46 protein-coding genes and 1 tRNA gene (2 of these 47 cut by a window edge) are annotated in these 57,671 nt (G+C 73.8%); 29 read left to right on the top strand and 18 right to left on the bottom strand.

Annotated features, from left to right (window positions below):
* Positions 1-2,239, bottom strand: partial view of an FGGY-family carbohydrate kinase gene (locus ATL31_RS05990; RefSeq protein ID WP_101394971.1) — the 5' portion only. It extends 98 nt beyond the left edge of the window; 2,239 of the gene's 2,337 nt are visible here — the first part of the coding sequence; the start codon lies at positions 2,237-2,239; the stop codon falls past the left edge of the window.
* A gap of 1 nt (position 2,240) precedes the next feature.
* Complete coding sequence (locus tag ATL31_RS05985) at positions 2,241-4,364, bottom strand: bifunctional aldolase/short-chain dehydrogenase (RefSeq protein ID WP_425440324.1); 2,124 nt, start codon at positions 4,362-4,364, stop codon at positions 2,241-2,243.
* A gap of 76 nt (positions 4,365-4,440) precedes the next feature.
* On the opposite strand from ATL31_RS05985, the gene ATL31_RS05980 reads away from it, so the two are divergent.
* Complete coding sequence (locus ATL31_RS05980) at positions 4,441-5,199, top strand: DeoR/GlpR family DNA-binding transcription regulator (protein WP_101394969.1); 759 nt, start codon at positions 4,441-4,443, stop codon at positions 5,197-5,199.
* 30 nt (positions 5,200-5,229) lie between these two features.
* Here ATL31_RS05980 and ATL31_RS05975 read toward each other — a convergent pair whose 3' ends face one another.
* On the bottom strand, positions 5,230-6,000 hold the full coding sequence (locus tag ATL31_RS05975) for an SDR family oxidoreductase (RefSeq protein ID WP_101394968.1): 771 nt from the start codon (positions 5,998-6,000) through the stop codon (positions 5,230-5,232).
* Positions 6,001-6,078: 78 nt separating this feature from the next.
* A complete protein-coding gene (locus ATL31_RS05970) occupies positions 6,079-6,879 on the bottom strand; it encodes a DeoR/GlpR family DNA-binding transcription regulator (protein WP_158239792.1) in 801 nt (266 codons plus the stop codon).
* Positions 6,880-7,003: 124 nt separating this feature from the next.
* On the opposite strand from ATL31_RS05970, the gene ATL31_RS05965 reads away from it, so the two are divergent.
* From ATL31_RS05965 to ATL31_RS05920, 10 genes are read left to right on the top strand one after another with little or no spacing between them, the layout of a single operon-like run.
* Positions 7,004-7,924: a PfkB family carbohydrate kinase gene (locus ATL31_RS05965; protein WP_101394966.1), complete on the top strand. Its 921-nt coding sequence runs from the start codon at positions 7,004-7,006 to the stop codon at positions 7,922-7,924.
* A 23-nt stretch (positions 7,925-7,947) separates the two neighbouring features.
* Positions 7,948-8,838 carry an aldolase gene (locus ATL31_RS05960; protein WP_281256256.1) on the top strand — a complete coding sequence of 297 codons (891 nt, stop codon included), beginning with the start codon at positions 7,948-7,950 and terminating at the stop codon, positions 8,836-8,838.
* Positions 8,835-10,283, top strand: coding sequence for an L-fucose/L-arabinose isomerase family protein (locus tag ATL31_RS05955; protein WP_101394965.1), 1,449 nt, complete (start codon positions 8,835-8,837; stop codon positions 10,281-10,283). Before ATL31_RS05960 ends, ATL31_RS05955 begins: the two co-directional genes overlap by 4 nt.
* Entirely contained in the window at positions 10,280-11,587 is a 1,308-nt protein-coding gene (locus tag ATL31_RS05950; protein ID WP_101394964.1) for an ABC transporter substrate-binding protein, read from the top strand. The genes ATL31_RS05955 and ATL31_RS05950 overlap by 4 nt, the downstream gene beginning before the upstream one ends.
* A 13-nt stretch (positions 11,588-11,600) precedes the next feature.
* Positions 11,601-12,554, top strand: a complete 954-nt coding sequence (locus ATL31_RS05945) for a carbohydrate ABC transporter permease (RefSeq protein ID WP_101394963.1) — start codon at positions 11,601-11,603, stop codon at positions 12,552-12,554.
* Positions 12,555-12,567: 13 nt separating this feature from the next.
* Entirely contained in the window at positions 12,568-13,383 is an 816-nt protein-coding gene (locus ATL31_RS05940) for a carbohydrate ABC transporter permease (protein ID WP_101394962.1), read from the top strand.
* Positions 13,384-13,391: 8 nt separating this feature from the next.
* Entirely contained in the window at positions 13,392-15,707 is a 2,316-nt protein-coding gene (locus tag ATL31_RS05935; protein WP_101394961.1) for a TIM-barrel domain-containing protein, read from the top strand.
* Complete coding sequence (locus ATL31_RS05930; RefSeq protein ID WP_101394960.1) at positions 15,700-16,800, top strand: M24 family metallopeptidase; 1,101 nt, start codon at positions 15,700-15,702, stop codon at positions 16,798-16,800. Before ATL31_RS05935 ends, ATL31_RS05930 begins: the two co-directional genes overlap by 8 nt.
* A 14-nt stretch (positions 16,801-16,814) precedes the next feature.
* Entirely contained in the window at positions 16,815-18,254 is a 1,440-nt protein-coding gene (locus tag ATL31_RS05925; protein ID WP_101394959.1) for an NAD-dependent succinate-semialdehyde dehydrogenase, read from the top strand.
* A gap of 1 nt (position 18,255) precedes the next feature.
* Complete coding sequence (locus ATL31_RS05920; RefSeq protein ID WP_101394958.1) at positions 18,256-18,984, top strand: TSUP family transporter; 729 nt, start codon at positions 18,256-18,258, stop codon at positions 18,982-18,984.
* A 15-nt stretch (positions 18,985-18,999) separates the two neighbouring features.
* On the opposite strand, the gene rarD is transcribed toward ATL31_RS05920, so the two are convergent.
* From rarD to ATL31_RS05905, 3 genes are read right to left on the bottom strand one after another with little or no spacing between them, the layout of a single operon-like run.
* Positions 19,000-20,013 (bottom strand): EamA family transporter RarD, encoded by a 1,014-nt coding sequence (gene rarD, locus ATL31_RS05915; RefSeq protein WP_101394957.1) that lies wholly within the window; start codon positions 20,011-20,013, stop codon positions 19,000-19,002.
* Entirely contained in the window at positions 20,010-21,098 is a 1,089-nt protein-coding gene (locus ATL31_RS05910; RefSeq protein WP_101394956.1) for a 2-oxoacid:ferredoxin oxidoreductase subunit beta, read from the bottom strand. The genes rarD and ATL31_RS05910 overlap by 4 nt, the downstream gene beginning before the upstream one ends.
* On the bottom strand, positions 21,095-22,960 hold the full coding sequence (locus tag ATL31_RS05905; RefSeq protein WP_101394955.1) for a 2-oxoacid:acceptor oxidoreductase subunit alpha: 1,866 nt from the start codon (positions 22,958-22,960) through the stop codon (positions 21,095-21,097). The genes ATL31_RS05910 and ATL31_RS05905 overlap by 4 nt, the downstream gene beginning before the upstream one ends.
* 135 nt (positions 22,961-23,095) lie before the next feature.
* On the opposite strand from ATL31_RS05905, the gene ATL31_RS05900 reads away from it, so the two are divergent.
* The 11 genes from ATL31_RS05900 (at position 23,096) to htpX (ending at position 32,901) form a co-directional block, all read left to right on the top strand.
* Positions 23,096-23,461 carry an NADH-quinone oxidoreductase subunit A gene (locus ATL31_RS05900; protein ID WP_055815194.1) on the top strand — a complete coding sequence of 122 codons (366 nt, stop codon included), beginning with the start codon at positions 23,096-23,098 and terminating at the stop codon, positions 23,459-23,461.
* On the top strand, positions 23,458-24,039 hold the full coding sequence (locus tag ATL31_RS05895) for an NADH-quinone oxidoreductase subunit B (RefSeq protein ID WP_101394954.1): 582 nt from the start codon (positions 23,458-23,460) through the stop codon (positions 24,037-24,039). The genes ATL31_RS05900 and ATL31_RS05895 overlap by 4 nt, the downstream gene beginning before the upstream one ends.
* Before the next feature lie 150 nt (positions 24,040-24,189).
* Positions 24,190-24,711 (top strand): NADH-quinone oxidoreductase subunit C, encoded by a 522-nt coding sequence (locus tag ATL31_RS05890; protein WP_101394953.1) that lies wholly within the window; start codon positions 24,190-24,192, stop codon positions 24,709-24,711.
* Positions 24,708-25,664 carry a complex I subunit 1/NuoH family protein gene (locus ATL31_RS05885; RefSeq protein ID WP_101397290.1) on the top strand — a complete coding sequence of 319 codons (957 nt, stop codon included), beginning with the start codon at positions 24,708-24,710 and terminating at the stop codon, positions 25,662-25,664. The genes ATL31_RS05890 and ATL31_RS05885 overlap by 4 nt, the downstream gene beginning before the upstream one ends.
* The gene (locus tag ATL31_RS05880) at positions 25,658-26,323 is read left to right on the top strand and encodes a NuoI/complex I 23 kDa subunit family protein (RefSeq protein ID WP_101394952.1); all 666 of its coding nucleotides are present in this window, start codon (positions 25,658-25,660) and stop codon (positions 26,321-26,323) included. The genes ATL31_RS05885 and ATL31_RS05880 overlap by 7 nt, the downstream gene beginning before the upstream one ends.
* Positions 26,320-26,832, top strand: coding sequence for an NADH-quinone oxidoreductase subunit J family protein (locus ATL31_RS05875; protein WP_101394951.1), 513 nt, complete (start codon positions 26,320-26,322; stop codon positions 26,830-26,832). The genes ATL31_RS05880 and ATL31_RS05875 overlap by 4 nt, the downstream gene beginning before the upstream one ends.
* Positions 26,829-27,161: an NADH-quinone oxidoreductase subunit NuoK gene (gene nuoK, locus ATL31_RS05870; protein ID WP_101394950.1), complete on the top strand. Its 333-nt coding sequence runs from the start codon at positions 26,829-26,831 to the stop codon at positions 27,159-27,161. The genes ATL31_RS05875 and nuoK overlap by 4 nt, the downstream gene beginning before the upstream one ends.
* Positions 27,158-29,035, top strand: a complete 1,878-nt coding sequence (locus ATL31_RS05865) for an NADH-quinone oxidoreductase subunit 5 family protein (protein ID WP_101394949.1) — start codon at positions 27,158-27,160, stop codon at positions 29,033-29,035. Before nuoK ends, ATL31_RS05865 begins: the two co-directional genes overlap by 4 nt.
* Positions 29,032-30,507 (top strand): complex I subunit 4 family protein, encoded by a 1,476-nt coding sequence (locus tag ATL31_RS05860; protein ID WP_245861971.1) that lies wholly within the window; start codon positions 29,032-29,034, stop codon positions 30,505-30,507. The genes ATL31_RS05865 and ATL31_RS05860 overlap by 4 nt, the downstream gene beginning before the upstream one ends.
* Positions 30,504-31,970, top strand: a complete 1,467-nt coding sequence (locus ATL31_RS05855) for a proton-conducting transporter transmembrane domain-containing protein (protein ID WP_245861969.1) — start codon at positions 30,504-30,506, stop codon at positions 31,968-31,970. The genes ATL31_RS05860 and ATL31_RS05855 overlap by 4 nt, the downstream gene beginning before the upstream one ends.
* A 43-nt stretch (positions 31,971-32,013) precedes the next feature.
* Positions 32,014-32,901: a zinc metalloprotease HtpX gene (gene htpX, locus ATL31_RS05850; protein ID WP_101394947.1), complete on the top strand. Its 888-nt coding sequence runs from the start codon at positions 32,014-32,016 to the stop codon at positions 32,899-32,901.
* 66 nt (positions 32,902-32,967) lie between these two features.
* Here the strand turns inward: htpX and ATL31_RS05845 are convergent, their stop codons facing one another.
* Positions 32,968-33,756, bottom strand: coding sequence for a glucosamine-6-phosphate deaminase (locus ATL31_RS05845; RefSeq protein ID WP_101394946.1), 789 nt, complete (start codon positions 33,754-33,756; stop codon positions 32,968-32,970).
* Between the two features lie 47 nt (positions 33,757-33,803).
* Here ATL31_RS05845 and pepN point away from each other — a divergent pair, with 47 nt between their 5' ends.
* The 3 genes from pepN to ATL31_RS17060 all read left to right on the top strand — a co-directional run bounded on the left by pepN (position 33,804) and on the right by ATL31_RS17060 (position 40,454).
* Positions 33,804-36,284, top strand: coding sequence for an aminopeptidase N (gene pepN / locus ATL31_RS05840; RefSeq protein ID WP_101394945.1), 2,481 nt, complete (start codon positions 33,804-33,806; stop codon positions 36,282-36,284).
* 158 nt (positions 36,285-36,442) lie between these two features.
* Complete coding sequence (locus ATL31_RS05835) at positions 36,443-37,987, top strand: S8 family peptidase (protein ID WP_101394944.1); 1,545 nt, start codon at positions 36,443-36,445, stop codon at positions 37,985-37,987.
* A gap of 151 nt (positions 37,988-38,138) precedes the next feature.
* The gene (locus tag ATL31_RS17060; protein WP_101394943.1) at positions 38,139-40,454 is read left to right on the top strand and encodes a glycosyltransferase; all 2,316 of its coding nucleotides are present in this window, start codon (positions 38,139-38,141) and stop codon (positions 40,452-40,454) included.
* A gap of 4 nt (positions 40,455-40,458) precedes the next feature.
* Here the strand turns inward: ATL31_RS17060 and ATL31_RS05825 are convergent, their stop codons facing one another.
* The 3 genes from ATL31_RS05825 to ATL31_RS05815 are packed head-to-tail and all read right to left on the bottom strand — an operon-like array spanning position 40,459 to position 44,420.
* On the bottom strand, positions 40,459-42,489 hold the full coding sequence (locus ATL31_RS05825) for a vWA domain-containing protein (protein ID WP_101394942.1): 2,031 nt from the start codon (positions 42,487-42,489) through the stop codon (positions 40,459-40,461).
* A complete protein-coding gene (locus ATL31_RS05820; RefSeq protein WP_101394941.1) occupies positions 42,482-43,870 on the bottom strand; it encodes a magnesium chelatase ATPase subunit I in 1,389 nt (462 codons plus the stop codon). Before ATL31_RS05820 ends, ATL31_RS05825 begins: the two co-directional genes overlap by 8 nt.
* Before the next feature lie 55 nt (positions 43,871-43,925).
* A complete protein-coding gene (locus ATL31_RS05815; protein WP_101394940.1) occupies positions 43,926-44,420 on the bottom strand; it encodes a YajQ family cyclic di-GMP-binding protein in 495 nt (164 codons plus the stop codon).
* A 59-nt stretch (positions 44,421-44,479) separates the two neighbouring features.
* Here ATL31_RS05815 and ATL31_RS05810 point away from each other — a divergent pair.
* A tRNA-Tyr gene (locus ATL31_RS05810) sits at positions 44,480-44,560 on the top strand.
* A gap of 74 nt (positions 44,561-44,634) precedes the next feature.
* Here ATL31_RS05810 and ATL31_RS05805 read toward each other — a convergent pair.
* From ATL31_RS05805 to ATL31_RS05775, 7 genes are all read right to left on the bottom strand, one after another.
* Positions 44,635-45,402, bottom strand: a complete 768-nt coding sequence (locus ATL31_RS05805) for a thioredoxin domain-containing protein (RefSeq protein ID WP_101394939.1) — start codon at positions 45,400-45,402, stop codon at positions 44,635-44,637.
* A complete protein-coding gene (locus tag ATL31_RS05800; RefSeq protein WP_101394938.1) occupies positions 45,399-45,731 on the bottom strand; it encodes a cupin domain-containing protein in 333 nt (110 codons plus the stop codon). The genes ATL31_RS05805 and ATL31_RS05800 overlap by 4 nt, the downstream gene beginning before the upstream one ends.
* 143 nt (positions 45,732-45,874) lie before the next feature.
* Positions 45,875-46,606 (bottom strand): respiratory nitrate reductase subunit gamma, encoded by a 732-nt coding sequence (gene narI / locus ATL31_RS05795; protein ID WP_101394937.1) that lies wholly within the window; start codon positions 46,604-46,606, stop codon positions 45,875-45,877.
* The gene (narJ, locus tag ATL31_RS05790) at positions 46,603-47,313 is read right to left on the bottom strand and encodes a nitrate reductase molybdenum cofactor assembly chaperone (RefSeq protein WP_101394936.1); all 711 of its coding nucleotides are present in this window, start codon (positions 47,311-47,313) and stop codon (positions 46,603-46,605) included. Before narJ ends, narI begins: the two co-directional genes overlap by 4 nt.
* Positions 47,310-48,959 (bottom strand): nitrate reductase subunit beta, encoded by a 1,650-nt coding sequence (gene narH / locus ATL31_RS05785; RefSeq protein ID WP_101394935.1) that lies wholly within the window; start codon positions 48,957-48,959, stop codon positions 47,310-47,312. The genes narJ and narH overlap by 4 nt, the downstream gene beginning before the upstream one ends.
* Positions 48,959-52,651, bottom strand: a complete 3,693-nt coding sequence (locus ATL31_RS05780) for a nitrate reductase subunit alpha (protein WP_101394934.1) — start codon at positions 52,649-52,651, stop codon at positions 48,959-48,961. Before ATL31_RS05780 ends, narH begins: the two co-directional genes overlap by 1 nt.
* 35 nt (positions 52,652-52,686) lie before the next feature.
* Entirely contained in the window at positions 52,687-53,946 is a 1,260-nt protein-coding gene (locus tag ATL31_RS05775) for an MFS transporter (protein WP_245861967.1), read from the bottom strand.
* Between the two features lie 266 nt (positions 53,947-54,212).
* On the opposite strand from ATL31_RS05775, the gene ATL31_RS16410 reads away from it, so the two are divergent.
* From ATL31_RS16410 to ATL31_RS05765, 3 genes are all read left to right on the top strand, one after another.
* Entirely contained in the window at positions 54,213-54,566 is a 354-nt protein-coding gene (locus ATL31_RS16410; RefSeq protein ID WP_211283969.1) for a Rieske 2Fe-2S domain-containing protein, read from the top strand.
* A 112-nt stretch (positions 54,567-54,678) separates the two neighbouring features.
* Positions 54,679-55,809 (top strand): AI-2E family transporter, encoded by a 1,131-nt coding sequence (locus tag ATL31_RS05770; protein ID WP_158239791.1) that lies wholly within the window; start codon positions 54,679-54,681, stop codon positions 55,807-55,809.
* Between the two features lie 55 nt (positions 55,810-55,864).
* Positions 55,865-57,671: the start of an ATP-binding protein gene (locus ATL31_RS05765; RefSeq protein WP_101394932.1), read on the top strand. It continues 3,701 nt past the right edge of the window; 1,807 of the gene's 5,508 nt are visible here — the first part of the coding sequence; the start codon lies at positions 55,865-55,867; the stop codon falls past the right edge of the window.

Genomic DNA, 57,671 nt, shown 5'->3' with positions numbered 1-57,671 from the left:
CGGCCGCGCCCACCGCAAGGGCTCCGTGCAGGATCCGGGCCGACTTCACCGCCATCTCGGTGACGGCGAAGGCGTCGTCGGGGTCGGCGCCGAGGGTGAAGATGCCGTGGTTGCGCAGGTAGAGCACCCGCGGGTGGGTGCCGTGCTCGGCGACGAACGCCCGCAGCCGGGCCAGCACCTCGCGGGCCAGCGGCAGGCCCGGGTCGACGTACGGGACGAGGAGGTTGTGCCGGCCGAGGACGACCACCTGGTCGGGGAAGAGGCTGCCCCCGACGAGGGCCTCGGCCCGGTCGGAACACAGCAGGGCGTTGACGACCACGGGGTGGGTGTGGATGACCGCCCCCACCTGCGGCACCTCGAGGCACACCGCGTGCAGGAGCGCTTCGACCGAGGGGCGGCGGCCGCCGGAGGGGACGGCGTCGCGCATCGCGGCGGCCACGCCGTCGTCGTCCACAGGATGCTCGGAGTCGACGAGGCGCATCACCCGGGCGAGGTCGACGTCGACGAAGTCCTCAGCCGTGGCGGTCCGCAGGCTCGAGCCCGAGGCCTTGACGAGCATCCGGCCCGGCCCCGAGCGTACCGACGTGTTCCCCTCGGCGAGGAGGGCGAGGTCGCGGTGCGGCTCGCCGACCGCGCGGGAGACCCGGACCAGCGCCTCCAGCGCGCTCGCGGTGCCTGCGGTCGCGCTGCTCGTCGTCGCGGTGCTGCTGGTCACGGGATGCCCTCCGGGGTGGTCGTCGTGGTGCCGCTCGCCCCGCGGCCGGTAGGTCACCGCGTCCGAGCCGGTGCCGGTGAGGTCCTGGTAGACCTCCTCGACCGTCGACCGCGCGCCGGAGACGACGGCCTGGACGGCGATGTTGCCGATCGCCGAGGCCTCCACGGGCCCTGCGGTGACGGGCAGGCCGGTGGCGTCGGCGGTGAGCTGGCACAGGACCGCGTTGCGCGCCCCGCCGCCGACGACGCGCACCCGGCCGACCGTGCAGCCCGCGAGAGCGGCCGCCTCCCCGAGCGCGTCGGCGTACGCCGCGGCGAGACTGTCGAGGACGGCCCGGACGACGTCGGCCCGCGACCCGTCCAGCGGCCGGCCGGCCTCCGCGCAGAGCACCGCGATCCGGGCCGGCATGTCCCCCGGCGGCAGCAGTCGCTCGTCGGCGACGTCGAGCACGGCCTCGTGGCCGGGCCCGGCGCCCGCGGCGGCGAGCAGGTCACCGAGGGGGACCGGCGCACCGTCCTCGCCGGCCCAGTGGGCGAGGCACTGCTGGAGCAGCCACATCCCGTTGAGGTTGCGGACCAGCAGCACGCCGTCGACCCCCCGCTCGTTGGTGAAGCCGGCCGCGAGCGCCTCCTCGATGGTCAGCGGCTCGGCCAGCGGGAGCCCGACCAGCGACCACGTGCCGCTGGACACCAGCCCCTCGACGCGGGCGCCGCGCTCGACCGGCCGGGCGAAGGCGAACGCGCTCGCGGTGTCGTGCCCGGCGACCCGGATGACGGGCACGGGCGCGCTCAGCCCCAGCCGGGCCGTGATGTCCGGGGTCGTCCGCCCGGCCACCGCACCGAGCTCGGACACGGGCGGCATCCGGATGCCGCCCGCCCCGTGGGCCTCGAGCAGCTGGGGCAGCCAGCGGTCGACGCGGGGGTCGAGGAGCTGGCTCGTCGAGGCGATGGTGGGCTCGGTCCCCCGCTGGCCGGTGAGCAGCTGGACCCACAGGTCGGGGACGAAGAGGAGCCCGTCACCGGCGTGCTCGCCGGCGGCGACGGCGGCCGCCAGCTGGACCGAGGTGTTGATGGCTTGGTCGGGGACCCCGGTGGCGGCGTAGACCTCGGACTCGTCGATGCCCCGGGCAGCGACGAGCGGACGCGGATCCCCGACCCCCCGGTGCGAGCGGACCGGGCCGGTCCGGCGGCCCTCGTCGTCGACGAGGGCGAAGTCGACGCCCCACGCGTCGACGCCGACGCCCTCGAGGCGCGCCCCGCGCCGGCCGCACTCCGCGACCGCGGCTCCGAGGCCCGTGAGGGTCTGAGCGAACAGCGCGTCGACGTCCCACGCGAGGACGCCGTCCTGCTGCACCGGCACGTTCGGGAACCGGTGCACCTCGTGGACGGTGACGGCCTCGTGGTCGACGAGCCCGAGGACGACCCGGCCGCTGGAGGCCCCCAGGTCGACGGCCGCGTAGGCGCGCGTGACGGGGCCGGCGCGGCGGGGGCGGACGGGGGCGGCGTCGTCCGGGAGGGCGTCCATGTCAGCGCAGGAAGGCGGCGGCGACGCCGGCGTCGACGGGCACGTGCAGGCCGGTGGTGTGCGAGAGCTCGCCGGCGGTCAGGGCGAAGACGGCGTTCGCGACGTGCTCGGGGAGGACCTCGCGCTTGAGAAGGGTCCGCTGGGCGTAGAAAGCGCCGAGATCCTCCTCGGGCACGCCGTAGACCTTGGCCCGCTCGGCACCCCACCCGCCCGCGAAGATGCCCGAGCCGCGGACGACGCCGTCGGGGTTGACCCCGTTGACCCGGATGCCGTGGGGCCCCAGCTCGGCCGCCAGCAGCCGCACCTGGTGCGCCTGGTCGGCCTTCGCGGCACCGTAGGCGAGGTTGTTGGGACCGGCGAAGACCGCGTTCTTGCTCGAGATGTAGACGATGTCGCCGCCGAGGTCCTGCGCGAGCATCACCCGGGCAGCGGCCCGGGAGACGAGGAAGGAGCCCTTGGCCATGACGTCGTGCTGCAGGTCCCAGTCGCGTTCGGTGGTCTCCAGCAGCGGTTTCGAGATCGACAGCCCGGCGTTGTTGACGACGAGGTCGAGGCCTCCGAACGCGAGGACCGTGGCCTCGACCGCGGACTGCACGGCGTCGGCGGCGGTGACGTCGGCGGTGACCGCGATGGCGACGTCGGCCGAGCCCAGCTCGCCGGCGACCCGGGAGGCGGCCTCGCCGTCGAGGTCGGCGACGGCCACGCAGGCCCCCTCGGCCGCGAGCCGCTGTGCGATGGCGCGGCCGATGCCCGAGCCGGCGCCGGTCACGATCGCGATGCGCCCGGCGAGGGGCTTGGGCTTCGGCCGGCGCGCCAGCTTGGCCTCCTCGAGCGCCCAGTACTCGATGCGGAACTTCTCGGACTCCTCGATCGGGGCGTAGCGCGAGAGGGCCTCGGCCCCGCGCATCACGGTGATGGCGTTGACGTAGAACTCGCCGGCGACCCGGGCGGTCTGCTGGTCCGTGCCGAACGAGAACATCCCCACCCCGGGCACGAGGACGATGGCCGGGTCCGCTCCCCGGATGGCGGGGGAGTCCGCCGTCGCGTGCCGCGCGTAGTAGGCGGCGTAGTCGCGCCGGTAGTCGGCGTGGAGCGCGTGCAGGCGGTCCACGACCTCCTCCAGAGGCGCTGCGGCCGGCAGGTCCAGGACCATCGGCGAGACCTTGGTCCGCAGGAAGTGGTCGGGGCAGGAGGTCCCGAGCGCCGCCAGCGGGGCCAGCTTCTCACGGGCCATGAAGTCCAGGACGGCCTCGGAGTCGGTGAAGTGCCCGACCATCCGGCGGTCCGTGCTCGCGAGCCCGCGGATCACCGGCGCGAGGGCGGCGGCCCGCGCCCGGCGCTCGGCCTCCGGTAGTGGCTCGCGCCCCGGCACCACGGCCCCGAAGGGCTCCGCGGACCCGTGTTCGGCGATGTGGGCTTCCGCGGTGCGGATGATGGTGAGGGAGTTGGCTTCGCACTCCTCGCTGGTCGCCCCCCACGCGGTGATGCCGTGCCCGCCGAGGATGCAGCCGATGGCCTGGGGGTTGGCGCGCTGGACGTCCCGGATGTCCAGGCCGAGCTGGAAGCCGGGGCGCCGCCACGGGACCCACACGACGCGGTCCCCGAAGATCTCCGCCGTGAGTGTCTCGCCGTCGGCCGCCGTCGCCAGGGCGATGCCGGCGTCGGGGTGGAGGTGGTCGACGTGGGCGACGTCGACGAGGGCGTGCATCGCGGTGTCGATCGACGGCGCCGCCCCGCCCCGGCCGAACAGGCAGTGGTCGAAGGCGGCGACCATCGCGTCCTCGTGCTCCACCCCGGGGTAGACGTCGACGAGCGCCCGGACCCGGTCCAGGCGCAGCACGGCCAGGCCCGCCGCCGTGAGGGTGCCGAGGTCGCCGCCGGACCCCTTGACCCACAGCACCTCGGCCGGTGCGCCGGTGACGGGGTCGACGAGCTCGCCGCTGGCCGAGGTGTTGCCCCCCGCGTAGTTCGTCGTCCCGGGGTCGGCCCCCAGCCGGTTGCTCCGGCCGACGAGGTCATCGACGGTGCCCATGCGGTCTCCGCTCCTGTGGGATGCCCACGCCGCCCGGGGGGTCGCCCGAGGGCGAGGGCGACTGAGAATGTTACTTGATGTGCGATATTGCACGATCTATCATTCAGAGCCACGCTAGCATCGGGCCTACCGCCCGGCAACACCCTCGGGCGGGACGAAGGGAGGGATCGTGGCCGTCACCGGAACCGTCGACGCCGAGGCGCGCCGGGCCGCCCTCGCCGACCGGCTGGCCCACGACGGCGCTCTCGAGCTGGCCACCGCCTCGCAGGAGTGGGGGGTGCATCCGATGACCATCCGCCGGGACTTCGACGCCTTCGTCCGCGCCGGCGTCGCCCGCCGCGTGCGCGGCGGCCTCGTGGCCCTCGCGGGCGACGACTTCGACCAGCGTCGCCACCAGCACGCAGCGGCCAAGCGCCAGATCGCGGCGAAGCTCCTCGCCCTCGTCCCCGCCGACGCGACCGTCGCCCTGGACTCGTCCACGACCGTCCACGCCCTCGCCGGGGCCCTCACCGACCAGCGGGTCACCGTCGTGACCAACGGGCTCGGCGCCTTCCACGCCCTCCACGGGCGCGAGGGGGTGCGGACCTACCTCACCGGCGGGGAGCGCGAGGAGCAGAACCAGAGCCTCGTCGGGTCCCTGGCGGTGCAGGCGATCTCGCAGTTCAGCGTCGACCTGTGCCTGCTCTCCGCGATGAGCGTCGACCCGGTGTTCGGCACCAGCGAGCTCACCCTGGAGCAGGTCGCCGTGAAGGAGGCGATGGCCGAGGCGGCGCGCACCTGCGTGCTGGCCGTCGACGCCAGCAAGCTCCAGACCCGGTCCCGGTTCCGCTCGCTCGCCCTCTCCCGCTACGACGTCCTCGTCACCGAGATCGACCCCGACGACGAGCGGCTCGACCCCTACCGCGGGCTGGTCCCGGAGATCCGCTGACCGAGGGGGCCGGACGCCGCCCGGCCGCGGTCACACGGCGGTGTACCCGCCGTCGATGACGAGGTCCTGGGCGGTGAGGTAGGCCGACGCGTCGGAGGCGAGGAAGGTCACGAGACCGTGGAGGTCGGCGGGCTCGCCCATCCGCCCCAGGGGGATCTGCCCGACCCACTGGGCGGCGAGGTCGGGGTTGGCATCGGTGAACTGCCGGGTCATCTGGGACAGGAAGTAACCGGGCGAGACGGAGTTGACCCGGATGCCGCGGGCCGCCCACTCGACGGCGGTGGCCTTGGCCAGCATCGACACCGCGGCCTTGGAGGCGCTGTAGGAGGCCTGGCGCTGGGGGAGGTTGACGATGGAGCCGGACATCGAGGCGACGAGCACCGCGCTCCCCGGGCGGTCGGCGGCGAGGAGGCCGCGGGCGAAGGCCTGGAGCGCGAAGAAGGTGCCGTCGAGGTTGACGGCCATGACCCGGCGCCACTCCTCCGGGCTCACGTCCACGGTGTCGTTCCACACCGTGATGCCCGCGGCGGTGACCAGTACCTGCGGCGTCCCGAGCGTCGCCGTGACGTGGGCGAAGGCCGTCCCGACCGAGTCCGGGGAGGTGACGTCGGTGACGGCGTGGGTGGTCCCGACCCCGTGGTCGGCGGCCAGCCGCTCGGCGGAGTCGGCGACGTCGGGCAGGACGTCGAGGAGGGCCACCCGGCATCCCTGGGCCGCGAGCGCCTCCGCGACCGAGTAGCCGAGGCCGCGGGCGCCGCCCGTGACGAGCGCGACCCGCCCGTCGAGGTCCGTGTACGTCATCGTCGACTCCCTATGTGCGGAAATGTGAAAGTAGCACCAGGGGACACCGTAGCGGCCCGATGTCGCGCGGACGTCCCCTCAGGCGCTCCGCTCCGGGCGCGCGAGGATGACCGCGGTCGACGTGTGCCGCAGGAGGGCCTCGGTCTCGTCCGGCAGCGGACCATCGGTCACCAGCGCGTCGATCCGGTCCAGCGGGCAGAGGAGGACCGGCGCCGTCGTGGCGAACTTCGAGTGGTCGGCGAGCAGGACCACCCGGTCGGCCACGTCGATGAGGGCGAGCTTCGTGGGTCGCTCGTTGTCCGTGGCGACGTAGACCCCGCGCTCGTCGACCGCGGCGGCGCCGAGGAACAGGGTGCCGACCCGCAGCCCCTTGACCGCGTCGACCGTCATCTGCCCCGCGAAGGCCTGGCTCTCATGGAGGAGCTCGCCGCCGAGGGCCACCACCCGCACGCGCCCCCGGCTGAGCAGGAGCTGGATCACGGGCACGGAGGGCGTCACCACGGTGCCGGCGAAGTCGGAGGAGAGGGCCCGGGCCACGGCGTAGGCCGTCGTGCCGGCGTCGAGGGCCACCGTGTCCTCGGCGCCGATGAACTCGTGGGCCTCCCGGGCGATCGCCGCCTTCGCGGCCGACTCCAGGCCGGACCGCGCGGCGAAGGCCGGGTTGTGCATGGGTCCGTGGAGGAGGCTCACCCCGCCGTGGACCACGCGTACCTCGCCGTGCTCCTCGAGCTTGCGCAGGTCGCGCCGGACGGTCATGTCGGAGACCGCGAGGTCCTGGGTGAGGCTGGCCACGGAGATGAAGCCGGTCTCCCGCAGGCGCTCCAGGATCCACCGCCGTCGACGGGGCGCGCTGACGTAGCGCATCGACTTCTCGTCCACCGATCCACCTCCTGGGCTCCCTGAAGAATACTCGACACAAGTTGTTGACTTTCCAACATTCATTGTTAGGCTCCCCACATCGCCCGGGTCGCCGCCGACCGGGGAGTCTCGAAGGAGAGCCGCGATGAGTCAGACCGCCGCCCGTGACGGGAAGGCCCCGACCGTGTTCGTCGGTGCGGCCACCATGGACTCCATCGCCGTCGTCGCCGGGTACCCCGGCCCGGACGAGCGGGTCGTGGCCGAGGGGCTGACCTTCGCGGGTGGGGGCCCGGCGGCGACCGCGGCCGTGAGCGCCGCGCGACTGGGTGTGTCCTGCGCCTTCGTGGGCACCGTGGGGGACGACCTCGACGGGGAGCGCATCCTCGCCGAGCTGGAGAGCGAGGGGGTCGACGTCTCCGGCGTCACCCGGGCCCGCGGCCGGAGGTCGGCGGCGAGTGTCATCGTCGTCGACCGCACCCACGGCACCCGTGCGATCTGCGCCCGGCCCGGCCCCCCCGTCGACACCTCCCTCGGCGCCGACCTCATCGCGGCGGCCGAGTGGGTCCACGCCGACCACCTGGGATGGGCGGCCGTGCGGGCCCTGGTCGACCCGGGCTCGGACGGCCGACCGGCTCTCTCGGTGGACGCCGGCAACCCGATCCCCGACTTCAGCCCCCGCGGGGTGGACCTCTACGTCCCGACGGTGGCGGCGCTGCGACGCGACCACGGCGATGCGCCGCCCGAGGCGCTCGTCCGGGCGTCGCACGCCCTCGGCGCCCGGCGGGTGGTCGCGACCGACGGGGGGCGCGGCTCCTACGGGGCCGACCCAGGAGGCGACGTGGTCCACGTGGCGGCCGTCCCGACCGACGTGGTGAGCACCCTCGGGGCCGGCGACGTCTTCCACGGAGCGCTCGTCGCGGCCCACGTGCGCGGGGTGCCGCTCGAGGACGCGCTCCGCTACGCCAACGCGGTGGCGGCGGCGTCGTGCACCGGCATCGACGGTCGCTCCGCCATCCCCTCCCACGACCGGGTGCTCCGTCACCTGGGCACCGTCCCGCTCACCTGACCCCGTCCGCAAGGAGACCCCCAGTGTCCGACCCGACACCGACCCCCGCCCCGCCGGACCTGTCCCGGCTGACCAGACCCGGCGGCGGCTTCGCCATGCTCGCCGTCGACCAGCGCGAGGCGATGCGATCCATGTTCGCCGAGCACCAGTCGGCCCCGGTCACCGACGACCAGCTGCGGCACTTCAAGGTGCTCGCCACGCGCATCCTCAGCCCCTACGCCAGTGCCGTCCTCGTCGACAAGCAGTTCGCCTTCGACGCGGTCGTCGCCGAGGGTGCCGTGGCTCCCTCGTGTGGGCTCATCGCGGCCGCCGACCACTTCATCGCCGGGAACGGGGAGCACGTGACCGACGTAGAGATCGACGAGGCGGTCGACCCCGACGAGGTCCGGGCACAGGGCGCCGTCGCCATGAAGCTCCTCGTCATCCACCGTCCCGACGGCGACCCGGACGCGCGCACCGACATGGTCCGCCGGTTCGTCGACCGCTGCCACTCGGCCGGCCTCCTCAGCATCATCGAGCCGGTGGCGAAGGCCCCGCGCGACGGGCGCGCCTGGGACTGGAACGCGTGCGTCGTCGAGGCGGCCCGTGAGCTCGGCTCGCTGGGGGCCGACCTCTACAAGGCCGAGGTGCCGTACAAGGGGGAGGGGGAGGCGGGGGACATCCGCCGCGCCTGCGCCGAGATCACCGAGGCCGTGGCCTCCCCATGGGTCGTCCTCTCCTCGGGGGTCCCGACCGAGCTGTTCCCGCGGGCCGTCGAGCTCGCCTGTGAGGCCGGTGCCTCGGGTTTTCTCGCCGGACGTGCCGTGTGGGCCTCGGTCGTCGGGAGTGCCGACCTCGAGGAGGACCTCCTCCAGGTCTCGGTGCCCCGCCTGCAGCGGCTGGCCGAGATCGTCGACGCCGGGGTGTCCCGATGACCGCTCCCCGCCCCCGGGTGGCGCTGGTCGCCACGGCCCGCCCCACCTTCGCCGTCGACGTCGCGAGGGAACGAGCAGCGCAGGCACGCGAGCTCCTCGTCGCGCTGGGTGCCGAGGTGACGGGCCCGTCCGGACTCGTCATGACGCCGGAGGACCTGGACGAGGCCGCCGGCCACTCCTTCGACGACGTCGACCTGGTCGTCAACGTGTGCGCCAGCTTCTCCGACGCCAGCCCCGCGCTGCGCCTCTACTCCGAGGTGGACGTACCGATCCTGCTCTGGGCCTTCCGGGAGCCCGGCCCGGTCGGTGACCGGCTCTGGCTCAACAGCCTGTGCGGCGCGAACCTCTTCGGGCACGCCCTCGTCGTCCACGCGGGCCGGGTACCTCACCTCGTCCACGGCGACCCGGGCGAACCCGCCGTCCGGGACGCCCTCGCCCGGGCGCTCGCGGGCGAGCTCCCGGCCGCGCCCTCGCTGCCCGACGTCGTCGGCGAACGGGCCGGTGACCCCGAGGCGGTCGAGCGCGCCCTCGGGTCCCTGCGGGGCCGCACCCTCGGTCTCGTGGGCGACGCGCCCGCCGGGTTCACCCCCAGCCGGTACGACGCCGCCCTGCTCGAGGAGCTCTTCGGCATCGGGGTCGACGAGATCTCCGTCGAGGACATGTTCCAGCGGGTCGCAGCGGTCGACGAAGGGCAGCGGGAGGACGAGCGCCGCGCCGCGACCGCCGCCCAGCCGTCCCTCGCCGCCCTCGACCCTGCGCAGGTGGCGCTGTCGGCCGGCGTCACGTCGGCGATGCGGAGCTGGGGGGAGGACTCCGGGCTCTCGGGGATGGCGATCCGCTGCTGGCCCGAGTTCCCGTCGTCGCTCGGCGTCTGCCCGTGCTCCTCGCTGTCGCGGCTCGCCGACGCCGGCACCCCCACGGCGTGTGAGCGGGACGTCTACGGGGCGGTCACGATGATGCTGCTGGAGGCGCTCGGTTCCGGCACCACCTACCTCGTCGACACCGTCGACCTCGAGGCCGACGACAACCTCGTGCGCCTCTGGCACTGCGGGGCGGCCGCGACGTCGCTGGCCGCCGACCCCTCGGACGCCCGTCAGGACGTCCACTGCAACCGCAAGATCGGGGTCGCCGGGAACTTCCCGCTCCGCACCGGCCCGGTCGTGATGGCACGCCTCACCGAGGACCCGGTGGCTGGTGGCCTGCGCCTCCTCCTCGCCTCGGGCGAGTCGGTCCCGGAGCCGAACCGGTTCCAGGGCAACACCGCCGCCGTTCGCCTGGACACCTCCGCGGAGGAGTTCGTCCAGGCCCTCGTCACCGGCGGCTTCCCGCACCACACGGTCCTCGCCTGGACCGACGTACGACCCGCCCTCCGCACCGCAGCCGACCGGCTCGGTGTCCCCGTCATCGAGTTCGCCACCGCAGAGTCCACAAGGAGTGCCTCATGAACAAGAACACCTTCGGCCAGCCGCTCAGCCGCCGCACCGCACTGCAGCTCCTCGGGGTCGGCGGTGCCGGTGCCGCCCTCACCGCCTGCGCCGGCCCGGGGAGCACCGCCGGGGCCACCAGCGCCGCGTCGGCCCCCGCGACCGGGAAGCCGACGGGGGCGATCTCCTTCGCCCACTGGCGCGCCGAGGACAAGGACGTCTTCGCCAAGCTCATCACGGCCTTCCAGTCGGCCACGCCGGACGTGACGGTGCGCCAGGACATCTCGCCCTCGAACGACTACCAGTCCTCGGCCCTGCAGCGGATCCGGGGCGGTTCGGTCGGTGACGTCTTCACGGCCTTCCGCGGCGCGCAGTTCGTCGACATGGTCAAGGCCGGCGTGTACTCGGACATGTCGAAGCAGGCGGTGGTGCAGCAGTACGAGCCCTCGCTCATCACCGCGGGTCAGCAGGACGGCACGCAGTACGGTTTCCCGTACCAGGTCGTCTTCAACATGCCCGTGACGAACGAGGACATCATCGGCAAGGCGACGGGGGGCACCCCGCCCAAGGACTGGCAGTCCTTCCTCGACCTCTGCGACAAGCTCAAGTCCCAGGGGCTGGTGCCGATCGCCTGGCCCGGGGGCGACCCCGGCAACGCGGGCCAGCTCTTCAACTCGATGGTCATGAACAACGCCCCGAGCGACGACATGTGCGCCAAGATCGAGTCCGGCGAGTACAAGTGCACCGACGACTGGTTCCTCACGACGCTGAAGCAGTACCAGCAGCTCAAGCCCTACTTCCAGCCGAACTCGACGGGCACGGCGGTCGAGCCCTGCCAGCAGATCTTCGCGACGAAGAAGGCAGCGATGCTCGCCACGGGCAGCTACCACATCGCGGCCATCCGCGCCCTCGGGGCGACGTTCCCGATGAACGTGATCTCCCCGATCACGACCTCCGCCGACAAGGCGAAGTACGAGGGCATCTACAACGCCACCTTCATCCTCGGCGTGAACACCCACTCCCAGCACCAGGCCGCGGCCTTGGCGTGGCTGGAGTTCCTCTCCCAGCCGGCGAACGCGGGGGAGTACGCGAACGGCACCAGCCAGCACGTCACGGTCAAGGGCGTCGAGTACACGAACCCGGACCTGAAGGCCCTGGCCCCCTGGCTGCAGAAGAAGACCCTGCTCGCCCCTCGCTTCCAGTTCAACAACCTCGACATCCGCTCCGCCGTCGAGGGCGCCTGCATCGCGGTGGTCGGCGGCAAGTCGCCCGACGCCGCGGCCGCGGACGCCCAGCGCGTGGTGGACCAGCAGCGCAGCCAGTAGGAGGAGGAGTGAGATGACCGAGACCCTCCAGGACAGGTCCCGCCGCGTCGCCGACGGCGAGGCCCCCACCGGGCGGCGGCGCCGATCCGCCGCCGCCCGGACCCACCCGGGGCTGTGGCTGTTCCCCCTCCCGGCGCTCGTCCTCTACGCCGTGTTCTTCGCCGGGCCGACGATCCAGGCGTTCCAGTACTCCATCACCGACTGGGACGGCTTCAGCGCCGCCTTCCAGAACGTCGGGACGTCGAACTTCGAGAACATCGCGACGAACGACGACCTCTTCCTGGGCGCGGCGACGAACAACCTCAAGTTCCTCCTCGTGGTCGTCATCGCCCAGACCGTCCTCTCGCTCCTCCTGGCGGTGCTGCTGCAGCGCAACTCCCGCTCGTCCACGACCCTCCGGGCCCTGTTCTTCCTGCCGGCGATCCTGTCGTCGGTGTCGGTGGCCTTCGTGTGGAAGTTCATGTACGACCCCAACTTCGGCCTCATCAACCAGGTGCTCGGCGGGATCGGCCTGGACGGGTTGAAGAGCAGCTTCCTCGGCAACGCCTCGACGGCCATCTACTGGGTCGCGCTGACACAGGTGTGGGCGCACGCGGGCCAGCTGATGGTGATCTTCGTCGCCGGCCTCCAGCAGATCCCGGAGGAGCTCTACGAGTCGGCCGCCCTCGACGGCGCGAGCCAGTGGCAGCGGTTCCGCTTCGTCACGTGGCCCCTCATCGCGCCGGCGACGGCGATCGTCGTGGCGTACACCACGATCCAGTCGTTCAAGGCCTTCGACCTCATCCTGGGCCTCGGCGGCAACCCCCCGAAGGGCTCCCTCGACATCCTGTCCACCCGCATCTACACGACGTTCACGAACTCACGGTTCGGTTACGCGGCAGCGGAGTCCATCGTGTTCATGGCGATCATCGCCCTCGTCAGCCTCCTGCAGCGCAGGGCCGTGCGACTCACCCAGCACGGCGTTTGAAAGGAGTGTCGTCATGGCCGCTTCCCTCGCTCGGCGCCTGGTCCTCGGCATCTACGCCGCCATCATCGTCGTGCCCCTCGTCGTCGTCGTCGCCGGCTCGTTCAAGACCACGCAGCAGCTGTTCCGCTCGCCGTTCGGCCTGCCGTCGTCGCTGGCTCCGACGAACTACCGCACCGTCCTCACCGACGCGAGCATGTCGACGGCGTTCGTCAACAGCGTGATCGTGACCGGCGCCGCGGTGGCCCTGACCCTGGCCATCGGCAGCCTGGCCTCCTACGGCCTCGCCCGCATCCCCGGGTGGCGCGGATGGGTGCTCTACGGCTTCCTCGTCCTGGGGATGGCCGTTCCCGCACAGTCGAACATGATTCCGCAGTACGTCCTCTTCCAGAACCTGGGGCTGCTCGACAGCCGCGTCGGGCTGATCCTGATCGAGATCGTGGCGGCGCTGCCGGTCGCGGTCTTCATCCTGACGGGGTTCATGCGCACCCTGCCTCGCGAGCTGTTCGAGGCCGGGCTCGTCGACGGCGCCGGCCCCTGGCGCACCTACCGCTCCATCGCGCTGCCGGTCTCGCTGCCGTCCCTCGCGGCCACCGCGATCTTCCTGTTCGTCATCCAGTGGAACGACCTGCTCTACCCACTGCTCTTCATCCACGACCCGACGAAGACGACCCTCCCCCTCGCGCTGCTGAACTTCCAGGGCGAGTTCCTGACCAACTACCCCCTGCTCTTCACGGGGGTCATCGTGGCCTCGACCCCCTTGGTCATCGCCTACGTCCTCCTCCAGCGCTACTTCGTGGCCGGCATGACCGCCGGCTCCGTGAAGGGATGACCCGGTCCATGGCCGACACCCTGCTCCTGCGGCACGTCCGGCAGGTCCGTACCGACGCCGACGGCTCGAGCGTGACGCTCGACGTCGACGCGATCCGAGGCGTCCAGCTCGGGATCATGCCCGGCTGGCTCACCGGCGAGCCGCCCGAGGAGCAGGGGGTGGAGACGGGGATGCCCAACCTGCCCCACCTCGACCTCCCGCCCACGGACGTGACGCCCTACGCCCTCCGGGTCACCTCGCCCGCGCCGGCGACGGTGCGCCTCACCCTCGCTCCGTCCGGCTCCGCCGCGCTGGACGACGACGGCACGCGGCTGGGCATCGTCGTCGACCCCGCCCCCGGCCCGGTCCCGCTGCGGGTCGACGAGGGTGAGGGTGAGGTCGTGGTCACCGCCGGCCGGGTGCGCCTGCGGGTCGGCCGGCACCCGTTCACCCTCACCGTCGAGGACTCCGGCAGCGGGCAGGTCCTGCTGCGGTCCGCGCACCGCCTGCGCCAGGTCGCGGGGCTGATGATGGCCCCGACCGCGCTCGTCGACGCGTCCGGGCTGAGCCTCAACCTCGAGCTGTCCCCCGACGAGGACGTCCTCGGCTTCGGTGAGCAGTTCGGGCGGCTCGTCAAGAACGGGCAGCGCCTCGTCCTGCGCAGCGAGGACGCGTGCGGCACCGGGACGGGCCTGGCCTACAAGCCGGTTCCGTTGTGGCACTCCGCCACCGGGTACACCGGCTTCCTCAACACGGGGGCCGTCGTCACCGCCGACGTCGGGCATCAGCGGCCCTCGGTCCTCGGTCTCACGGTGGCGGACGACGCCATCGACCTCTACGTCGTCGCCGGCCCCTCACCCAAGGACCGCTTGACGACCTACACGGCGCTCACCGGCCGAGCCGAGGTCCCCCCTCTGTGGGCGTTCGGCTACTGGATGGGCCGGTGCCGGTACCACGACCGGGAGGAGATGCTCGGCGTCGCCCGCACGATGCGCCGCCACGCCGTCCCGCTCGACGTGCTCCACCTCGACCCCGACTGGCTCGTCGTCGACCGGCTCAACTGCGACTTCATCTGGAACGAGGAGCGGTTCGGGAACCGGCGGGACTTCGTCGCGGCCCTCGAGGAGGAGTCGGTGCGGCTCTCGGTGTGGGAGCTGCCCTACCTCGACCCCGCGAGTCCGCGGTTCGCCGAGGCGGAGGAGAAGGGCTTCCTCGTCCGCCGTACCGACGGCACGCTGGCCGCCATCCAGAAGACCCCCACGCCGGACGGCCGGATGCGCGCGCTCGTCGACTTCACCAACCCGGAGGCCGCGGCCTGGTGGCAGGAGATGCACGAGGCGTTCCTCGACGACGGGGTCGCGGTGTTCAAGACCGACTTCGGCGAGGCCCTGCCCGACGATGCCGCGCTCCACGACGGCACCCCGGCCCACCAGGCGCACAACCTCTACCCGCTGCGCTACAACGCGACGGTCAGCGACGCCATCCGCCGGTACACCGGTCGCACCCCGCTCGTCTGGGGCCGCAGCGGGTGGGCGGGCTCGCAGCGCTACCCGGGGCAGTGGGGTGGCGACGCGGAGTCGACCGTCGTCGGCATGCAGGCGACCGTGCGGGGAGGGCTCTCCTACGCCCTCAGCGCCCCGGGCCTCTGGAGTCACGACATCGGCGGCTTCTTCGGGCCGGAGCTCACCCCGGGCCTGTACGTGCGGTGGACCCAGATGGGTGCGCTCTCGCCCCTGATGCGCGCCCACGGCCTGCGTCCGCGTGAGCCGTGGGCCTTCGGGGACGAGGCGCTCGAGGTGGCACGACGATGGGTGCGACTGCGGTACTCCCTGCTCCCCACGCTGTGGCAGGTGGCGCACGAGGCGGCCGCCCACGGCTGGCCCGTGATGCGCCCGCTCGCCCTGGAGTTCCCCGACGACCCGGTCGCGGCGCAGGTCGACGACGTGTTCATGGTCGGGTCGGACCTCCTCGTGGTCCCGGTGTTCGACGACGGCACGGCACCGGTGCGCCGGCGCTTCTACGTGCCGGAGGGGACCTGGCACGACATCGTGACGGGGAAGACCTACGATGGGCCCCGGTTCCACGAGGCCGAGCTCGCCCTCGATGCGATGCCCGTCCTCGCCCGGACGGGGTCCGTCATCCCCCGGATCGAGGTCGACGAGGCGGTCCGTCGCACCGACGACCTGATCGGGCGGCCATGGACGCTGCACCTGTTCGGCCCCACCGCCGACGAACACACCCTCGTCGGGTTCGACGGCGCCCCGCTCCACGTCACGCTCTCCGGCGACGCCGTCGCCGCCACGGGCGGCCAACCCGTCCAGACCCGTGCCGTGCGCCATGGATGACCGCTGGGCCGACCTGGCGGGCAAGCTCGCTGCCGTCGCGCGGCTCGCGGAATCCGCGGGGGTGACCCGGGTCGTCATCCGGGAGCCGGCCACCCTGGCGTGGTTGTTCGGCGCGCGGGTCCACGTCCCCCAGACCCTCGACGCCGCCTGTTTCGACGTGCTCGTCGAGCCCGGTGTCGGCGGCGCGCCGCCCGGGCTGACCGTCGTGACCAACGCCATCGAGGCGCCGCGCCTGCGGGACACCGAGCTCGCGGGGCTGCCGGCGTCCTGGGTCGTCGTGCCGTGGTGGGAGCCGCGGGACACCCGGCTCCCCACCGGCGCGGGCACGGGCAGCGACCGGCCCCGCGGGGCCGACGTCGACCTGTCCGCCGGTCTCACCGCGGCGCGCCGGGTGCTCACCCCCGGCGAGCAGCGACGGCTCGCCCAGGTGGCCCGGGACGCCGCCGCCGCGGCGACCCGCGCCGCGCACCGCATCACCCCGGAGCACAGCGAGTACGCGGCGGCCGGTGCCGTGGCCGACGAGCTGCTGTCCGCGGGTCTCGACCCGGTCGTCCTCATGGTCGCCGGCGGTGACCGGGGCGGGCGCCACCGCCATCCGCTGCCGACGACGGCACCCCTGGGCGAGCGTGCCATGCTCGTCTGCTGCGCCCGCCGCCACGGGCTCGTCGCTAGCGTGACGCGGTTCGTCAGCTTCGCCCCGCTCTCGGCGGCGGACCGGGACGCCTACTTGGCCCTCCTCGAGGTCGAGCGGGTCTTCCTCGACCGGAGCCGCCCGGGCGCACGCCTGGGCGACGTCGTGGCCGCCGGAACGGCCGCCTACGCCGGCGCCGGGCTGGAGCCCACCGAGTGGCACCGCCACCACCAGGGGGGCCTGACGGGCTGGCAGCCGCGGGAGTTCCCCGCGCACGCCGGCAGCGACGTGCGCCTCGCCGCCGGCATGGCCGTCGCGTGGAACCCCAGCACCGACCGCTGGAAGGTCGAGGACACCGCCCTCGTCCGCGCCGGAGGCCCCGAGCTCCTCGTGGACGACCCGGCCTGGCCCGTCCTCACCGTCGGCGACCGCCCGCGACCCGATGTGCTCGTCCGCACCTGACCCAAGGAGACCCCGTGACCGACCCCACGCCCACCGCCGCCCGCCACCTCATCGACGGCCGCTGGGAGGACTCGGCCGGGACCGTCGAGGTCCGCAACCCCGCTGACGGGGGTCTCGCCGGCACGGTGGCCTGGGGCACGCCCGAGGACGCGCACCGGGCTGCCGACGCCGCGGCCGCCGCCCTGGACGCCTGGTCGTCGCGCCCGGCGCGCGCCCGCGCCGACGTCCTGCGGGCGGCAGCGGACCTGGTGGCCGAGCGGGCGGACGACATCGGGCGCCTCCTGGCGGTCGAGGCGGGCAAGCGGCTGCCCGAGGCCGTCGCCGAGGTGGGCTTCTCGGCGGAGTACTTCCGCTGGTTCGCCGAGGAGGTGCGCCGACCCGAGGGCGCCGTCGTGCCGCACGAGGTCCCGGGCCGCCGGCACCTCACGCTCCGCCGCCCGGTGGGCGTGGTCGCCTCGCTGTCGCCGTGGAACTTCCCGTGCTCGATCCAGGCGCGCAAGCTCGCCCCGGCGCTCGCCGCCGGGTGCACGGTCGTGGCGCGGGTCTCGGAGAAGGCGCCGCTGGCGGTGACCGAGCTCGTCCGGTGCCTCGTCGACGCGGGCGTCCCCGACGGCGTCGTCAACCTCGTCCACGGCCCGGCCCGCGAGCTGACGACCACCCTCGTGGGTCACCGCGCCGTACGGGCCGTCAGCTTCACCGGCTCGACCCGGGTGGGGCGCGAGATCATGGCCACGGCCGCGGAGCGGGTCGTCCGGCCCCTCCTCGAGCTCGGGGGGGACGCCGCCTTCATCGTCTTCGAGGACGCCGACATCGATGCCGCCGTCGAGGGCGCGATGCTCGCGAAGTTCCGCAACACCGGTCAGTCGTGCATCGCCGCCAACCGGTTCGTCGTCCACGAGCGGGTCTACGAGGAGTTCACCGGGCGCTTCGTCGAGGCGGTCGACCGGATGACCGTCGGGGACGGGCTCGCCGACCCCTGCCCGGACCTGGGGCCCGTCATCGACGCCGAGCGGGCCGACGCCGTCCGAGGCATGGTCGCGCAGGCCCTCGATGCCGGCGCCACGCAGCTGACGCGGCCCTTCGACCTCCCGAGCGGGGGAGCCTACGTCGCGCCGACCCTGCTGGCGGACGTCCCGACCACCTCCCCGCTGGGGTGCGAGGAGGTCTTCGGCCCCGCCGCCGCCGTGTTCCGGTTCAAGGACGAGGAGGAGGCGCTGGCCCTGGCCAACGCCACCGAGATGGGCCTCGCCGGGTACTTCTGGTCCCGCGACGTCGGGCGCATCTGGCGGGTCGCGGAACGGCTCGAGGTCGGCATCATCGGGGCCAACACCCCACTGCCGAGTGTCGTCTTCGCACCCATGGGCGGGGTCAAGCAGTCCGGGCTCGGCCGCGAGGGCGCGGCGGCCGGCCTCGAGGAGTTCCAGGACGTGCGGTACCTCGCGCTGGGGCTGTGACGTGGCGGTCGACCACCTGCTCCTGCTCCCGGTCGGGGTCCTCGCGGGGGCGCTGACCCAGCGGGTCACGGGGGTCGGCTTCGCGCTCGTCAGCGCGCCCCTGCTGGTCCTGGCCGCAGGCCCGTTCGAGGGCATCGTCCTGGCCAACCTGCTCGGCCTCATCGTCTGTGCCGTGGTCCTCGCCCGTACCTGGCGGGACGTCGAGTGGCGGCGCGGGATCCTCCTCGTGATCCCGGCGCTGGTCGTCATCCCGGTCGGCGCGTACGTGGCGCGCCACGTCCCGGGGCCACCCCTACTCGTGCTCATCGGGAGCCTCGTCCTCGTCGCGCTGGCCCTGGTCCGGTTCACCTCCCGGCTCACCGCCCTCCACGGACCGGGGGGCGCGATCGCCGCGGGGGCGTCCAGTGGCTTCATGAACGTGACGGCCGGGGTCGGGGGCCCGGCGATGGTGCTGTACGCGACGAGCACGCGCTGGGAGCACCACCGGTTCGTCGCGACGTTCCAGTTCTACTCGATCATCGTCAACGCCGCCTCGCTGACCGCCAAGGGGGGCGTCGGCCAGCTCGCCCCGGGCGTGGTCGCGGTGGCCGTGGCCGCCCTGGCGGTGGGACTGGTCCTGGGCGACCTGCTCGCGCGGCGGGTGAGCCGGGCGCGGGCCGCCAAGGCGGTCATGGTCCTCGCCGTGGCGGGGGCGGTCTCGACGGTGGTCAAGGGTCTGCTCGCGCTGTGAGCGCCGCCCGCCCGGTCAGACGGTTGGCTCGGGCTGCGCCGGCCCGGCACGCCGCGCCCGCCTCGCGCTGTGCCCGGCCACCAGCGAGTCGTACGACAGCACCGCCAGCGCCACCCACACGATCCCGAACCCCACCCAGAGGCGCCCGGACACATCCTCGCCGAGCAGGGTCACGCCGACCGCGAGCTGGAGCACCGGCGTCACGAACTGGATGAGCCCGACCGTCACCAGGGGGATCCGCCGGGCCGCCGCCGCGAACAGCAGCAGCGGCACCGCGGTGACCACGCCCGACAGCACCAGGAGCGTCGTGTGGCCCGCTCCGTGCCCGGTGAACGTCGTGGCACCCTGCGCGCCGAGCACCACCAGCACGACGACGGCCACCGGCGAGAGGGCGGCGGTCTCGGCCGCCAGCGAGTGCATGGCCGGTAGCGACGCCCCGACCTTCTTCTTCACCAGGCCGTACAGCCCGAACGAGAACGCCAGCACCAGCGGGATCCACGGCACCACCCCACCGGCCACCGCCAGCCACACCGAGGCCAGGGCGCCGATGCCCACGGCCACCCACTGCAGGGGGCGCAGGCGCTCGCCGAGCACCACGACCCCGAGCGCCACGGTGACGATGGGGTTCAGGAAGTACCCGAGCGCCGCCTCGTAGGTGCGCCCGGTGAGGACCGCCAGCACGTAGATGGTCCAGTTGGCCGCGATGAGCAGCCCGGCCACCGTGATCCCGGCGACCAGCCGCCGCCGGCCGAGCACGCCGCGCACCCAGCCCAGGTCGCGCCGCACCGCGAGGACCAGGGCGCACACCGCGAGGGTCCACAGGATCCGGTGGGCCAGGATCTCGAACGCCCCGGCCGGGGCCAAGGCCGCGAAGTACAGCGGGAACAGGCCCCAGATGCCGTAGGCCAGGAAGCCGTAGCCGGTGCCGCGACGCACCTCGGCCGCCGCCTCGACCGCCGCGTCGGTGGCAGCGTCGTCCCCCGGCTCGGAGGCGGGGGACCCGGAGGGCTCGGACGCGCCCCCGCTCACCCCACGGTCCAGGTGTCGCGGCCGCGCAGCAGCGCGTCGAGGTCGTCGTCGCCCGCCGGGCCACCGGCCGCCTCGACCGCGGCGTCGACCTGGGCGCGCACGAGGTCGTCGTAGGTGGGCCGCGCGACCTGCCGGAAGATGCCCATCGGCACGTGCGTCATCTCGGGCGAGTCCAGCCGCGAGAGCGCGAACGCCGCCGACGGGTCGTCCGCACCGGCGTCGTGCACGACGACCTCGCGCGCACCGACCTCGGCCTCGGGCACGAACTCCTGCGCGCCCCCGGCGACCCGCACCAGCACCTTGCGCTCGTCGTCGGCGCCCACGGTGACGGGCTCGCCCGAGCGCAGCCGCACGATGCGCGCGGCCTGCTCGGTGCGGTCCTTCAGCACCTCGAAGGCACCGTCGTTGAAGATCGGGCAGTTCTGGTAGATCTCGACCAGGGCGGTGCCCCGGTGCTCGGCCGCCGCCTTGAGGATCGTCCGGAGCTCGGCCCGGTCGCTCTCCATGGCGCGCGCCACGAAGGTGGCCTCGGCGCCGAGCGCCAGCGACACCGGGTTGAACGGCCGGTCGACCGACCCCAGGGGGCTCGACTTGGTGACGGTGCCGGGGCGCGACGTGGGGGAGTACTGGCCCTTGGTGAGCCCGTAGATCTGGTTGTTGAACAGCAGGATCGTCATGTTCACGTTACGGCGCAGCGCGTGGATCAGGTGGTTGCCGCCGATCGAGAGCGCGTCGCCGTCACCGGTGACGACCCACACCGACAGGTCCGGGCGCGAGGTCGCGAGCCCGGTGGCGATGGCCGGGGCTCGGCCGTGGATCGAGTGCATCCCGTAGGTGTCGAGGTAGTACGGGAACCGCGAGGAGCAGCCGATGCCCGAGACGAACACGATGTTCTCGCGTCGCAGCCCGAGCTCGGGCAGGAACGACTGCACCGCCGCGAGGATGACGTAGTCGCCGCAGCCGGGGCACCAGCGCACCTCCTGGTCGGAGGTGAAGTCACGCTTGGTCTGCGCGGCCTCGCCGTCGGGCTGGTGGGGGACGTGCGCGAGCCCGCTCGCGGGCATCCCCAGGTCGGTGGTGGTCATCGGACCTCCTCGAGGGTCTGGGAGACGACGTCGGCCAGCTCGACGGTCGTGAAGGGCAGGCCGCGCACGGCGGTGTGGGAGCGGATGTCGACCAGGTACTTCGCGCGCAGCAGCAGCGCGAGCTGGCCGGTGTTCATCTCGGGCAGGACCACGCGGTCGTAGCGGTGCAGGACCTCGCCGAGGTTGGCCGGGAAGGGGTTGAGGTGACGCAGGTGCGCCCGTGCCACCGACCGCCCGGAGTTGCGGACCACGCGGGTGGCCGCGGCGATCGGGCCGTAGGTGGAGCCCCAGCCGATGACCAGCACGCGCGCGTCGCCGGTGGGGTCGTCGACCTCGAGGTCGGGCACCGTGACGCCGTCGACCTTGGCCTGGCGCAGCCGCACCATCCGGTCGTGGTTGTCGGGGTCGTAGCTGATGTCGCCGGTGACGTCGGCCTTCTCGATGCCGCCGATGCGGTGCTCGAGCCCCGGGGTGCCCGGCACGGCCCACGGCCGCGCGAGGGTCTCGGGGTCGCGCAGGTAGGGGCGGAAGACCGGCTCGCCGGCGTCGTCGGTCGCGTTGGGCTCGGTGGCGAGGTCGACCGGCCCTCCGGGCAGCTCGGCGACGGACGGGACCGACCACGGCTCGGAGCCGTTCGCGAGGTAGCCGTCGGACAGCAGGATGACCGGGGTGCGGTAGGTGGTGGCGATGCGCACGGCGTCCATGGCGGCGTCGAAGCAGTCGGCGGGGGTCCGGGCGGCGATGACGGGCACCGGCGACTCGCCGTTGCGCCCGAACATCACCTGCAGCAGGTCGGCCTGCTCGGTCTTGGTGGGCAGGCCCGTCGACGGGCCGCCGCGCTGGATGTCGACGACGACCAGCGGCAGCTCGAGCGAGACCGCGAGGCCGATGGTCTCGGACTTCAGCGCGATGCCCGGGCCCGAGGTGGTGGTGACCCCGACGGCGCCACCGTACGCGGCGCCCAGGGCGATGCCGATGCCGGCGATCTCGTCCTCGGCCTGCACGGTGGTGACGCCGTGGCGCTTCATCCCCGAGAGCGCGTGCAGGATGTCGGACGCCGGGGTGATGGGGTACGACCCGAGCAGCAGCGGGCGTCCGGCGCGGTGGGCGGCGGCCACCAGCCCCAGGGCCAGCGCGGTGTTGCCGGTGACGTTGCGGTAGGTGCCGGGGGGCATCGGGGCGGGCTGCACGACGTAGCTGGACGCGAAGTCCTCGGTGGTCTCGCCGTAGTTCCAGCCGGCGCGCAGGGCGGCGAGGTTGGCGGCCAGGATCTCGGGGCGGGCGCCGAACTTCTTCTCGAGGAAGGCCTCGGTGCCGGTGGTCGGGCGGGTGTACATCCACGAGAGCAGGCCGAGGGCGAACATGTTCTTCGCCCGCTCCTTCTCCTTGCGGCTCAGGCCCTCGAAACCGGCCAGGGCCTCGACCGTGATGGAGGTGAGCGCCACCGGGTGCACGTGCCAGGAGTCGAGGCTGCCGTCGTCGACCGGGTTGCTGCTGTAGCCGACCTTGCCGAGGTTGCGCTTCGTGAACTCGTCGGTGTCGAGGATGAGCGTGGCGCCGCGAGGCAGGTCGGGGAGGTTGGCCTTGAGCGCGGCCGGGTTCATCGCCACCAGCACGTCGGGGGCGTCGCCCGGGGTGAGGACGTCGTGGTCGGCGAAGTGCAGCTGGAAGCTGGAGACGCCCGGCAGGGTGCCCTGGGGGGCGCGGATCTCGGCCGGGAAGTTGGGCAGCGTCGACAGGTCGTTGCCCAACGCTGCGGTCTCGGACGTGAACCGGTCGCCGGTCAGCTGCATCCCGTCGCCGGAGTCGCCGGCGAACCGGATGACGACGCGGTCGAGGGTCTGGACGGTCTTGCTGGTCACGGCGTTCCCTGGGGTGTCGGGAGTCGGGGTCGGGCGCCCACCGGGGCGAGGGCGCACCGCTTCCCATCGTACGTCTGGGGCGGCCGCCGGCCCTCGCCCGGACCGGCCCGCGGAACCCGGCACTAAGGTGGGCGCATGGAGGGCTACCTCGCGGTCGCGGCGGTCGTGCTGGCCGGTGTGCTCCTCGTGACCGCGGCCATGGTGGCCCGGCGTCTCGTCGCCCCACGCGCGGTCACCGCGGCCGGCCGCACCACCTACGAGTCGGGCGTCGACCCGGTCGGCACCGGGTGGGCGCAGAGCCAGGTGCGCTACCTGTCCTTCGCCTTCCTCTACGTGGTGTTCGCGGTCGACGCGGTCTACCTCTTCCCGTGGGCGCTGGTGCTGCGCGACTCCTCGCTGGGGCTCGCCTCGCTGGTCGAGGTGCTCGTCTTCGTCGGGGTCGTCCTGCTCGGGCTCGTGCACGCTGCGCGCCGCGGGCTGCTGCGCTGGGACCTGCGATGAGCGTCGACCTGCCGACCCCGCGCGTCGGCCCGCTCGCCGAGCACGCGCCCAAACCCCTCCGGGTCGTCCTCAACTGGGGGCGCCGGTACTCGCTGTGGGTCTTCAACTTCGGCCTCGCCTGCTGCGCCATCGAGTTCATCGCGACCTCGATGGGCCGCCACGACTTCATCCGGCTCGGCGTCATCCCCTTCGCGCCGGGGCCGCGCCAGGCCGACCTGATGGTCGTCTCGGGCACCGTCACCGACAAGATGGCGCCGGCGATCCGCCGCCTCTACGACCAGATGCCCGAGCCCAAGTACGTCATCTCGTTCGGGGCGTGCAGCAACTCCGGTGGGCCGTACTGGGACTCGTACTCGGTCACGAAGGGCGTCGACCAGATCGTGCCGGTCGACGTCTACGTGCCGGGCTGCCCGCCCCGCCCCGAGGCCCTGCTCCAGGGCATCATCCGGCTCCAGGAGAAGATCGCCGACGAGCGCGTCTCGGGCGCCGCCATCGCCCAGCGCCGGGCCGGGCGCTTCGCGGGGCACCGGGCCGCCACCGCCGCCGACGTCACCCGCGGGCTGGTCGCCAAGCCGTGAGCCCCGGCCCCGGGCTGGTTCTTCGGGGTTGCCGGGCTGGCCGTCGTAGCGGCCCGGACCGTGCTGCACCGCCCGGCCGCCCCCGCTCAGCCCGCCTGAGGCGGCGGCGCGGGCACCCCGGGGGCGCGGCGTCTCGCTAGGCTGCCCGACGTGGCGGACGAGACGCGTGTGGTCGAGGCCGGCGACTGGCCCCAGGCCGTCGCCGCCGCCCGCGGTGAGGGCTACGCCTTCTTCGACTGGCTCAGCGCCGTCGACCGCACCGACGACGCGGCCGCGCCCGGCTTCGACGTCGTCTGCCACCTCTACGACGTCTCCGCTCCCGGGCGGCTGCGCGGCATCCTGCTGAGCACCCGGGTCGCCGACGGCGAGGCGCTGCCCTCGCTCACGGCGGTCTTCGCGGGCGCCGCCTGGCACGAGCGCGAGACCCACGAGATGTTCGGCATCGGCTTCGACGGCTTCGACGACGGCAGCGGCCTCGGGCTGCGGCCCCTGCTGCTGCCCGACGGCTTCGAGGGCACGCCGCTGCGCAAGTCCTTCCAGCTCGCGGCCCGGGCGTCCAAGCCGTGGCCCGGGGGCAAGGAGCCGGGGGAGGGCCACGAGTCGGTGCGCTCCCCGAGCCGCCGCCGGGTGCAGGCCGCCGGGGTCCCGCCGCCCGAGTGGGGGCCGCGATGACCGTCCTCGAGGCGGCCCTGCGGGCGGTCGCGGCGCTGGCCGCGTTCCTCGTCCTGCCGCTGCTCGTCGGCCAGGCCGAGCACAAGGTGATGGCGCACATGCAGGGCCGGCTCGGGCCGATGTACGCCGGCGGCTTCCACGGCTGGGCCCAGCTCGTGGCCGACGGGGTGAAGTTCCTCCAGAAGGAGGACATCACCCCGCGCGCGGCCGACCGCTGGGTGTTCCGGCTGGCGCCGGGCGTGGCCCTGGTGCCCTACCTGCTGGCGCTCGCGCTGCTGCCCGTGCACCCGGGGGTCGCCGCCGTCGACGTCCCGGGCTCGCTGGTCCTGCTCCTGGCCGCCACGTCGGTGGGAGCGCTCGGCACCCTGATGGCCGGGTGGTCCAGCGCCAACAAGTACTCGCTCATCGGGGGCCTGCGGGCCGCCGCCCAGCTGGTGTCGTACGAGCTGCCGATCGTGCTGGCCGTGGCGTCGGTGGCGCTGGCGGGCGGGTCGCTGTCGCTGGTCGGGCTGGCCGACGCCTGGTCGCCGTGGTGGCTGCTCTGGCAGCTGCCGGGCGCCGTCGTCTTCCTGGTCGCGGCCGTCGCCGAGCTGCAGCGGCCCCCATTCGACATGCCGGTGGCCGACGCCGAGCTCGTCATGGGGGCCTGGACCGAGTACACCGGCCTGCGCTTCGCCTTCTTCCTGCTGGCCGAGTACGCCGGCATCGTCGTGATGTCGGTGCTGTTCGCGGTGCTCTGGCTCGGCGGGTGGCACGGGCCCCTCCCGGATGCCCTGGGCTGGCTGTGGACCCTGGTCAAGGGGTTCGTCGTGGCCCTGGTGGTCATCTGGGTGCGGGTGGCGTGGCCGCGGCTGCGCGAGGACCAGCTGCAGCGGCTGGCCTGGCTCTGGCTGGTGCCGCTCGGCCTGTTCCAGGTCGTGCTCACCGGGGTGGGGGTGGTGGCCGGATGGTGACGCCCGAGGAGCACGAGAAGCACGAGGAGCACGAGGAGCACGAGGACACCCGCGGCCGCGGCGGCCTGCCCGGGGTCCTCAAGGGGCTCGCGACGACGGCCCGGACGGCGTTGCGCCCCACGCACACCCACGAGTACCCCGACGTCGCGCCGGACCTGCCCCCCCGCAGCCGCGGCGTCATCGCGCTGCTCGAGGAGAACTGCACCTCGTGCATGCTCTGCGCCCGCGAGTGCCCCGACTGGTGCATCTACATCGACTCGCACAAGGAGACCGTCCCGGCCACCACGGAGGGCGGGCGTGAGCGCCAGCGCAACGTGCTCGACCGGTTCGCCATCGACTTCAGCCTGTGCATGTACTGCGGCATCTGCATCGAGGTCTGCCCCTTCGACGCGCTGCACTGGAGCCCGCAGTTCGAGTACGCCGAGGTCGACATCCTCGACCTGCTGCACGAGAAGGAGCGGCTCGGCGAGTGGATGGCCACGGTGCCCCCGCCGCCGGCGCTCGACGAGAAGGCCGCCGAGCCGGCCGAGGTCACGGCCGTCTCCCGCCCGGCCCGCGGGGCGCGGGGCCCGGCCGGCGGCCCCGGGGGTGCGGGCAGCGCCCGGCCGCCGCGCACCGTGCGGCCGCGGGTGGTCCGCGGCGAGGGGGACGGCGCGTGACCGCTCTCGACACCGCGTTCGCGGCCTGCGGCGTGCTGGCCGTGGTCGGCGGCCTGCTGGCGGTGACCACCCGGCACGTGGTGCACGCCGCCCTGTGGCTCGTGGTGGCCCTGCTCGGGGTGGCCGGCTCGCTGCTCGTGCTCGGCGCCGAGCTCGTCGCGCTGGTCCTGGTCCTGGTCTACGTCGGGGCCGTCGTCGTGCTGGTGCTGTTCGCCCTGATGCTCACCCGCGCGCCCATCGGGCCCGACCGCGCGCACGCGGTCGGGGGGTGGCGCTCGGCCGGCGCCGGCCTGCTGGGGCTCGCCACCGCGGGCCTGTTGGCCACCGTGCTGGTCCCGCTGGCCGACGGCAGCGTGCGCCGGGCCGACGTGGCCTCCAGCCAGGTGGCCGCCCAGCTCTTCGGCACCTGGGTCTGGCCCTTCGAGCTGCTCTCGCTGCTGCTGCTCGCGGCCCTGGTCGGCGCCCTGGCCGTCGCCCGCCGCCCCGACGCCGCCGAGGGGGCGTCGTGATCCACCTGGCCGGGCCGTACCTGCTCGCCTCGTTGCTCGTCGGGCTCGGGGTCGCCGGGATCGCCGTGCGCCGCAACGCCGTCCTGCTCCTCGTCGGGGTCGAGCTCGTGCTCAGCGGATGCCTCGTGCTGCTGGTCACCACGCAGGCCGCCGGGGGCGACCGCTGGGCCGCCGGCAGCGTGCTGCCGCTGTTCGTCATCACCATCGCCGCCGCCGAGGTGGTCGTGGCGCTCGCGGTGGTGCTCACCGCCTTCCGGCTGCGGGGGAACATCGACCTCGACGCCCCGGCCGCTGCGGATGTCCCCGACGCACCCGAGGGCGCCCGGTGAACCCCTGGCTGCTCGTCGGGCTGCCGGCCCTGGCCGCCGCGCTGGGCGTGGCGGTGCGCCGCGACGACCGGCTCGCGCGCGGGGTCGCGGTGGCCGCGGCCGGCATCACGACCCTGCTCACCGTCGTCCTGTGGGCCGTCGTCGACGGGCCCGCCACCACGCGCGGCCCGGGACTCGCCACCGGTGGCCTGGCCGTCCCGCTCGACCTCGCCGTCGACCCGACCCGGGCTGCACTCGCCGCGGTCGTGGCGCTGGTGGTCCTGGCGGTGCAGCTGTACTCGACCTGGTACCTGGGTACCGACGACCGCTACGGGCAGTTCGCGGCCACCGTCTCGCTCTTCGCCGCCGCGATGCTGCTGGTGGTCCTGTCGGCCGACCTCCTCCTGACCCTCGTCGGGTGGGAGGTCATGGGCTGGTGCTCCTACCTGCTGGTCGGGCACTGGTCACGCCGCGCCACCGCCCGCCGGGCCGCGCTCAAGGCCTTCCTGGTCACCCGGGTCGCCGACATCGGGTTCGTCCTGGCCGTCGTGGGCCTCGCGGCGGGGGCGCGCTCCACCTCACTCGCGGCCGTCGTGGGCGCGTGGCGGCGACCGGGGGAGTGCATCGACACCGCCGTCGCGGGCGGGACCTCGCTGGGCGACGCCCTGAGCGCGTGCGCGGCGCCCGATGCCAACCTGCGCGCCGTGCTGCTCGTGCTGCTGGTCATCGGGGTGCTCGGCAAGTCGGCCCAGGTCCCGTTCCAGGACTGGCTGGCCGACGCGATGGAGGGCCCCACCCCGGCCAGCGCCCTCATCCACGCCGCCACCATGGTCGCGGCCGGCACCGTGGTCATCGGCTCGCTGTTCGAGGTCTTCGCGGCCAGCCCGACCGCCCGCTGGTTCCTCGGGGTGGCGGTGTCGGTGACGATGCTGCTGGCCGCCGTGCTGGCCTTCGCCCAGAGCGACCTGAAGCGGATGCTCGCCTGGTCGACGGTCAGCCAGGTCGCCGTGATGCTCTCCGCGCTGGCGACGGCGCCGCTCGAGGCCGGCCCCGACGCCGGCCTGCTGCATCTGTGGTCGCACGCGCTGTTCAAGTCCCTCCTCTTCCTGGCGGTGGGCTGGGCGGCGCTGGCGGCCGGGGGCACCGCCGCCACCACGCTGCGCGGGTCGGCCGCGGCCTCCCCCGTGCTGCGGGCCGCGTTCCTGGCGGGGTTCCTGTCGCTGGCCGGCGTGCCGCTGGTGGTGGGCGGGATCTCGAAGGAGCACGTGGTCGCCGTGGCCTACGACGGGGCGGTCTCGGCGGACGGGCCGGGCGTCCTGGTGCTGGTGGCCCTGGTGCTGACCGCGGCCGTCACCGCGGCCTACAGCACCCGTGGCTACTTCGTCGTCACCGCGCACGTGCGCCGGCGCCCGGAGCTGCCCGGGGTCCCGCCCGTGGTGCCGGTCGTGCTCGCCGTCCTGGTGGCGCTCACGGTGGTCGGCGGCCTCGTGGTCCTCACCGGGGCGTTCGCGGTCGGGGAGGTCTCGGTGTTCTGGCTGGTGCTCAGCCTGCTGGTCGTCGGGGTCGGGGTCGGCGTCGCCCTGCGCGGCGGCTTCGACCGGGACCCGGCCGAGGTGCTGGCGCGCCGCTTCACGCCCGCGGCCGACGCCGGCCTGGGGGCCGACCTCGTCTACCGCCGCGTCGTGGCCCGGCCGGTGCTGAGGCTGGCGCGGGTCGTGGCCTTCGTCGACACCGAGGTGGTCGACGCCTACGTCCGCGGGGCCGGGACGGCGACCCGCGTGGCGGGCTGGGCGGGCGAGCGTCTGCACCGCGGCCAGCGGCCGAGCGCCGGCGTGGGCCTGGTCCTGGGAGGCGTCGTCGTGCTGGCCGCCGTCGGGGTGCTCGCATGGTCATGAGCCTGCTCCTGGCCCTGCCGCTCGCCGTGGGCCTCTGGCTTGTCACCGGGGGCCGCGCGCTGGCGGTCGTGCTCGCGCGGCGGATCACCGCCGCCACGGCGGGGGCCACCCTGCTGCTGGCCGTGGCGACGGTGGCGTTCGGCGCGGCGGTCGACCGGGCCTGGCTGCCCGAGCTGGGGGTGCGGTGGTCCTTCGGGGTCGACGGCATCTCGTCCCCGCTGGTGCTGCTGACCGCCGGCATCGGGGTGCTCGTGGCCCTGCACGCCTGGGTCGAGGTCCCCCCGGGCGGCTCGCCGGCCACCTTCCTGGGCTGCCTGCTGGTCGTCGAGGCCGGCGCGCTCGCCACCTTCGCCGCCCGCGACGCGGTGCTGTTCCTCGTCGCCTTCGAGGTCGTCCTGGTGCCTATGTGGGTGCTGGTCGCGCGCTACGGGGACGCCCATGACCCCCGGGCCCGCACCGGCGCCGCGCAGCGCTTCGTGCTGTACACCGCCGTCGGTTCGACGACGCTGCTCGTCGGCATCCTGCTGCTGGTGGCCACCGCCGGGACGGCCGACCTGCGCCGCCTGGCGGACCAGGCCGGGGCGGGCCTCGGCAGCGGCACCCAGCTGGCGGTGGCGCTCCTGCTGGTGCTGGGGCTCGCGGTGAAGGTGCCGGTCTTCCCCCTGCACACCTGGCTCCCGCCCGCCCACACCACGGCGCCGACCGCGGGGTCGGTGCTCCTGGCGGCCGTGCTGCTGAAGATGGGCACCTACGGCCTCGTGCGCCTGCCGGTGTCGGTCGTCCCCGACGGGTTCGCCCGGCTGGCGCCCGCCCTGGCCGTGGCGGGGGCCGTCGGCATCGTGTGGGGAGGCCTGGTCTGCCTCGTCGAGCGCGACCTCAAGCGGCTGGTGGCGTACTCGTCGGTGGCGCACATGGGCTTCGTCGTGCTTGCCCTGGCCAGCGGCTCCGACACCGGGCTGCAGGCCGCGCTCTACGCCAACATCGCGCACGGCGTCATCTCGGCGCTGCTGTTCGTGGTGGTCGGCGGCCTCAAACAGCGGTGGGGGTCGGTCGACCTGGCCGTACGGCGCCCGGCCCTGCGCGAGACCTCTCCACGGCTGGGCTTCGTGCTGCTGCTCGGCCTGGCGGCCAGCCTGGGGCTGCCCGGTCTCGCGGGGTTCTGGGGTGAGCTCCTCGCCGTGTACTCCGCGTGGACCCCGGCCGGTGACCGGCCGCGCGTCGTGTTCGTCGCCTGTGCCGTGGTGGCCGCCGTCGGTGCCGCCCTGGCGGCCGCCTACGCGCTCCGGGTGGCCGGGCTGGTCTGGGCCGGCGACCGCCCCGACCCCGAGGCCCCCCGCACCCCCGACACCACCGGCGTCGAGCGGTGGGTCATCGCGGTGCTGGCCGCCGCCGTGGTGGCTCTCGGCATCCTCCCGATGCTGCTGCTGTCGACCACCGCCGACGCCGTCGCCCGGATCGGCGGTGCGCGGTGAGCACCCTGGTCACGTTCGCCCCGCTCGTCCTGGCGCCCGCCCTGGCCCCGGCCCTGGGCGTGGTGCTCGTGCTCGTCGGCGACGCGCTGGCGCCGCGCCGGGCGGGCGCCCGCTGGCCCCTGCCCGTGGCCGCCGTGGTCCTGGTGGTCGGCGCGGTGCTGGCGGCCCGGGGGTCCTTCGGGGTGGAGGCCGAGCCGTTGCGCTCGCTGTGCCTGCCGGCCCCCGGCGGCGCCTGCCTCTGGACGGCCGGCCCGCGCACCTCGAGCCTCCAGGCGGGCATCCTGCTGGCCGCCGCGGCGGCGCTGGCCCTCCTGCACGACGGGCGTCCGCGCCCCCGCGACGGCGCGGTCACGGCCGCCCTCCTCCTGGCGGCCACCACCGGCGGGGTCGCGGTGGCCGCGGCCCGCGACCTCGGCACGTGGGTGGTCGCCCTCGAGCTCGCCACGGTGCCGGTCGTCGCGCTGGTCGCGCTGCGCGGGTCGCGGGGCGCGGCGCACGCCGGCCTGAGCCTGCTCGTCACGTCGCTGGTGTCGTTCGCGCTGCTGGTCCTCGGCGTGGCCCTGTGGCTCACCGCCACGGGCGACGCGACCTTCTCCTCCGCCACCGTGACCACCGCCTGGGCCGACCCCCAGCGCCGCGCCGTCCTGGTGCTGGCCGTCACGGTGCTGGTCTCGGGCGTCGGGTTCAAGCTCTCGCTGGTGCCGTTCCACGCGTGGACTCCCCAGGCCTACGCCGAGTCCGACCTCGGTACCGCCCTGTTCCTGGCCGCGGCCTCCAAGCTCTCGGCCCTGGCCGCGCTGCTCACCCCCGTCGCGGCCTTCGTCGGGGCTGGGCTCGACGCCCCGGCCGTGGTCACCGTGCTGGCCGTGCCCGCCGTGGCCTCGCTGCTCCTCGGCACCGTCGTGGCCCTGCGCCAGCACGACCCCGTGCGGCTGCTCGCCTGGTCGACCATCGCGCAGGCGGGCTGGGTGCTGGTGCCGCTGACGGCCCTCGACGCCGCGGGGCTGCGGGCCTCGGCGGCCTACGTTCTGGTCTACGCCGCCGCGACCACGGTGGCCTTCGCGGCCCTCGGCCGCATCGGGGCCCGCACCGGCACCCGAACCCTCGAGGGCCACCGCGGCCTGCTCCGCCGCGACCCGCTGGCCGCCGGGCCCCTCGCGCTGGCCCTGCTGGTGCTGGCGGGGCTGCCGCCCGGGGTGGTCGGCCTCGTCGTGAAGATCCTCGCGCTGGGGTCGCCCGTGGCTGCGGGGGTGTGGCCGGTGGCGGTCGCCGGCATCCTGGCCGTCGTGGTCGGCATCGCCGTGTACCTGCGCTGGTTCGCCGTGCTGCTGAGCGCGCCCACTGCGCCCGAGCCCGCCCGTCCCGGCGCGGGGCGGTCGACCACGGCCGTGCTGGTGCTGGGCACGACCGTGCTGGCCCTGACCAGTGCCCTGCCGCACCTGCTGCTCGGTGGCCTCGGCTGAGCCGGGCCGGAACTGAAACGCGCACCGGAGGCGTTCACCCCACATGCACAACCACTTCAACGGCCTGAAGACCGCCGCTCTGCTGGGCGGGCTCTGGGCCATCCTGCTCGCCATCGGCTACGTCATCGCGGGCTCGACGGGCAACAGCGCCTTCATCCTGGTGTTCGCCGTGATCGGCCTCGGGACCACCGCGTACGGCTACTGGAACTCCGACAAGCTCGCCATCAAGGCGATGCACGCCTACCCGGTCACCGAGGCCCAGGCGCCGGCGATGTACCGGATCGTGCGCGAGCTCTCGACCCGCGCCGGCAAGCCGATGCCGCGTCTCTTCGTCTCACCCACGCAGGCGCCCAACGCCTTCGCCACCGGGCGCAACCCCGAGCACGCCGCCGTCTGCTGCACCGAGGGCATCCTCGGCCTGCTCGACGAGCGCGAGCTGCGCGGGGTCCTCGGCCACGAGCTGATGCACGTGTACAACCGCGACATCCTCACCGGCTCGGTCGCGGCCGCCATCGCCGGCGTCATCTCCTCCATCGGCCAGTTCCTCGCCTTCGGCGCCATCTTCGGCGGCGGCAGCAGCGACGAGGACCGCAACCCGATCGCCGGCCTGGCGCTGGCCATCCTGGCCCCCATCGCCGCGGTGTTCGTGCAGATGGCGATCTCGCGCACTCGCGAGTACGACGCCGACGAGGACGGCTCCACCCTCACCGGTGACCCGCTGGCCCTGGCCAGCGCCCTGCGCAAGCTCGAGCAGGGCGTCGCGCGGGCCCCGCTGGCCCCCAGCCAGCAGCTGGTCAACGCCAGCCACATGATGATCGCCAACCCGTTCCGGGCCCAGGACGTGTCGCGGATGATGTCGACCCACCCGCCGATGGCCGAGCGCATCGCCCGGCTCGAGCAGATGGCCTACGGGCACCGCATCAACCCGTAGCCCCCGAAGGTGTGTGAAGACCGTCGGCATCCCGACGGTCTTCACACACGTTCGAGGGTGGAGGCGTCAGCGGGAGGGGAGGCCGGCGGCGGAGTCGTCGTAGTACTGGCGCCCGCGCAGCCCGGCCGCCGCCGCCTCGTCGAGGCACACCACGGTGTCGGGGTGCCACTGCAGCACCGAGGCCGGCACCGAGGCGGTCAGGGGCCCTTCGAGCGCCGCGGCCACGGCGTCGGCCTTCCCGTCGCCGGTGGCCACCAGCACGAGCCGCCGGGCGCCGAGGATGGTGCCGAGGCCCTGGGTCAGGCAGTGGGTCGGCACGTCGTCGAGTCCCGTGAAGAAGCGGGCGTTGTCGCGCCGGGTGCGCTCGGAGAGGCGCTTGACGCGGGTGCGCGACGCCAGCGCCGAGCCGGGCTCGTTGAACCCCAGGTGGCCGTTGGCACCGATGCCGAGGATCTGCACGTCGACCCCCCCGAGGGCCGCGATGCGCTCCTCGTAGGCCGTGGCCGCGGCGACGAGCGACGCCTCGTCGGTGGCCGACCCGTCGGGCACGGCCAGCCGGTCGGGGGAGAGGCCGATGACGTCGCACACCTCGCGCAGCAGCACCTGCCGGTAGCCCTCGGGATGGCCGGGGGGCAGCCCCACGTACTCGTCGAGCGCGATGCCGTGCGCGGTCGAGAAGTCGGCCCGGCCCTCGGCCACCGCCCGCCCGAGCTCCTGGTAGAGGCCCAGCGGCGACGAGCCGGTCGCGAGTCCCAGGACGGGGTCGCGGCCCGGCCGGCGGGCCAGCCCGGCCAGGACGACGTCGGCGGCACGGCGCGCGGTGGCGGCGGGGTCGGGGCTGACCAGGATCTCCATCGTCGGCCAGCCTAGGGGGCCAGGACGCCGTCTGGTTGGGTGGGGGCATGCCGTCCCTGACCCGCGCCGAGGCCCGCACCCGGGCCGCCCTGCTCACCGTCGACGCCCTGGCGGTCGACCTCGACCTCGACCGCGACGACCGCACCTTCGGCTCGCACACGACGCTGCGCTTCACCTGCCACGAGCCCGGCGCCTCGACCTTCGCCGACCTGCGCCCCGAGACCCTGCACCGCGCCACCCTCAACGGGCGCGCCCTCGACCCGGCGTCCCTCGCCGACGGCCGGCTCCCGCTGCCGGACCTCGCCGCCGAGAACGTCCTCGAGGTCGAGGCGACCATGGCCTACGGGCACGACGGCCAGGGGCTGCACCGCGCCACCGACCCGGCCGACGACGAGGACTACGTCTACGGCCACCTCTTCCTGGATGCCGCCCCGCGCGTGTTCGCCTGCATCGACCAGCCCGACCTCAAGGCGCCCTACACGGTCACGGTCCGCGCGCCCCGGCACTGGAGCGTGGTCGGCAACGGCGCCGCGCGCCAGGTCGAGCCGGGCCGCTGGCAGCTGGCCACCACCCAGCCGCTGGCCACCTACTTCGTCACCGTGTGCGCCGGGCCGTGGGTGTCGGTCACGGGCGAGCACGACGGCATCCCGCTGGGGCTGCACGCGCGCGCCTCCCTCGCCGGTCCGCTGCGCGAGCAGGCCGACCACATGCTCGCCACCACCCGGGCCTGCCTCGACCACTACCACCGCCTCTTCGGCATCCGGTACCCGTTCGGCGAGTACCACCAGGTCTTCGTGCCCGAGTTCAACGCCGGCGCGATGGAGAACCCCGGCTGCGTCACCTTCCGCGACACCTACGTGTTCCGCGGGGCGGCGACGCCCGACCAGGTGCTCGAGCGCGACAACACCATCGCCCACGAGATGGCGCACATGTGGTTCGGCGACCTCGTGACCATGCGCTGGTGGGACGACCTGTGGCTCAACGAGTCCTTCGCGGAGTACATGGCCTACCGCACCTCGGCCGAGGCCCTGGGTGCGCCGGAGACCTGGGTCGAGTTCGGCATCGTCCGCAAGCTGTGGGGCTATGCCGCCGAGCGCTCGCCCAGCACCCACCCCGTGGCGGGCTCGCCGGCCCCGGACGCCCTCTCGGCCCTGCAGAACTTCGACGGCATCTCGTACGCCAAGGGCGCCGCGGTGCTGCGCCAGCTCATCGCGCACATCGGTGACGAGGCGTTCGTCGCGGGGGTCACCGAGTACCTGCGCTCGCACGTGTTCGGCAACGGCGAGCTGTCGGAGTTCCTCGACGCGATGGGTGCGGCCGCGGGCCGCTCGCTCGAGGGCTGGGCCGACGCCTGGCTGCGCACCGCCGGTGCCGACCGGCTGGCCCTCGGCCGCGACGGCACGCTCACCCGCACCGCCCCCGACGGCGTCACCGACCGCCCGCACACCCTCGACGTCGCCGCCTTCGAGGGGGAGCGCGAGGTGCTGCGCGTGGGCGTGGTGCTCACCGAGCCCCGGGCCGCGGTGGACGGCGTGGCGGCCGTGGGCGAGGGCGTCGTGCTGGTGCCCAACGCCGGCGACCTGACGTGGGGGGAGGTCGTGCTCGACGACACGACCCTCGCGCTGCTGCCGCGCCGACTGGCCGAGGTGCCCGACCCCCTGGCGCGCACCGTGGTGTGGACCTCGCTGGTCGGCGGGATGCACCGCGCCGAGGTCGACCCGCGCCTGCTCCTCGACGTCGTCGAGCGCGCGTGGCCGCTGGAGGACGACGCGTCGCTGCTCTCCCGGGTGGGGCTCGTCGTCACGGGCTCGGTCGTGCCGGTCTTCCTGCCCCCGCAGGAGCGTCCGGCCGCCCTGGCGCGGGTCGCGGCCGCCGCCGACGTCCTGGCCGAGCGGGCCGCCGGCATCCCGGGCGCCGCCGGCGACGCGGTCGCCGTGCTCGCGGCGCGGATCTGGGCGCGCTCGGGCTCCGACCTCGACCGGTTGCGCGCGTGGGTCTCCGGCGACGGCCTGCCCGCGGTGCTGGCGGGCGACGACGACTTCCGCTGGCTGGTGCTGCGCCGCCTGGCCGCCCTCGGCGCTCTCACGGACGCCGAGCTGGCCGCGGCCGAGGAGGCCGACCGCTCGCTGGCCGGGCGGCTGGCCGCGATGGGGGTGCGGGCGAGCCGCCCGACCGCCGAGGCCAAGGCGTGGGCGTGGGAGCGGCTGCGCGACGACGCGGAGCTGTCGAACTACGGCGCCCTCGAGCTGGCCCGAGGGTTCTGGGTCGGCGCCGGGCCCGAGGTGCTGCGGCCGTGGGTCAGCGAGGTCGGCGACCTGCTGGCCCACCTGGGTGAGCGGATGGGGGAGGACGCGCTCGCCCGCGTGGCGGCCGCGCTGCATCCCCGGGGCGTCGTCGAGGAGGCCTCGCTCGAGGCGTCGACCGCGCTGCTGGCCCGCGACGACCTCTCGCCCGGGGTGCACCGGGCCCTGCTCGACGAAGACCACGTGCTGCGCGAGGCGCTCGGCAGCCGGCGGCGCTTCGGCTGACCGGGCGGGGCATCCCGGGGGTGGTCTCCGGAGTGGATGGGACGCGTCGCGAACCGAGTGGTCCTGAAAGCCCTCTCAGGAAGCGTTCTCGGCCAGAGTGGCCCCACCCACATGACTCCACCGCGGCCCACCGGCCCGTACCCAGGAGGAACATCCGTATGACCCGCACCCATCTCCGGCGTCGAGCGGCCATCGCGGCCGCGTCGGTCGCCGTGCTCGGCAGCGCCCTGTTCTCGGGCGCCGCCTCGGCCGCCACCACCGCCGAGGCCCCGTCGACCCCGGTCCCGATCGTCACCCCCGACGGACAGGTCTTCAGCTACCTGCTCAACACCAGGATCGCCAACCCCGGCCAGACCACCGTCGTCAGCAAGGCCGTCGCCAGGGCCGGCGGCGTGGTCGTCCAGGCGTGGCCGCAGATCGGCGTCATCGTCGCCCACTCCGACCGCGCCGCCTTCCGGGCCGACGTGGCGAAGGCGGCGGGCAACGCGCTGGACTCGGTCGGCGCCACCCGCAGCGTGCCGGTCTCCGAAGGGACGCCGGCGGATGTCTCGTCCACCTGGGGCCACGGCGCCTCCGTCTACAAGCAGGGCGCGAAGAAGCCGGCCAACGGCGACCTCCCGGGTGCGGCAGCCCCCGCCGCGGCCACGGACCCGCGTGAGGGCGAGCAGTGGGACATGCGGATGATCAAGGCCGATGAGGCCCACCAGGTCACCGACGGCTCGCGTTCGGTGGTCGTCGGCATCCTCGACAGCGGCATCGAGGCCGACCACCCGGACCTCGCCGCCAACATCGACGCCGCCGACTCCGTGGGCTGTGTCGACGCCGGCCGCCCTGACACGTCGCGGGCCGCGTGGCTCGACAGCAAGGCCCCGGGTGGGTACCACGGCACCCACGTGGCCGGTACGGTCGCGGCCGCGCGCAACGGCATCGGCATCGTCGGGGTCGCGCCCAACGTGCGCCTGGCCTCGGTGCGCGTCGTCAACGACGACGGCTTCATCTACCCCGAGTACGCCGTGTGCGGCTTCGTCTGGGCCGGGCTGAAGCACATGGACGTCACGAACAACAGCTACTACGTCGACCCGTTCGAGTACTACTGCGACGACCAGCCCGACCAGCACGCCGCCAAGGAGGCCGTGCGTCGCGCGGTCACCTGGTCGACCGAGCAGGGGGTGGTCCATGCGGCCGCGGCGGGCAACTCCGCCAATGACCTGTCCGACAAGTCCTCGTTCCAGGACACGGGCAGTCCGGACGACGGGACCCCCGTGACCCGGTGGTTGAACAGCACCTGTGGCGACATCCCCACCGAGCTTGACGGGGTCGTCACGGTGTCGTCGGTCGAGCGGTACCCCGCGAACACCCTCGACAGCCGGCTCTCGAGCTTCTCGAACCGCGGTCTCGGTGTCATCGACGTGGCGGCTCCCGGCTCGCGCATCCTGTCGACCATCCCGCGCACCACGGTCGCTTCGGGCTACGCCCTGCTCAGCGGCACCTCGATGGCCTCGCCGCACGTGGCCGGCGTGCTCGCCCTGATGAAGTCGGCCCACCCCACGTGGACCCCCGCGCAGATGATCGAGAAGCTGCGCCAGCAGGCCGACGACAAGGCCTGCTCGGTCGCGACCGGTGGCGTCCCGTGCGTCGGCCCGGTGGAGGACAACAGCTACTTCGGTGAAGGCATGGTCGACGCCCTCGACGCGGTGAGCTGACCGCCCCACCCGCACCACCCAGCGAGTACCCGACGGGTCGGGTGGGACCGCCTCCGGGCGGACCCACCCGACCCGTGGGCGCTGAGGGGCCTTTACAGCCCCCGGCGCGCGCACGTCGACGGGGTGCCCCGGCCCCGGGCACAATCACGCCGTGACCCTCGCCGTGGCCCTGGCCGTCGTCGCCCTGGTGGCGGCGACCCTCACGTTCCTGGCCACCGGCCGCCGCGCTGGGGTTCGCCGGAGTCATGCGGCCCCCGCGGGCCTGCTGGGGCGCGCCCTGGCACCAGGGCCCGCCGTGGCGCTCGCGGCCCTGGTGCTCTCGCCATGGGCCGGCGCCCGCTCCCTCCTGGTCGCCGGGGCGGCGGTCTGGCTCGCGACCCTCCCGCACCTGCGGCTCAGTGCGCGCTGGAGCGCCGCGGCCCACGCCAGCTGGTCGATGGGCGTCACCGCCGGGCTCGCCTACCTGGCGGCGATGGGCCGGTGGACCCTTACCTCGGGGCTGCACGGCGGTGCCGCGCTGGGGGCCTGGCTGCTGCTGGCGCTCGAGGTGGCCGCCTTCGTGCTGTTCGTCTCCTACTCCTACGAACTGCACGACGCCCTGGGCTCGCGCCGGTGGGTGCGCCGCGCCACGACCGTCGTGACCTCGGCGGCGCCCGGGCGCGAGCCGTTCGTCAGCATCCACGTCCCCACCCACAACGAGCCGCCCGAGATGGTCGTGCAGACCCTCGAGCGGCTGCTGGCGGTGGAGTACCCCGCCTACGAGGTGCTGGTCGTCGACAACAACACCGACGACGACGAGCTGGTGGCGCCGGTCGAGGCCTTCTGTGCCCGCTACCCCGACGTGCTGCGCTTCCACCGACTGCTCGACTGGCCCGGCTTCAAGAGCGGGGCCCTGAACTTCGCACTCGAGCAGGTCGACCCGCGCACCGAGCTCGTCGGTGTGGTCGACGCCGACTACCAGGTGGACCCCGACTGGCTCACCGTGGCGAGCGCGCCCTTCGCCGAGGAGCGGGTGGCGTTCGTGCAGTCGCCCCAGGACTACCGCGACTGGGAGGGGGCGCAGTACCTGCGCAGCCTCTACCACTCCTACGACTACTTCTTCGCCGTCTCCCAGCCCTCGCGCGACGAGCGCGACGCCGCCATCTTCGGCGGCACGATGGGGCTGGTCCGGCGCCGCGCCCTGGTCGAGGTCGGCGGCTGGGACGAGTGGTGCGTCACCGAGGACGCCGAGCTCTCGCTCCGGCTGCTGGCCGCCGGCTGGAGCGGTCGCCACCTGGACCGGGCCTTCGGCCGCGGCATCATGCCGCTCACGTTCGAGGCCCTGAAGCGCCAGCGCTTCCGCTGGTGCTTCGGGGGGATGCAGATCCTGCGGCGGCACGCGCGCGCCCTGTTGCTCGGCGGCACGAGCCTGACCCCGGCGCAGCGTCTGGGCTACCTCCTCGGGGGGATCCAATGGTTCGGCGACCTGCTGGGTGTCGCCTTCGCCCTCGTGGTGATGGCCGCGCTCGTCGACCTCGCGTTCGGGGGCGGCTTCGCCGTCGGCCGGCTCGCAGGGCTGCTCGTGGTCGCGGTGCCCGCCCTGGTCCTGCTCGGGGTGCTCCGCGCGGTCGGGGGCGTGCGGGCCGCCTCCCGGGCGGTGCCCGAGCACGCCGCGACCGTGCGCGACGCCGTTGGCGCCTACCTGGTGTGGGCCTCTCTTGCCCTCGTGGTCACCCAGGCCAGCGTGCGCGGGCTGGTCGAGCCGGCCGGGGTCTTCCTGCGCACGCCGAAGGTCAGCGAGCGGGTGCGCTGGTCGGATGCGCTGCGCGCCAACAGGGCAGAGTCGCTGCTGGTTCTGCTGGCGGGGCTGGCGGCGGCCGTCGCGCTGCTCCGCCGGCCGGGCACGGGGTCGCTGGCGCTCACCCTGCTCCTGGTCCTGCCCGTGCTCGGCTGGCTGGCCGCGCCGCTGCACACCATCCGCGCCATGCGAGCCGACCTGCCGGCCGAGCTGCGGGCCCGGCGCACCCGGGAGCGACGCCGCGGATGGTGGCGCCGGGGCCCGGTGTCCGTGCCGGCCCTGCTGGCGGCCTCCGTGGCCACCGCGTTGCTGGTGCTCGTCGTCCAGCCCGGGTCGGTGCAGCAGCCGACCACCCCGGCGCTGCCGGCCCCGGGCGGCGTCGCGCGCCCGGACGCCTCCGGGGAACCGGACGCCCCACGGCCATCGACCTCGACGACGTCCACGCCGACCCGTGGCACCGGCCCGATGGGGCCCGGGACCCCGACCGCCACGCGCAGTGTCACGGCGGCGCCGACCCCAGGACCGACGCCGAACCCGGGAGCGACCCCGAACCCGGGAGCGACCCCCAGCGCCACCGCATCGCCCACGGCCACGCCGAGCCCCACGGCCCGGCCCACGCCCACGGGTCGCCCGTCCACCCCGCCCGGCCGGCCGACGTCGCTGCCGACGCCGACCCGGTCGCCGCGGTAGGGGATCAGCCGGCCCAGTAGCCGCGGCCGCCGAACAGGTCGCGGTAGGACCCGCCGAAGGCCGCCTGGCCCCCGGTGCGCCCGCCCAGGTAGGAGCCGACCACGGCCGCTCCGAGGTCGCCGAGCTCGGGCGCCACCACCCGGCCGTCGGCGCGGCGGGCCATGGAGTCGACGAACCGGGCCAGGCCCGGGTCCTCGCCGAGGCGGAAGAACGTGGTCTGGGCCCCCAGCCGGGCCGCGGCGTCGAGCTCGCGGACGGCCAGCGCGAGGGTGCGCGGGTGCGGCGGGTAGTCGAAGAACACCTCGCCGCCGGGCTCGAGGTGCGAGGTCGGCTCGCCGTCGGTGACCACCAGGAGCACCGGCTGGGCGTTGGGGTAGCGCCGGAAGTGCCGGTTCGCCAGCAGCAGCCCGTGGTGCAGGTTGGTGCCCTTGTCCCACTCGGCGTCGAGCGCGGTGAGGGTGTCGATGTCCATCGTGCGGGCGTGCCGGGCGAAGGCGATGAGCTCGAGGTGGTCCCCGCGGAAGCGGGTCGAGATCAGCTGGTGCAGCGCCAGGGCGGTGCGCTTCATCGGCACCCAGCGCCCGTCCATCGCCATCGAGAACGAGGTGTCGACCAGCAGCGCCACCGCGGCCTGGGTGCGGGCCTCGGTCTCCTGGACCTCGACGTCGCGGATGTCGAGCCGCATCCCCGCGCGCGGGTCGCCGCCGGCCGAGACGGTGCGGGTCATGGCGTTGGTCAGGGTGCGGGTGGTGTCCCAGGGCTCGGTGTCGCCGAACTCCCACTGCCGCGTGGCGCCGCTCTGCTCGCCGGCCGCCCCGGCCTGGCGCACGTCGCGCTGGCCGCCACGGTTCGAGAGCCGCCCCGCGACGTCGCGCAGCAGCGACCGGCCCAGCTCGCGCATCGCCTTCGGTGACAGGCGCAGGCTGCCGTCGGACGAGCGGGTCAGCATCCCGCTGTCGCGCAGCGCCTTCTCGAGGGCAGCCAGGGCGCGGGCGTCGACCGTGGCGTCGGGGCCCAGCTGGCGGGCGAGGGCGTCGAGGTCGACGTCGTCCATCCGCGCGCCCGGGCCCGACTGCGACAGCTGCTCGGCGAGGGCGTCGAGCTCGGCGAGGTCCTGGAGGACGCCGGTGCCGTCACCGAGGCCGAGCCCCTGCTCGCCCTCGAAGCGCTCGCTGCCGCCCCAGTCCTCGCCGGGGCGCAGGTCCTGGAGCAGCCCGTCGAGGCGCGCCAGCTGGTCCATCAGCTGGGGGGAGCCGAACGCCTGCTGCGAGAGCTCCATCAGCTCCTGGCGCTGCTCGGGCGACATCGACTGCAGCATCCGCTGGGCGGCCGCGGCGCGCTGGGCGAGGCTGTCGACGAGCTCCTCGACCGACTGGGGGTTCTCGGGGAAGTACTCGCCGTGCTGCTCCATGAAGTCCTGGAACTGCTGGGTGGTGTCGTCGCCGCGGGCGTGGGCCTCGAGCAGGTCGCCGAGGTCGCTCAGCATCTGCTGGGCGGCGGCCCGGTCCTCGTCCGTGGCGTTCTGGAGGGCCTGCTTCATCCCCGCGAAGCGCTGGTCGAGCAGCTCGCGCCCCAGCAGGTCCTTGATCTCGTCGTACTTCTGGCGGCCCTCGCTCGAGCGCCACGGGTAGTCGGAGAGCTCGGTGACGGCGGCGGCCGGGGTGGGCGGTAGGTTCCCGATGCGCATCTCGGCGAAGCGCGCGTCGTCGTCGAGGTCGCGGGCGAGCTGCTTGCGCTCGGCCAGCACGGCCTCGTCGAGCAGCCGCCGGACCTCCTCCATGGTGCCGTCCAGGGAGTGCTCCTTGAGCAGCTGGCGGCGCCGCTCGGCCACGCGGCGGGCCAGCTCGTCGAGCCCGGTGCGGTCGCGCGTGCCCTGGCGCAGCAGCTCGCGCATCGCCCGCTCGGGGGAGTAGCCGGCCATGACGTCCTCGCCGATGGCGTCGAGCGCCTCGCGCAGGTCGACCGGCGGCGCCAGGGGGTCTCCGCCGTCGTAGGGGGTGAACCGCGACCGGCGGCCCACCGGGCGCTCAGCCATAGACGGTCTCCGAGCCGTCGCTGTCCTTGGAGATGCGGCGCGCCAGGTACAGCCCCTCGAGCGCCAGCTCGACGGCGCTGGCCCGCTCGCCGTGGTCGCCGGCGCCGAGGCGCTCGGCGATGGCGTCGTAGAGCTCGGACTCGCCGAGCACGGGCAGCGCGTCGAGGAAGGCCCGGGCGCTGACCTGCTCGCCGGTGGTGACCATGGCGCCGTCCTCGATGGCGCTGACCAGCACGGCCATGTCGATGCCGCCCAGGCGGGCCCGGGCGGTCTCGGCGGTGGCCGTGCGGAGCAGGTGCCCGAGGATCTCGCGCTCGCGGCCCTCCTCGCCGGTCTCGAGCTCGACCTTGCCGCGGAGCACCTCGAGCGCGGCCTCGAGGTCGACGACGCGCGCGACGGCGTGGTCCTCGCCCTGGGTGCTGGCGCGGTGCAGCGCCGCGGCCGCGACGGTCTCGGCCGCGGCGATGGAGAAGCGGGCCGAGACGCCCGAGCGCTGGTCGACCGAGCCCGAGGCGCGCAGGCCGCGGGTGAACCGCGCGACGATCTCGACCAGCGCGTCGGGCACGGTGGCGACCAGGTCGGCCTCCTGCCGGATGACGGCGACCTCGGCCGCGAGCTCGCGCGGGTAGTGGGTGCGGATCTCGGCCCCGAAGCGGTCCTTCAGCGGGGTGATGATCCGCCCGCGGTTGGTGTAGTCCTCGGGGTTGGCGCTCGCGACCACCAGGACGTCGAGGGGCAGCCGGAGCACGTACCCGCGGATCTGGATGTCGCGCTCCTCCATCACGTTGAGCATCGCGACCTGGATGCGTTCGGCGAGGTCGGGCAGCTCGTTGATCGCGACGATGCCGCGGTGGCTGCGGGGGATGAGCCCGAAGTGGATCGTCTCGGGGTCGCCGAGCCGGCGGCCCTCGGCCACCCGCATCGGGTCGACGTCGCCGATCAGGTCGGCGACGCTGGTGTCAGGGGTGGCGAGCTTCTCGGCGTAGCGCTCGTCGCGGTGGCGCCAGGTGACCGGGAGGGCGTCGCCCAGCTCGGCGGCCCGGCGCCGCGACTCGACGGTGATGGGCTCGAAGGGGTGCTCGCCGAGCTCGGAGCCGTCGATGACAGGGGTCCACTCGTCGAGCAGCCCGACCAGGCTGCGCAGCAGGCGGGTCTTGCCCTGCCCGCGCTCGCCGAGCAGGACGATGTCGTGGCCGGCGAGCAGGGCCCGCTCGACCTGGGGGATGACGGTCTGGGCGAAGCCGTGCAGGCCCGGCCAGGGGTCGCGCCCTTCGCGCAGCGCGGCGAGGAGGTTGGCGCGGAGCTCGGCGCGCAGCGGCCGGGCCTCGTGGCCGGCGGCGCGGAGCTCACCGGCGGTGGAGATGGCGGGAGGGACGCTCATCCACTCACGCTACGTCAGGAACCCCGCCGCCGGGAGGGCGGGACCGCGCCGGGCGTCAGCGGTAGTTGGTGTACGTCAGCGCGACGTCGAGCTCGGCGTCCTTCAGCAGGCGCTGCACCGCCTGGAGGTCGTCGCGCGACTTGCTGGTGACGCGTACCTCGTCGCCCTGGATCTGGGTCTTGACGCCTCGGGGCCCCTCGTCGCGGATGATCTTGGTGATCTTCTTGGCGTTCTCGGACGAGATGCCCTCCTTGAGGGGTACGTCGAGCTTGTACTCCTTGCCCGAGAGCCGCGGGCCGGCCTCCGGGATGTCGAGGTGCTTCAGCGAGACGCCGCGCTTGATGAGCCAGGTCTCGACCACGTCGAGCACGGCCTTGCAGCGCTCCTCGCTGTTGGCTTCCATCTTGATCACCGTGTCCGAGAGCTCGACCCGGGCACCCACGTTCTTGAAGTCATAGCGGTTGGCGATCTCCTTGGCCGCGGTGTTCACGGCGTTGGCGACCTCCTGCTTGTCGTAGGTGCTCGCGATGTCGAAGCTGCTGTCGGCCATCGGTCTCTCCCGTCGATTCGGTGTCTCGGATGCGGCTTGCTATCCTTCCATGCGCACCGGGCGGGTTGCCCGAGCGGCCAATGGGAACGGACTGTAAATCCGTCGCGAAAGCTTCGAAGGTTCGAATCCTTCACCCGCCACCCCGTGCAACGAAGGGCCTCCGACCAGCGGAAACGCGGTCGGAGGCCCTTCTCACGTCGATGCGGGGAATCGCTCAGGCATCCCACCAGGCGGGGCGGCGGCCGGGGCGCCCCACGCTGAGCCGCTGCGCGGGCAGCGGCATGGCCGGCAGGGGGAAGGGGTTGACGGTGGGGAACGGGAGCCGGCGCTCCTCGACCAGCTCCCCCAGGTGGCTGACGGCGTCGGCCCCGCAGTACAGCCGGCCCCCGTCGACGGCCACGGGCAGCTCGGGGGAGCCCAGGAGCTCCCACTCCTGCCGCCAGTGCCGGATGCGCCGCCACGCGTCGGTCGTGATCGGGTCGCCGTTGATGGCGACCGCGTACCCGTCCTGCTGGAGGACGTCCGCCCGCGGGTGCCCGTGCAGGATGGGGAGCACCAGGAGATGCCGGAGGACGTCGGGGTTGCCGATGTCCAGCCCGTCCCCCCAGTAGGCGTCGACGAGCACGCGCCGGACGTGGTCGCCGATCCCGGCTCCGACGGCCTCCGCGTGGCCCGCCACGGGCGGCCGCGGGCAGGGCACGCTGCGGGGGGTCGGCCATGCCACCCGTTCCCCGGGCAGCGCCCGGTCCTGGTGCCACCGCTCGACCTCCGCGACGTGCTGACGCGTCTCGGCCGTGGCGGGGGTTGCCGTGACGCGGGTCGAGACGTGCTGCACGACCGAGCGCCACTCGAGGGGGAGGCCGGCGGCGCGCAGGGCGTCGGCGCGCAGGGACGCGATGCGACCGAGCGGGTCGGTGACGTCGCCGTAGACGGTGAGGGGGCGGTCGGCCTCCTCGGGACGGGGGCTCGGCTCGGTGCTCACGCCCGGTTGACCGCCGTCAGCAGGATCACGGCGTCCTCGAGGGCCAGCACCGAGTGCGGGCCGTCCGGGACGGCGAGGAGGTGGCCGGCGGCGGCCTCCCAGCCGGCGTCGCCCGCGTCCAGCCGCACCCGCCCGTGGAGCACGTGCACCGTCGCCTCGCCGGGGTTGGCGTGCTCGGCGAGGCGCGTGCCGGAGCCGAGCGCGATCACCGTCTGGCGCAGCCGGTGCTCGTGGCCGCCGAAGACGGTGTGGGCGCTGCGGCCGCTGGACGCGGCGGTCGCGAGCTCCAGCTGCTCGCGGGCGAGGGCGGTCAGGGAGACGTTGGACATGGGACCTCCGGGCTCGGGTCGAGGACGGGCGGGGCACGGCATCCGCGCGCCCGCACGGCACCTCCGATGGGGTGCGACGGGGTGCCGTCCCTGCAGCCTGCTGGGACCGGCCGGCGGCGCCCAGGGCCGAAGGTCCCGGGCGCTCAGCCGCCGACCCGGTCCCAGCCCCGCCGGGGGGAGTGGCTGCCGAGGGCGGCGTCGTCGCGGCTCCGGTAGACGATGTACGGACGCGTCAGGTACCCCACGGGGGCGCTGAACACGTGGACCAGCCGGGTGAACGGCCACAGCGCGAACAGCCCGAAGGCGACCAGGGCGTGCAGCCGGAACCCCAGGGGTGCCTGCGCCATGAGTGCGGCGTCGGGCTGGAACGCGAGGAACGAGCGGTACCAGACGGACACGCCCTCGCGGTAGTTGTACACGCCACCGATGGTGAGGATCGAGCCGGCGACGGTGTTCCACATGCCGAGGACGATGACCACCCCCAGGAAGGCGTACATGACCTTGTCCATGGGTGTCGTGGCCGAGAAGACGGGGCCGACGGTGCGGCGCCGGTAGATCAGGATCGCCATGCCGACCACGGTCATCACCCCGGCCAGCAGGCCGCCCGCGACCGCCACCACGTGGTACGCGCGCTCGCTGATGCCGGCCCAGTCCGTCCACGCCTGCGGCACCAGCAGCCCGATGATGTGGCCGCCGACGACACCGAGCATCCCGAAGTGGAACAGGGGGCTCCCGATGCGCAGCAGGCGGTTCTCGTACAGCTGGGACGAGCGGGTGGTCCAGCCGAACTTGTCGTACCGGTAGCGCCACACGTGGCCCACCACGAAGGTCGCCAGGCACAGGTAGGGGAAGACGACGAAGAGGAACTGGTTCATGCGCGGGCTCCCGGGAAGGACGGCATCGGCAGGGAGATGGAGCCCGCGGCGGTCTCGGGCGGTGCGCCCGGGCTGAAGCCCGGGTTGGCGAACGGGGCGAGGCCGACCTCCTCCTCGGGAGGACCTTCGGCGGCGAGGCGGCGGACGGCATCCCGCTCGTCACCCCGCAGTGGCGGCAAGGTGGCGGTGACGGCGTCGAGCAGGGGCGCCCACGGTGAGCCGCGGTCGCGCAGCGAGAGCCGCAGCAGCTCGAGCCCGGCGCGGTGGTCGAGCATCAGGTCGCGCCCCACCTCCTGGTCGACCGTCGCGGCGAACTCCAGCACCACACAGAGGTGGTCGGGCAGCTCCTCGTCGTCGAGCTCGACCCCGGCCCGCAGGTAGCTCTGCTTGAACCGCAGCAGCGCCATCCCCCGCTTGCGGGTGTCCCCGTGGGCGAAGTACGTCAGGAACAGGGTGCAGCGGCGCCGGGTGTCGAAGGTCTCGACGTAGTCGGCCTGCAGCTGCGGCAGCGGGGTGGACTCCAGGTGGTCCAGGAAGGCCCGCAGCGAGCCGCCGAGGGCCGGGGGCAGCCGGTCGGCGGCCGAGCGCAGCAGGTCGGCGCGGGCCAGGAGGGCCTCGTCCGGGTAGTCGAGGAGGAGCGAGACCGACTGCCACACGATGGTGAGCTGGTCGGCGGGCAGGGTCGCTGCCGGGCGACGGCCGTTCACGAGTCCGGACCCGTCGGGGGGAACAGCCCGGGCGGGGAGCCCTTGCCGTCCCAGTTGAGCAGGTTGACCCGGCCCTTCGTGCTGCTCGGCCCGGTCAGCGAGTCGGAGGTCTGCCGGTCCTGCAGCATCTGGAAGTTCTCCACCGCGATCGGCGTCGGCGTCCCGGAACCCTCCCCGAACAGGTCGTGCTGGCCGCCGCCGTACTCCGACACCGCGCACTCGGTGCCGAGCTCCTCCAGGGAGTGCGCCTGCTCGGCGTGCGCGGGCGGGATGACGTAGCGCTCGTCGTACTTCGCGATGGCGAGGAGGCGGTACATGTCGTACATCTCCTCCTCGCTCATCCCGACCGCGGCCGGGATCGACGCGTCCGGGTCGCGGCCCAGGTTGATGTCGCGCATGTAGCAGCGCATCGCGGCGAGCCGCTTGAGCACGGCGTCCACCGGTGCCACGTCGCCTGCCGTGAAGAGCTCGGCGAGGTACTCGACCGGGATCCGCAGGGCGTCGATGGCCGCGAAGAGGTTGCCGGTGTCCTCGGCGTCCTCCCCGGTCTCGGCCACCACGTCGACCACGGGGGACAGCGGCGGGATGTACCAGACCATGGGCATCGTGCGGTACTCCGGATGGAGCGGCAGCGCGACCTTGTAGGTGTTGATCAGGGCGTGGATGGGGGAGCGCTGGGCCGCGTCGACCCAGTCCCGGGCGATGCCGGCCTGCTCGGCCGCCCGGACCACCTCCGGGTCGAACGGGTCGAGGAAGACCTCGCGCTGGGCCTCGTAGAGCCCGGTGTCGTCGGGGGTGGAGGCGGCCTCGAGGACCTTGTCGGCGTCGTAGAGGACCAGGCCGATGTAGCGCAGCCGGCCCACGCACGTCTCGGCGCACACGGTGGGCAGCCCGACCTCGATGCGCGGGAAGCAGAACGTGCACTTCTCGGCCTTGCCGGTGCGGTGGTTGAAGTAGACCTTCTTGTAGGGGCAGCCCGAGACACACTTGCGCCAGCCCCGGCACTTGTCCTGGTCGACCAGGACGATGCCGTCCTCCTCGCGCTTGTAGATCGCCCCGCTCGGGCACGACGCGGCGCAGGAGGGGTTGAGGCAGTGCTCGCAGATCCGGGGGAGGTAGAACATGAAGGTCTGCTCGAACTCGAACTTCACCTTGTCGGCGATCTTGGCGAGCATCGGGTCGCGGTGCGCGGTCTCGGTGGCACCCCCGAGGTCGTCGTCCCAGTTGGCCGACCACTCGATCTTCATGTTCTGGCCGCTGATCAGCGACTTCGGGCGGGCCACCGGCGTGTGCTCCTGGGCGGGCGCGTCGGTGAGGGTGGAGTAGTCGTAGGTCCACGGCTCGTAGTACTCGCCGATCGAGGGCAGGATCGGGTTGGAGAAGATCGTCATGAGGTTCTTCAGGCGCCCTCCGGCCCTGAGCCTCATCCGCCCGCGCTTGGTCAGCTCCCAGCCGCCCTTCCACTTCTCCTGGTTCTCGTAGGTGCGCGGGTAGCCGAGCCCCGGCCGCGTCTCGACGTTGTTGAACCACACGTACTCGGTGCCCGAGCGGTTGGTCCACGCCTGCTTGCAGGTGACCGAGCAGGTGTGGCACCCGATGCACTTGTCGAGGTTCATCACCATCGCCATCTGGGCCATGACTCTCATCAGTACGTCACGTCCTGGCTGCGCTTGCGGATGATGGTGACCTCGTCGCGTTGGTTGCCGGTGGGGCCGAGATAGTTGAACGCGTACGTCAGCTGCGCGTACCCCCCGACCAGGTGGGACGGCTTCACGAGCAGCCGGGTCAGCGAGTTGTGGATGCCGCCGCGCTTGCCGGACGTCTCCGCCAGCGGGACGTCGATCAGGCGGTCCTGGGCGTGGTACATGTACACCGTCCCTTCGGGCATCCGGTGCGAGACGATCGCGCGCGCCACGACGACGCCGTTGCGGTTGACCGCCTCGATCCAGTCGTTGTCCTTGATGCCGACCTTGGCCGCGTCGCGGTCGCTCATCCAGATGTTCTGGCCGCCGCGCGAGAGCGAGAGCATGAACAGGTTGTCCTGGTACTCGGAGTGGATCGACCACTTGTTGTGCGGGGTCAGGTACCGCACGGTCAGCCCCTCGACCTGGCCGGCCGAGCCGTCGGACACGGTGCCCAGCGCGGGCTCCGCGAACAGCGCGGCCATGTTGAGCGGGGGCCGGTAGACCGGCAGTCCCTCGCCGAGCTCGGTCAGCCAGTCGTGGTCGAGGTAGAAGTGCATCCGCCCGGTCAGGGTGTGCCAGGGCTTCTTGCGCTCGACGTTGATGGTGAAGGGCGAGTAGCGCCGGCCGCCGGTCTCGGAGCCCGACCACTCGGGTGAGGTGATCACCGGCACCGGCGGGCCCTGGGTGTCGGCGAAGGTGATCTGCTTGCCCTCGTGCTCCTCGGCCAGGTCGGCCAGCCGCACCCCGGTGCGCTTCTCGAGGGTCTTGAAGCCCTGCGTGGCGAGGTGGCCGTTGGTGGTGCCCGACAGCGCGAGGATCGCCTCGCAGACGTGGACGTCCTTGCGCAGCGACGGCCGGCCGTCGGCCACGCCACCGCGCACGGCGCCGTTCTTGGCCCGCAGGTAGTCGACCTGCGCGCCCAGCTCGAAGGTGACGCCCTTCGTGGTGGCCCCCAGGGTGTCCATCAGGGGCCCGAGCGCGTTCATCTTCGCGGCGACCGCGCCGTAGTCGCGCTCCACCTCGACGAGCTTGGGCATCGTGACGCCGGGGACCGGCTCGCACTCGCCCTTCTTCCAGTCGCGCACGACGCCGTGGGGGTTGGCCATGGCGTCCGCGGTGTCGTGGGTGAGCGGCACCGCGACGACGTCCTTGCGGACGCCGAGCCGGGTGGCGGCGAGCTCGCTGAACTTCTCGGCGATGGTCTGCCAGGCGTCCCAGTCGGTGCGGGTCTGCCAGGGCGGGGCGATGGCGGGGTTGAAGGAGTGCACGAACGGGTGCATGTCGGTGGTGTTGAGGTCGTGCTTCTCGTACCAGGTCGCGGCCGGGAGGACGACGTCGGAGAAGATCGTGGTGCTGGTCTGGCGGAAGTCGATCGTCATGAGCAGGTCGAGCTTGCCCTCGGGGGCCTCGTCGCGCCACGTCACGTCGACGGGGCGTTGCCCCTCGGGCGTCTCGGTGGCCCGCACCGAGGAGTCGGTGCCGAGCAGGTGCTTGAGGAAGTACTCGTTGCCCTTTCCGGACGAGCCGAGCAGGTTGGCCCGCCAGATCGACAGGATCCTCGGGTGGTTCGCGGGCGCGTCGGGGTCCTCGCCGGCGAAACCGAGCGCCCCGGACCTCAGCTGGTCGACGACGTACTCGCCGACCGGCGTGCCCGCCGCCGCCGCGTCGTCGCTGAGGTCGAGCGGGTTGCGGTCGAAGGTGGGGTACGAGGGCATCCAGCCCATCCGGGCGCTCTGGGCGATGACGTCGGCCGTGGACATCCCCGCGAGCCGGCCCTGGCCGGTGGTGGCCGACAGGGTGTCGGCGCCGAACTGGTCGTAGCGGAACTGGTCGGTGTGCAGGTACCAGTACGCGGTCTGGATCATGTTGCGCGGCGGGCGGTTCCAGTCGAGGGCGTTCGCGATCTGGGTGTAGCCCGTCAGGGGCCGCACCTTCTCCTGGCCGACGTAGTGGGCCCAGCCTCCGCCGTTGACCCCCTGGCAGCCGGTGAGGTTGGTCAGGGTGAGGAAGGCGCGGTAGATCGTGTCGGAGTGGAACCAGTGGTTGGTGCCCGCCCCCATGACGATCATGGACCGGCCCTTGGACTCCTCGGCGTTCTGCGCGAACTCGCGCCCGATCCGGGCGGCGGTGGCGGCCGGGACACCGGTGATGGCCTCCTGCCAGGCGGGCGTGTACGGCGAGCCGGCGTCGTCGTACCCGGTCGGCCACTCGCCCGGCAGGCCGGGGCGGCCGACGCCGTACTGCGCCAACAGCAGGTCGAACACCGTCGTGACCAGGTGGCCGCCGACGCGGCGCACGGGGACCCCGCGGGGGAGGTCGGCGGCGGCGCCGTCGGGGGTGTCGAAGCGCGGCATCCGGACCAGGACCGACTCGGTGGCGGTGTCCAGCAGGGAGAGGGCCGGGTCGACGTCGCCGAGCTCGAGGTTCCAGCGGCCCACGCCGGCCTCGCCGTACCGGTGGCCCAGGGACCCGTTGGGGACCACGGGCTCGCCGGTGGCGGAGTCGAGGAGCACGGTCTTGAAGGCGGCGTTCTCCTCGCTCGCGTGGTCGGCGAGGTCGGCGGCGGTCAGGAACTTGCCCGCCGTGTACGCCCCGTCGGCCGCCTCCTCGAGCCGGACCAGGTGGGGCAGGTCGGTGTAGGTCTTCACGTACGCGGTGAAGTAGGGCGACTGCCGGTCGACGAAGAACTCCTTGAGCACGACGTGGCCCATCGCCATCGCCAGCGCGGCGTCGGTGCCCGGCTTGGCGGCCAGCCACTCGTCGGCGAACTTCACGTTGTCGGCGTAGTCGGGGGCGACCGCGATCACCTTCTGGCCGCGGTATCGGGCCTCCGTCATCCAGTGCGCGTCCGGGGTGCGGGTCACCGGCAGGTTGGAGCCCCACATGATCAGGTAGCCGGCGTTCCACCAGTCACCGGACTCGGGGACGTCGGTCTGGTCGCCGAACACCTGCGGCGAGGCCACCGGCAGGTCGGCGTACCAGTCGTAGAAGCTCAGCATCGAGCCCCCGATGAGGTTGACGAACCGGGCCCCGGAGGCGTGCGACACCATCGACATCGCGGGGATGGGCGAGAACCCGGCCACCCGGTCGGGTCCGTACTCCTTGATGGTGTGGACGTGGGCGGCCGCGACGATCTCGCTGGCCTCCTCCCAGGTGGCGCGGACCAGGCCGCCCTTGCCGCGGGCCGACTTGTAGGTCTTGGCCCGCCGCGGGTTCTCGACGATGTGCGCCCAGGCCTTCACGGGGTCCCCGTCGTGCTGGGCCTTGGCCTCACGGAACATCTGCAGCAGGACGCCCCGTACGTAGGGGTAGCGGACCCGGGTGGGGGAGTAGGTGTACCAGGAGAAGGCCGCGCCGCGGGGGCAGCCGCGCGGCTCGTACTCGGGGGAGTCGGGGCCGACCGAGGGGTAGTCGGTCTGCTGGGTCTCCCAGGTGATGATCCCGTCCTTGACGTAGACCTTCCACGAGCACGACCCGGTGCAGTTCACGCCGTGGGTGGAGCGGACGACCTTGTCGTGGCTCCACCGGTCGCGGTAGAAGTCGTCCGCCTCGCGCCCGCCGACCTGCGAGATGGTCCGCAGGTCCTGCGAGACGGTCCCCCGGGTGAAGAACCGCCGGCTGCGGACGAAGGCCTCCGAGAGGGAACCGTCCATCCCGAGATCGGACCTGGGCTGCTGCTGCGAGGGGCTCAACGGGCTTCCTGTCCTGAGGCGGCGGTTCGACGGACGACGGTCACGGTGAGGACCAAGGCCAGCGCGGCGGTGACGCACAGCATCCACAGCCCGATGGCGTAGGAGCTCGTGCGGCCGTAGACGTAGCCCATGATCAGCGGCGGGACGAACCCGCCCAGGCCGCCGGCGGCGCCGACGAGCCCGGTCACGCCACCGACCCGCGAGGGGTCGGTGACCTGCGCGATGAGCGCGAAGGTGGCGCCGCTCCCCGAGCCGAGGGCGGCGGCCATGGCCAGGAAGGCGACCGTGCCGATCCCCGCCAGCGGCGGAGTGCCCGCGGAGATGGCGGCGCACACCACGACGATGGCGAACCCGCCGGCCAGCACGGGGATCGCGCCCATCCGGTCGGCGAGCCAGCCCCCCACCGGCCGCATGACGACCGCGATGAGCACGAAGCCGGCCATCCGGTTGGCCGCGCTCTCGGCGGTGAGGTGGTGCGCGGTCTTGAGGTAGGCCGGGAGGTAGACCGAGAAGGCGACGTACCCCCCGAAGGCGACCGCGTAGAGGAGGCAGGACTGCCAGGTGATGGGGAGCCGGGCGTTGGCCGAGATCCTGGCCGCCAGCGAGGTGGTGGGGACCACGCGACCGGGGGCGTCGCGCAGGACGAGCCAGGCAGCGACGGCGTACACCGCCAGCACCGCGGCGGTGATGAGGAAGGGCGCCTTGGCCCCCAGCTGGTGGGTGAGCTTGACGGTGGTCAGGGCGCTGATCGCCGTGCCACCCATGCCGGCGCCGAAGATGCCGACGGCCAGCCCCCGCTTCTCGGGCGGGAACCACGCGTTGACGAACGGGACACCGACGGCGAAGGCGGTGCCGCCGATGCCGAGGAAGAAGCCGCCGACGAGGAGGAGGGCGTAGGAGTCGAGAGCGAAGAAGGCGATGAAGAGGATGGGGACGATGGTCGCGCCCGAGACGATCGGGAACATGACCCGGCCGCCGAAGCGGTCGGTGAGCCCACCCACCACGATGCGGCCGAGGGAGCCCACGACCACCGGGACGGCGACCAGCAGGGCCACGTCGGACTCGGTGAGCGCTCCCAGGCTGCCGGTGGACCGGAACAACGGGCCGAGGGGGCTGATCAGCGCCCACGCCCAGAAGTTGACCGCGAACCCGAGGGTGGCCATGGCGAGCATCACGCCCGGCGACCCCGTGCCGGCCGGGGTGTCGCCGGCCGGGGTGTCCCGGCCGGGCCGGTGGGTCGATGTCCGTGGAACCACGCCGTCCGCCTCGCCTCGTGAGTCGTGCGGCGCCCGGGAACAGGCGACCTGAGAAGTCACTGTGTCAGAGTTGCCGCGCTCGGGGTAGGGGGATCGCGGGCGCGCCGTGAGACGGTGGGCGCCCGCCCCGGAACGGCCGAGGCGGGCCCCCCTGGTCGTGGTTCCGCGGCCCTGCCCACCCTCCACGACGGGAGGTCGGTCCCGTGAGTCATCCCCGAGCGCCGCGCCCGCCCGACGGAGCCGGCGAGATCCTCGATGAGCGATGGGTGCCGACCGTCCCGCTCGCCGACGTCCCCGACGAGGGCGCCACCCATGTCGAGGTGGCCGGCGTCCCCGTCTGCCTGGCCCGGAGCGGCGGGGTCGTGTACGCCATCCTCGACGAGTGCAGCCACGGCCGCGTCCGCCTGTCCGAGGGCGAGGTCGCCGACGGGGCCGTGGAGTGCTGGCTCCACGGGTCCACGTTCGACCTGGGCACGGGCGCCCCGAAGTGCCCGCCGGCCACGGCCTCCGTCCCCGTCTACCCGGTCCGGGTCGTCGCCGACGTCGTGGAGGTCGCCGTCCCCCCGCCCGCGGGCGGGGGCGGGGCGCCGTCGGGAGCGAGGCCTTCCCCGAGCCCCTAGCATCGGCGCCCTGAGCGCCACCGCGGTCGACCGTCCCGGCCCCTCCGACCCGGCGCGCGCCTCCGGGCCCGGCCCGGTCCTGGCCCCCGGCGGCCGTGCCGACCGCTCCCGGGTGTGGACCGTCGTGGGGGTGCTGGCCCTGGTCGCCCTGGCCGTCTTCGTGCTGTGGCGGGGGAGCAGCACCGTCTTCTACGTCGTCATGAGCCTGTTCCTGGCGCTCGCGATGGAGCCGGCCGTCTCGCGGCTGTCGCGCTGGATGCCGCGGGCCGCCGCCACCGCGACGGTGATGCTCGCGCTGCTGCTCGGCATCGCGGCCTTCCTCGGGGCCTTCGGCAGCCTCCTGGTCGACCAGCTCACCTCGCTGGTCCAGGCCACCCCGGACATCGCCACGAACGTGCTCGACCGGGTGAACGAGGCCACCGGCTCCTCCTACACCTTCGAGGAGCTGCTCCGGTCCAGCGGTCTCAGCCCGAGCGATCTCAGCGGGTACGCGCAGAACGTGGCCTTCGGTGTCTTCGGCCTGGTCACGGCCGTGCTCGGCGCCGCGTTCGGCCTGTTCATCGTCGCGTTCTTCCTCTTCTACATGTCGGCCGGGATGCCCGCGCTGCGCCGCTGGCTGGCCACCCGGATGCCGCCGCGGCTGCAGGTGCCGTTCCTCACCGCGTGGGACCTGGCCAAGGTCAAGGTCGGCAACTACATCGCGGCCCGCGTGGTGCTGGCCACCCTCAGCGCGCTCGCCAGCGGGGTCGCGTTCTTCCTGCTCGACCTGCCCTACTGGCTGCCGCTGGCCCTGTGGACCGGGCTCGTCGCGCAGTTCATCCCCAACGTCGGCACCTACGTCTCGATCGCGCTCCCGGTGCTCGTGGGGCTCACCTCGCCCGAGCCGGTCCTCGGGCTCTGGGTGCTGCTGTACGGCATCGGCTACCAGCAGGTCGAGAACCTCACCATCGAGCCGCGCATCTCGGCCCGGGCGGTGAACGTGCACCCCGCCGTCTCGTTCGGGTCGGCCCTGCTCGGGGCCCAGCTGTTCGGGCTGCCCGGGGCCCTGATGGGGGTGCCGCTGGCCGCCACGGCGATGGCGATGCTCGAGATCTACCAGCGGCGCCACGAGAAGGCCCCCGAGGTCGAGGAGACGGTCGCCGCGCTGGTGCAGCCGAGGGTCGACCCCACCACCGACGCGGAGCCCGAGCGCAGCGCCGCGGCCTCCGGACCGGCCTCGGACGACGACCCCGAACGAGCCTGAGGCCGTCGGCGCGCGTTACTCGCGCGTCGGGTGTGATCGATGGCAGGCTCGGGCCATGTTCTCGCGGATCGCCGTCGTCAACCGTGGAGAGGCCGCGATGCGGCTGGTGCACGCCGTGCGCGACCTCAACGCGGAGCTCCCTCCGGGGGCGGCCCGCACCGAGGTCGTGGCCCTGCACACCGAGGCCGAGCGCACCGCGATGTTCGTCCGCGAGGCCGACCTGGCCTATGACCTCGGCCCGGCGTCCGAGCGCCCGTACCTCGACCACGCCAAGCTGGAGCGGGCGTTGCGCGAGACCGGCGCCGACGCGGTGTGGGTGGGGTGGGGCTTCGTCGCGGAGGACCCCGCGTTCGCCGAGCTCTGCGCGCGCATCGGGGTCACCTTCATCGGCCCGAGCGCCGAGGCGATGCGCCGGCTGGGCGACAAGATCGGCTCGAAGCTGATCGCCGAGGAGGTCGGAGTCCCGGTGGCGCCGTGGAGCCGTGGCGGGGTCGACACCCTCGAGGACGCCACCGCCGCGGCGGCGCGCATCGGCTACCCGCTGATGCTCAAGGCGACGGCCGGTGGTGGTGGCCGCGGCATCCGCAAGGTCGCCTCCGACGCCGAGCTCGCCGACGCCTACCAGCGCACCCGCGAGGAGGCCGAGCGCGCCTTCGGCTCCGGCGTGGTGTTCCTCGAGAAGCTCGTCACCGGGGCGCGTCACGTCGAGGTCCAGGTCATCGCCGACGGCCAGGGCACCGCCTGGGCCATCGGGGTTCGCGACTGCTCGGTGCAGCGCCGCAACCAGAAGGTCATCGAGGAGTCGTCCTCGCCCGTGCTCGACGCCGAGCAGGTCGCCGAGCTCAAGGCCTCGGCCGAGCGGCTGGCCGTGGCGGTCGGGTACTCCGGCGCCGGCACCGTGGAGTTCCTCTACCACCCGGCCGACCGCTTCTTCGCGTTCCTCGAGGTCAACACCCGCCTCCAGGTCGAGCACCCGATCACCGAGATCGTCACCCGCACCGACCTGGTCCGGCTCCAGATCCACGTCGCGCAGGGCGGCCGCCTCGAGGGCGAGCGCCCCGTCGAGCTCGGGCACGCCGTCGAGGCGCGGCTCAACGCCGAGGACCCCGACCGCGACTTCGCCCCGGCGCCCGGGCGGATCGCCCACCTCGAGCTCCCCGCCGGGCCCGGCGTACGGGTCGACACCGGTGTGGCCGAGGGCGACTCGATCCCGGCCGACTTCGACTCGATGATCGCCAAGGTCATCGCCCACGGGCGCACCCGCGACGAGGCCCTGGGCCGGCTGCGGCGGGCCCTGCGCGAGACGACCGTCGTCATCGAGGGCGGGGCCACCAACAAGTCGTTCATCCTCGAGCTCCTCGACCAGCCCGAGGTCATCGACGGCAGCGCCGACACCGGCTGGATCGACCGGGTGCGCGGCGAGGGCCGGCTGGTCGCGGCCGAGCACTCCGGGGTGGCGCTGGTCGCGGCCGGCATCGAGTCCTACCTCGACGCCGAGGCCATCGAGCGCGCCCGCCTGCTCGAGACCGCCCGCGGCGGCCGACCCCAGGTGCAGCACGTCGTCGGCCGCGCCGTCGACCTCAAGCTGCGCGGCACCGGCTACAAGGTCACCGTCCTGCGCACCGGGCCCTCGCGGTTCCGGGTCACCGTGGCCGAGCCCACCGGCGCCGCGCACACCGTCGACGCCGACCTCGAGCGCACCGGCGAGTACACCAGCCGCATCGTCGTCGGGGGCCGCGGCCACCGCCTCGTCACCGCCGCCCACGGTCCCGTGCAGCTGGTCGAGGTCGACGGTGTCACGCACCGGGTCAGCCGCGACGAGGGTGGCGTGCTGCGTTCGCCCGCACCGGCGCTCGTGGTCG

The organism is Phycicoccus duodecadis (assembly GCF_002846495.1).
GTDB classification, from domain to species: domain Bacteria; phylum Actinomycetota; class Actinomycetes; order Actinomycetales; family Dermatophilaceae; genus Phycicoccus; species Phycicoccus duodecadis.
This window is presented reverse-complemented; position numbering and strand designations above follow the sequence as displayed.

Excerpts from the sequence above, each read along its gene's own strand:
- ATL31_RS05820 (WP_101394941.1), bottom strand. The coding sequence starts at position 43,870 with ATGAGCGTCCCTCCCGCCATCTCCACCGCCGGTGAGCTCCGCGCCGCC.
- ATL31_RS05930 (WP_101394960.1), top strand. The coding sequence starts at position 15,700 with ATGGATGACCGCTGGGCCGACCTGGCGGGCAAGCTCGCTGCCGTCGCG.
- ATL31_RS05895 (WP_101394954.1), top strand. The coding sequence starts at position 23,458 with ATGAGCGTCGACCTGCCGACCCCGCGCGTCGGCCCGCTCGCCGAGCAC.
- ATL31_RS05880 (WP_101394952.1), top strand. The coding sequence starts at position 25,658 with ATGGTGACGCCCGAGGAGCACGAGAAGCACGAGGAGCACGAGGAGCAC.
- ATL31_RS05815 (WP_101394940.1), bottom strand. The coding sequence starts at position 44,420 with ATGGCCGACAGCAGCTTCGACATCGCGAGCACCTACGACAAGCAGGAG.
- ATL31_RS05950 (WP_101394964.1), top strand. The coding sequence starts at position 10,280 with ATGAACAAGAACACCTTCGGCCAGCCGCTCAGCCGCCGCACCGCACTG.
- ATL31_RS05835 (WP_101394944.1), top strand. The coding sequence starts at position 36,443 with ATGACCCGCACCCATCTCCGGCGTCGAGCGGCCATCGCGGCCGCGTCG.
- ATL31_RS05935 (WP_101394961.1), top strand. The coding sequence starts at position 13,392 with ATGGCCGACACCCTGCTCCTGCGGCACGTCCGGCAGGTCCGTACCGAC.
- narH (WP_101394935.1), bottom strand. The coding sequence starts at position 48,959 with ATGAGAGTCATGGCCCAGATGGCGATGGTGATGAACCTCGACAAGTGC.
- ATL31_RS05825 (WP_101394942.1), bottom strand. The coding sequence starts at position 42,489 with ATGGCTGAGCGCCCGGTGGGCCGCCGGTCGCGGTTCACCCCCTACGAC.
- htpX (WP_101394947.1), top strand. The coding sequence starts at position 32,014 with ATGCACAACCACTTCAACGGCCTGAAGACCGCCGCTCTGCTGGGCGGG.
- ATL31_RS05900 (WP_055815194.1), top strand. The coding sequence starts at position 23,096 with ATGGAGGGCTACCTCGCGGTCGCGGCGGTCGTGCTGGCCGGTGTGCTC.
- ATL31_RS05910 (WP_101394956.1), bottom strand. The coding sequence starts at position 21,098 with ATGACCACCACCGACCTGGGGATGCCCGCGAGCGGGCTCGCGCACGTC.
- ATL31_RS05780 (WP_101394934.1), bottom strand. The coding sequence starts at position 52,651 with ATGGACGGTTCCCTCTCGGAGGCCTTCGTCCGCAGCCGGCGGTTCTTC.
- ATL31_RS05940 (WP_101394962.1), top strand. The coding sequence starts at position 12,568 with ATGGCCGCTTCCCTCGCTCGGCGCCTGGTCCTCGGCATCTACGCCGCC.
- ATL31_RS05975 (WP_101394968.1), bottom strand. The coding sequence starts at position 6,000 with ATGACGTACACGGACCTCGACGGGCGGGTCGCGCTCGTCACGGGCGGC.
- ATL31_RS05845 (WP_101394946.1), bottom strand. The coding sequence starts at position 33,756 with ATGGAGATCCTGGTCAGCCCCGACCCCGCCGCCACCGCGCGCCGTGCC.
- ATL31_RS05955 (WP_101394965.1), top strand. The coding sequence starts at position 8,835 with ATGACCGCTCCCCGCCCCCGGGTGGCGCTGGTCGCCACGGCCCGCCCC.
- ATL31_RS05965 (WP_101394966.1), top strand. The coding sequence starts at position 7,004 with ATGAGTCAGACCGCCGCCCGTGACGGGAAGGCCCCGACCGTGTTCGTC.
- ATL31_RS05860 (WP_245861971.1), top strand. The coding sequence starts at position 29,032 with ATGAGCCTGCTCCTGGCCCTGCCGCTCGCCGTGGGCCTCTGGCTTGTC.
- ATL31_RS05800 (WP_101394938.1), bottom strand. The coding sequence starts at position 45,731 with ATGTCCAACGTCTCCCTGACCGCCCTCGCCCGCGAGCAGCTGGAGCTC.
- ATL31_RS05885 (WP_101397290.1), top strand. The coding sequence starts at position 24,708 with ATGACCGTCCTCGAGGCGGCCCTGCGGGCGGTCGCGGCGCTGGCCGCG.
- narI (WP_101394937.1), bottom strand. The coding sequence starts at position 46,606 with ATGAACCAGTTCCTCTTCGTCGTCTTCCCCTACCTGTGCCTGGCGACC.
- pepN (WP_101394945.1), top strand. The coding sequence starts at position 33,804 with ATGCCGTCCCTGACCCGCGCCGAGGCCCGCACCCGGGCCGCCCTGCTC.
- ATL31_RS05945 (WP_101394963.1), top strand. The coding sequence starts at position 11,601 with ATGACCGAGACCCTCCAGGACAGGTCCCGCCGCGTCGCCGACGGCGAG.